At 70.6% G+C, this 46,687-nt stretch carries 40 protein-coding genes and 4 pseudogenes (1 of these 44 running past the window's edge); 29 read left to right on the forward strand and 15 right to left on the reverse strand.

The window, feature by feature from the left end:
* A protein-coding gene (locus KUM44_RS38755; protein ID WP_217214464.1) for an SseB family protein crosses the window boundary here: on the forward strand, positions 1-444 show its 3' portion. It extends 288 nt beyond the left edge of the window; only the last 444 of its 732 coding nucleotides appear in the window; its start codon lies beyond the left edge, outside the window; its stop codon occupies positions 442-444.
* A 1-nt stretch (position 445) separates the two neighbouring features.
* Here KUM44_RS38755 and KUM44_RS38760 read toward each other — a convergent pair whose 3' ends face one another.
* The gene (locus tag KUM44_RS38760) at positions 446-820 is read right to left on the reverse strand and encodes a DUF1844 domain-containing protein (protein ID WP_217214465.1); all 375 of its coding nucleotides are present in this window, start codon (positions 818-820) and stop codon (positions 446-448) included.
* A 335-nt stretch (positions 821-1,155) separates the two neighbouring features.
* On the opposite strand from KUM44_RS38760, the pseudogene infC reads away from it, so the two are divergent.
* From infC to KUM44_RS38810, 10 genes and pseudogenes are all read left to right on the forward strand, one after another.
* Positions 1,156-1,840: pseudogene (gene infC, locus KUM44_RS38765) on the forward strand (translation initiation factor IF-3).
* Between the two features lie 110 nt (positions 1,841-1,950).
* A complete protein-coding gene (gene rpmI, locus KUM44_RS38770) occupies positions 1,951-2,145 on the forward strand; it encodes a 50S ribosomal protein L35 (protein WP_003977225.1) in 195 nt (64 codons plus the stop codon).
* A 111-nt stretch (positions 2,146-2,256) separates the two neighbouring features.
* Positions 2,257-2,640, forward strand: a complete 384-nt coding sequence (gene rplT / locus KUM44_RS38775; protein ID WP_004002577.1) for a 50S ribosomal protein L20 — start codon at positions 2,257-2,259, stop codon at positions 2,638-2,640.
* Between the two features lie 204 nt (positions 2,641-2,844).
* On the forward strand, positions 2,845-3,693 hold the full coding sequence (locus KUM44_RS38780; RefSeq protein WP_217214466.1) for an RNA methyltransferase: 849 nt from the start codon (positions 2,845-2,847) through the stop codon (positions 3,691-3,693).
* A gap of 53 nt (positions 3,694-3,746) precedes the next feature.
* A complete protein-coding gene (locus tag KUM44_RS38785) occupies positions 3,747-4,883 on the forward strand; it encodes an ATP-binding protein (protein WP_217214467.1) in 1,137 nt (378 codons plus the stop codon).
* 147 nt (positions 4,884-5,030) lie between these two features.
* Positions 5,031-6,152, forward strand: a complete 1,122-nt coding sequence (gene pheS, locus KUM44_RS38790; protein ID WP_217214468.1) for a phenylalanine--tRNA ligase subunit alpha — start codon at positions 5,031-5,033, stop codon at positions 6,150-6,152.
* Complete coding sequence (gene pheT, locus KUM44_RS38795) at positions 6,152-8,665, forward strand: phenylalanine--tRNA ligase subunit beta (protein ID WP_217214469.1); 2,514 nt, start codon at positions 6,152-6,154, stop codon at positions 8,663-8,665. The genes pheS and pheT overlap by 1 nt, the downstream gene beginning before the upstream one ends.
* A 224-nt stretch (positions 8,666-8,889) precedes the next feature.
* Positions 8,890-9,921 carry a PP2C family protein-serine/threonine phosphatase gene (locus tag KUM44_RS38800; RefSeq protein ID WP_217214470.1) on the forward strand — a complete coding sequence of 344 codons (1,032 nt, stop codon included), beginning with the start codon at positions 8,890-8,892 and terminating at the stop codon, positions 9,919-9,921.
* A 285-nt stretch (positions 9,922-10,206) separates the two neighbouring features.
* Positions 10,207-11,547 (forward strand): transcriptional regulator, encoded by a 1,341-nt coding sequence (locus KUM44_RS38805; RefSeq protein ID WP_217214471.1) that lies wholly within the window; start codon positions 10,207-10,209, stop codon positions 11,545-11,547.
* 60 nt (positions 11,548-11,607) lie between these two features.
* The gene (locus KUM44_RS38810; protein ID WP_217214472.1) at positions 11,608-12,138 is read left to right on the forward strand and encodes an NUDIX hydrolase; all 531 of its coding nucleotides are present in this window, start codon (positions 11,608-11,610) and stop codon (positions 12,136-12,138) included.
* On the opposite strand, the gene KUM44_RS38815 is transcribed toward KUM44_RS38810, so the two are convergent.
* Both KUM44_RS38815 and KUM44_RS38820 read right to left on the reverse strand, forming a co-directional pair.
* Complete coding sequence (locus KUM44_RS38815; RefSeq protein WP_217214473.1) at positions 12,135-12,392, reverse strand: hypothetical protein; 258 nt, start codon at positions 12,390-12,392, stop codon at positions 12,135-12,137. The genes KUM44_RS38810 and KUM44_RS38815 overlap by 4 nt on opposite strands.
* A gap of 229 nt (positions 12,393-12,621) precedes the next feature.
* Positions 12,622-13,494 (reverse strand): 3-hydroxybutyryl-CoA dehydrogenase, encoded by an 873-nt coding sequence (locus KUM44_RS38820; protein ID WP_308402821.1) that lies wholly within the window; start codon positions 13,492-13,494, stop codon positions 12,622-12,624.
* Between the two features lie 218 nt (positions 13,495-13,712).
* On the opposite strand from KUM44_RS38820, the gene KUM44_RS38825 reads away from it, so the two are divergent.
* Positions 13,713-14,954, forward strand: a complete 1,242-nt coding sequence (locus KUM44_RS38825) for a glycoside hydrolase family 10 protein (protein ID WP_217214582.1) — start codon at positions 13,713-13,715, stop codon at positions 14,952-14,954.
* Positions 14,955-14,967: 13 nt separating this feature from the next.
* On the opposite strand, the gene KUM44_RS38830 is transcribed toward KUM44_RS38825, so the two are convergent.
* Positions 14,968-15,162: a DUF1918 domain-containing protein gene (locus tag KUM44_RS38830; RefSeq protein ID WP_217214474.1), complete on the reverse strand. Its 195-nt coding sequence runs from the start codon at positions 15,160-15,162 to the stop codon at positions 14,968-14,970.
* Between the two features lie 94 nt (positions 15,163-15,256).
* Positions 15,257-16,171 (reverse strand): DMT family transporter, encoded by a 915-nt coding sequence (locus tag KUM44_RS38835; protein ID WP_217214475.1) that lies wholly within the window; start codon positions 16,169-16,171, stop codon positions 15,257-15,259.
* Here KUM44_RS38835 and KUM44_RS38840 point away from each other — a divergent pair.
* The 3 genes from KUM44_RS38840 (at position 16,170) to KUM44_RS38850 (ending at position 19,119) form a co-directional block, all read left to right on the forward strand.
* Positions 16,170-17,666 carry a PLP-dependent aminotransferase family protein gene (locus KUM44_RS38840; RefSeq protein ID WP_217214476.1) on the forward strand — a complete coding sequence of 499 codons (1,497 nt, stop codon included), beginning with the start codon at positions 16,170-16,172 and terminating at the stop codon, positions 17,664-17,666. The genes KUM44_RS38835 and KUM44_RS38840 overlap by 2 nt on opposite strands.
* A 229-nt stretch (positions 17,667-17,895) precedes the next feature.
* Positions 17,896-18,336: a GNAT family N-acetyltransferase gene (locus tag KUM44_RS38845; protein ID WP_217214477.1), complete on the forward strand. Its 441-nt coding sequence runs from the start codon at positions 17,896-17,898 to the stop codon at positions 18,334-18,336.
* 189 nt (positions 18,337-18,525) lie between these two features.
* Entirely contained in the window at positions 18,526-19,119 is a 594-nt protein-coding gene (locus KUM44_RS38850; RefSeq protein ID WP_217214478.1) for a histidine phosphatase family protein, read from the forward strand.
* Here the strand turns inward: KUM44_RS38850 and KUM44_RS38855 are convergent.
* Positions 19,101-19,544 carry a DUF6314 family protein gene (locus KUM44_RS38855; protein WP_217214479.1) on the reverse strand — a complete coding sequence of 148 codons (444 nt, stop codon included), beginning with the start codon at positions 19,542-19,544 and terminating at the stop codon, positions 19,101-19,103. The two genes, KUM44_RS38850 and KUM44_RS38855, sit on opposite strands and share 19 nt — an antisense overlap.
* A 126-nt stretch (positions 19,545-19,670) precedes the next feature.
* On the opposite strand from KUM44_RS38855, the gene KUM44_RS38860 reads away from it, so the two are divergent.
* Complete coding sequence (locus KUM44_RS38860; protein WP_217214480.1) at positions 19,671-22,151, forward strand: alpha-L-arabinofuranosidase C-terminal domain-containing protein; 2,481 nt, start codon at positions 19,671-19,673, stop codon at positions 22,149-22,151.
* A 328-nt stretch (positions 22,152-22,479) separates the two neighbouring features.
* On the opposite strand, the gene KUM44_RS38865 is transcribed toward KUM44_RS38860, so the two are convergent.
* The 5 genes and pseudogenes from KUM44_RS38865 to KUM44_RS38885 form a co-directional block, all read right to left on the reverse strand.
* Complete coding sequence (locus tag KUM44_RS38865) at positions 22,480-23,493, reverse strand: 2-hydroxyacid dehydrogenase (protein WP_217214481.1); 1,014 nt, start codon at positions 23,491-23,493, stop codon at positions 22,480-22,482.
* Positions 23,494-23,612: 119 nt separating this feature from the next.
* Positions 23,613-24,314: a response regulator transcription factor gene (locus KUM44_RS38870; RefSeq protein ID WP_217214482.1), complete on the reverse strand. Its 702-nt coding sequence runs from the start codon at positions 24,312-24,314 to the stop codon at positions 23,613-23,615.
* A 181-nt stretch (positions 24,315-24,495) separates the two neighbouring features.
* A complete protein-coding gene (locus KUM44_RS38875; protein ID WP_217214483.1) occupies positions 24,496-25,176 on the reverse strand; it encodes a CBS domain-containing protein in 681 nt (226 codons plus the stop codon).
* A 36-nt stretch (positions 25,177-25,212) separates the two neighbouring features.
* Complete coding sequence (locus KUM44_RS38880) at positions 25,213-25,677, reverse strand: cyclic nucleotide-binding domain-containing protein (protein ID WP_217214484.1); 465 nt, start codon at positions 25,675-25,677, stop codon at positions 25,213-25,215.
* Between the two features lie 391 nt (positions 25,678-26,068).
* Positions 26,069-26,326, reverse strand: a pseudogene (locus KUM44_RS38885) (STAS domain-containing protein); the annotation flags it as partial.
* 240 nt (positions 26,327-26,566) lie between these two features.
* Here KUM44_RS38885 and KUM44_RS38890 point away from each other — a divergent pair.
* The 6 genes and pseudogenes from KUM44_RS38890 to KUM44_RS38915 all read left to right on the forward strand — a co-directional run bounded on the left by KUM44_RS38890 (position 26,567) and on the right by KUM44_RS38915 (position 32,786).
* Entirely contained in the window at positions 26,567-27,484 is a 918-nt protein-coding gene (locus KUM44_RS38890; RefSeq protein WP_217214485.1) for a universal stress protein, read from the forward strand.
* Between the two features lie 27 nt (positions 27,485-27,511).
* Positions 27,512-28,534 (forward strand): zinc-dependent alcohol dehydrogenase, encoded by a 1,023-nt coding sequence (locus tag KUM44_RS38895; protein WP_217214486.1) that lies wholly within the window; start codon positions 27,512-27,514, stop codon positions 28,532-28,534.
* 5 nt (positions 28,535-28,539) lie between these two features.
* Positions 28,540-29,415 carry a universal stress protein gene (locus KUM44_RS38900; protein ID WP_374202119.1) on the forward strand — a complete coding sequence of 292 codons (876 nt, stop codon included), beginning with the start codon at positions 28,540-28,542 and terminating at the stop codon, positions 29,413-29,415.
* A gap of 114 nt (positions 29,416-29,529) precedes the next feature.
* The gene (locus tag KUM44_RS38905; RefSeq protein ID WP_217214488.1) at positions 29,530-31,920 is read left to right on the forward strand and encodes a phosphoketolase; all 2,391 of its coding nucleotides are present in this window, start codon (positions 29,530-29,532) and stop codon (positions 31,918-31,920) included.
* A gap of 31 nt (positions 31,921-31,951) precedes the next feature.
* Positions 31,952-32,245: pseudogene (locus tag KUM44_RS38910) on the forward strand (glyceraldehyde 3-phosphate dehydrogenase NAD-binding domain-containing protein); the annotation flags it as partial.
* A 40-nt stretch (positions 32,246-32,285) separates the two neighbouring features.
* Positions 32,286-32,786 (forward strand): flavodoxin domain-containing protein, encoded by a 501-nt coding sequence (locus tag KUM44_RS38915; RefSeq protein ID WP_217214489.1) that lies wholly within the window; start codon positions 32,286-32,288, stop codon positions 32,784-32,786.
* 602 nt (positions 32,787-33,388) lie between these two features.
* Here the strand turns inward: KUM44_RS38915 and KUM44_RS38925 are convergent.
* Both KUM44_RS38925 and ppdK read right to left on the reverse strand, forming a co-directional pair.
* Positions 33,389-33,586 (reverse strand): annotated as a pseudogene (locus KUM44_RS38925) (pyridoxamine 5'-phosphate oxidase family protein); the annotation flags it as partial.
* A gap of 154 nt (positions 33,587-33,740) precedes the next feature.
* Entirely contained in the window at positions 33,741-36,416 is a 2,676-nt protein-coding gene (ppdK, locus tag KUM44_RS38930; RefSeq protein ID WP_217214490.1) for a pyruvate, phosphate dikinase, read from the reverse strand.
* 324 nt (positions 36,417-36,740) lie between these two features.
* Between ppdK and KUM44_RS38935 the strand changes: the two genes are divergently transcribed.
* The 7 genes from KUM44_RS38935 (at position 36,741) to KUM44_RS38965 (ending at position 45,390) form a co-directional block, all read left to right on the forward strand.
* Complete coding sequence (locus KUM44_RS38935; RefSeq protein WP_217214491.1) at positions 36,741-38,468, forward strand: GAF domain-containing sensor histidine kinase; 1,728 nt, start codon at positions 36,741-36,743, stop codon at positions 38,466-38,468.
* Positions 38,469-38,648: 180 nt separating this feature from the next.
* A complete protein-coding gene (locus KUM44_RS38940) occupies positions 38,649-39,506 on the forward strand; it encodes a universal stress protein (protein WP_217214492.1) in 858 nt (285 codons plus the stop codon).
* A 1,047-nt stretch (positions 39,507-40,553) separates the two neighbouring features.
* A complete protein-coding gene (gene argC, locus KUM44_RS38945; protein WP_217214493.1) occupies positions 40,554-41,582 on the forward strand; it encodes an N-acetyl-gamma-glutamyl-phosphate reductase in 1,029 nt (342 codons plus the stop codon).
* Positions 41,579-42,730 carry a bifunctional glutamate N-acetyltransferase/amino-acid acetyltransferase ArgJ gene (gene argJ, locus KUM44_RS38950; protein WP_217214494.1) on the forward strand — a complete coding sequence of 384 codons (1,152 nt, stop codon included), beginning with the start codon at positions 41,579-41,581 and terminating at the stop codon, positions 42,728-42,730. The genes argC and argJ overlap by 4 nt, the downstream gene beginning before the upstream one ends.
* Positions 42,727-43,641 (forward strand): acetylglutamate kinase, encoded by a 915-nt coding sequence (gene argB / locus KUM44_RS38955; protein WP_217214495.1) that lies wholly within the window; start codon positions 42,727-42,729, stop codon positions 43,639-43,641. The genes argJ and argB overlap by 4 nt, the downstream gene beginning before the upstream one ends.
* On the forward strand, positions 43,638-44,825 hold the full coding sequence (locus KUM44_RS38960) for an acetylornithine transaminase (RefSeq protein WP_217214496.1): 1,188 nt from the start codon (positions 43,638-43,640) through the stop codon (positions 44,823-44,825). The genes argB and KUM44_RS38960 overlap by 4 nt, the downstream gene beginning before the upstream one ends.
* A gap of 19 nt (positions 44,826-44,844) precedes the next feature.
* Positions 44,845-45,390, forward strand: a complete 546-nt coding sequence (locus KUM44_RS38965) for an arginine repressor (protein WP_048581150.1) — start codon at positions 44,845-44,847, stop codon at positions 45,388-45,390.
* Between the two features lie 108 nt (positions 45,391-45,498).
* Here the strand turns inward: KUM44_RS38965 and KUM44_RS38970 are convergent, their stop codons facing one another.
* Both KUM44_RS38970 and KUM44_RS46325 read right to left on the reverse strand, forming a co-directional pair.
* Entirely contained in the window at positions 45,499-46,239 is a 741-nt protein-coding gene (locus KUM44_RS38970; RefSeq protein WP_217214497.1) for an FAD:protein FMN transferase, read from the reverse strand.
* A gap of 55 nt (positions 46,240-46,294) precedes the next feature.
* A partial coding sequence (locus tag KUM44_RS46325) for an FMN-binding protein (RefSeq protein ID WP_254390730.1) occupies positions 46,295-46,687 on the reverse strand: 393 nt, incomplete at its 5' end.

Raw genomic sequence — 46,687 nt, forward strand, 5'->3', positions numbered from 1 at the left:
GCCCGCTGGGACCCGGCGGCCCGCCCCGTCGCCGTACCCCTGCACCAGGCCCTCCAGGCCGCTGCGCACGAGAAGGCGGACACGGTCGTGCTGGACCTGGCCGGTCCGGTGCCGTACGAGCTGACGGGCCGCGCGCTGCTCGCGCTGGCCGAGGGCCGGACCACCACCGACCCGCTGGCCGACCCGGCCGTACGGGAGGCGGTGCGGGCCGCGGTGGCCGCCGAGTCCGCCGTGCTCAGCGCCCACCTCGGGCCCGGACAGGCCGACGGCACCCTCGCCCTCGTCCTCGACGGGTCCGCCGTACCCGCCCGGGCCGCCCGCTCGGTCGCCGAGCGGCTCGCCGCCGACGAAACACTGAGGGCCCGCCTGGTGCGCGGTCTCGACCTGGCACTGCTGCCGGCCGGGACGACGCCTCCGGGCGAGCCCCTGTACGTACGCGGATGAACTAGCCGTAGACCGGGCCGGTGTACTTCTCGCCCGGTCCCTGACCCGGCTCGTCCGGGACGATCGACGCCTCACGGAAGGCCAGCTGGAGCGACTTCAGGCCGTCGCGCAGCGGCGCCGCGTGGAACGAGCTGATCTCGGTCGTGCTCGCGTCCAGCAGACCGGCGAGGGCGTGCACCAGCTTGCGGGCCTCGTCCAGGTCCTTGTGCTGGTCGCCCTCCTCGGTCAGACCGAGCTTCACGGCGGCGGCGCTCATCAGGTTGACGGCGACCGTCACGATCACCTCGACGGCGGGGACCTCGGCGATGTCGCGGGTCATCTCGTCGAAGTCGGGGCCGGCGGCAGATCCGGCGGACTCGGCAGGGGTGTCACTCATGTCCCACACGATAGGCCCCGGTGTAAGCCGATTAGCACCACCCCCGGCTAGCTGCTAACCTTGTGTAACGACCGGCTGGACAGCCAATGCCCAGCCCACAAGTGGAGGCTCCGACTTCCCACCTGACCGTCCTCCGGGGCGGCGGGTCACCCCGGTCAGGCGACCACCATCGTTCCGTACGGACGATGGAGTCGCCCGAAAGCGCCCCCGCGGTCATCGCGGCGGTGCTCCGGCAGTGTTTGGAGCCCCGCCTGTGATCGTCCGGGGCATTTTTTGTGCTTCGGCGCGGTTAGGTCTTACGAAAAGAGACATACGCGGCTGTCCGCCAGACGGTCGTGTGGTGCTAACCGAGGAGGATCCATCAGCGCCGAGCCCCGCATCAACGACCGGATTCGCGTTCCCGAGGTGCGACTTGTCGGTCCCAGTGGCGAGCAGGTGGGCATCGTCCCGCTGGCCAAGGCACTGGAGCTTGCGCAGGAGTACGACCTGGACCTGGTCGAGGTCGCGGCGAACGCCCGTCCGCCCGTGTGCAAGCTCATGGACTACGGGAAGTTCAAGTACGAGTCGGCCATGAAGGCCCGTGAGGCGCGCAAGAACCAGGCGCACACGGTCATCAAGGAGATGAAGCTCCGGCCGAAGATCGACCCGCACGACTATGACACCAAGAAGGGTCACGTCGTCCGGTTCCTCAAGCAGGGCGACAAGGTCAAGATCACGATCATGTTCCGTGGTCGCGAGCAGTCCCGGCCCGAGCTGGGCTACCGACTGTTGCAGCGTCTCGCGGAGGACGTCCAGGACCTCGGTTTCGTCGAGTCGAACCCGAAGCAGGACGGCCGGAACATGATCATGGTTCTCGGTCCGCACAAGAAGAAGACCGAGGCGATGGCCGAGGCCCGCCAGGCGCAGGAAGCCCGCAAGGCAGAAGCGAAGGCCAACCCCGGCAAGTCGCAGAACGCCGCGGACTCCGAGATCGCCGAGGACGCGGTCGAGGCACCTGCCGAGGCTTCCGCCGAGGCGTGATCCCGGGGGACGCGAGTCCCCAGGACGCAACCGATACAAGAACGACGTTCCACCGTGCCCGGTTTCACGACCGGGCACCGGAACGCCACCGACGAGGAGAGAACGGCGCTATGCCGAAGAACAAGTCGCACAGCGGTGCCAGCAAGCGCTTCAAGATCACCGGCTCCGGCAAGGTGCTCCGTGAGCGCGCCGGCAAGCGCCACCTGCTCGAGCACAAGTCGTCCCGCGTGACGCGCCGCCTGACCGGCAACGCCGAGATGGCCCCGGGCGACGCCGCGAAGATCAAGAAGCTTCTCGGCAAGTGACGTACCCGGCGCTGGATCCTCGGATCGATCCGCGCCGTACGTCTGGACCGGGACCCAATCGATACCGGGCCGTGTGAGTCCAACCGCGGCCCCGCTACAAGGAGTTAAAAAGTGGCACGCGTCAAGCGGGCAGTGAACGCCCACAAGAAGCGCCGGGCGATCCTCGAGCAGGCCTCCGGCTACCGCGGTCAGCGTTCGCGTCTGTACCGCAAGGCCAAGGAGCAGGTCACCCACTCGCTGGTCTACAACTACAACGACCGCAAGAAGCGCAAGGGTGACTTCCGCCAGCTGTGGATCCAGCGCATCAACGCCGCTGCCCGCGCCAACGGCATCACGTACAACCGCTTCATCCAGGGTCTGAAGGCCGCGAACGTCGAGGTCGACCGCAAGATCCTGGCCGAGCTGGCCGTCAACGACGCAGGTGCGTTCGCCGCGCTCGTCGAGGTCGCCCAGAAGGCTCTGCCGAGCGACGTCAACGCGCCCAAGGCTGCGTGACGCTGCGCCGGCTCTGAGCCGACGTGACTGAAGGACCCGCAGGCTTCATGGCTTGCGGGTCCTGCTGTTGGGGTCCCGAGCCTTCGTCTGCGGCCGCGGGCCGGTGGGGGCTGATCGCGCAGTTCCCCGCGCCCCTGAGGAGCTGCGGTGCCGTCGGCTCGGTGTCACCCGGAATCGCCGAACCGAACTGCTGAAGGAACAGACATGCCCCCGGCCAGCCCCGAGCTGATCTCCCCCCGTTCCCCCCGTGTCTCCGCCGCCCGGCGGCTCGGCAAGCGGAACTTCCGGGGCAAGGAGCGGCTGTTCCTGGCCGAGGGGCCGCAGGCGGTGCGCGAGGCGGCGGCGTACGGGTCCACGCTCGTGGAACTGTTCACGACCGTCGAGGCCGCGGAGCGGTATGCCGACATCATCGGGGAGGCCCGGGCGGCCGGCGCGCGCGTGCACCTCGCCTCCGAGCAGGTGATCGCCGACATCTCCACCACCGTCACCCCGCAGGGGCTCGTCGGTGTCTGCCGGTTCATCGACACCCCGTTCGAGGAGATCCTCGCCGCCCGGCCGAAACTCGTGGCCGTCCTCGCGCATGTGCGGGACCCCGGGAACGCCGGGACCGTGCTGCGGTGCGCCGATGCCGCCGGGGCCGAGGCCGTCGTCCTCACCGACGCTTCCGTGGACCTGTACAACCCCAAGGCCGTCCGGGCCTCCGTGGGCTCCCTGTTCCACCTCCCCGTCGCCGTGGGCGTGCCCGTAGAGCGGGCCGTGGCCGGACTCAGGGACGCCGGGGTGCGGATTCTCGCCGCCGACGGTGCCGGGACCGACGACCTCGACGCCGAGCTCGACAAGGGCAGCATGGGCGGGCCGACCGCCTGGGTGTTCGGGAACGAGGCCTGGGGGCTTCCGGAGGAGACCCGCGCGCTGGCCGATGCCGTCGTGCGGGTGCCGATCCACGGGAGGGCCGAGAGCCTGAACCTCGCCACCGCCGCCGCCGTATGTCTCTATGCGTCGGCCCGTGCACAGCGCGCCTCCGGAGGGTGCCGCACCGTCACCGAGAGCTAGTAGGGTGACCAGCTCGGGGGCCCCAAAGCCGTCGTGAGAGGTGGGGTACGGGGATGAGTGTCGGCACGAGCAGCGCACCGGGGGCACGGGAGGTGCGGCGGCCGTCCGCGTCCCGGCCCGGTGATCTCGCCGAGCTCGGAATCGATCCCGACGACCTGCCCGACGGCCTCGTCGTCGCCGACGAGCAGGGGCACGTCGTCTGCTTCAACGCCGCCGCCGAGCGCATCACCGCCGTCCGCGCCGCCGACGCCCTCGGGCAGCGGCTGGAGAAGGCGCTGCCGTTAGAGGACCTGGAGGGCCGGCGCTGGTGGCAGCTGACCGACCCGTACGGCGGGCTGGCGATCAGGCGCAGGCAGCCCGAGCGGAACCTTCTGCTCCCCGGCGGACGTGAGGTCCTCGTCTCCGTGCGGTACGTCCGTGCCGAGCCGACCGGGCCCGTCCGCCGCGTCGTCGTCTCGCTGCGCGACACCGAGGCCCGTCGCCGTACCGAGCGCTCGCACGCCGAGCTGATCGCCACCGTCGCGCACGAGCTGCGTTCGCCGCTCACCTCCGTCAAGGGCTTCACGGCGACGCTGCTGGCCAAGTGGGCACGGTTCACCGACGACCAGAAGCGGCTGATGCTGGAGACCGTCGACGCCGACGCCGACCGGGTCACCCGGCTCATCGCCGAGCTGCTCGACATCTCGCGGATCGACAGCGGGCGGCTGGAGGTGCGGCGCCAGCCCGTCGACATCGGCGCGGCCGTCGGGCGGCACATCCAGGCCTACGTCGCCGCCGGGCAGCCCGCCGACCGGTTCCTGCTGCGCGTCGAGCAGCCGCTGCCCGACCTGTGGGCCGACCCCGACAAGATCGACCAGGTGCTCAGCAACCTCATCGAAAATGCCGTGCGGCACGGCGACGGAACGGTCACCATTGACATCACGGCCACGACGTCCCCCCGCGAGGGCGAGGACACCGGCACGTCGGTCACGGTGAGCGACGAGGGGCCCGGCATCCCGGAGGAGTCCATGAACCGCGTCTTCACCCGCTTCTGGCGGGGCAGCAAGCGCGGTGGCACGGGCCTCGGGCTCTACATCGTCAAGGGCATCGTCGAGGCACACGGCGGCGCCGTCGAGGTCGGCCGCGCCCCCGGCGGCGGCGCGCAGTTCCGATTTACGTTGCCCGTGGCGGCCCCGGCGTATCTCACCTGAGATCAGGACCGAGCCCCACGGGCGCATTCGCGTACCTCAACCCCGTTAGACTCGGCCTTTGGCACCTTTGTGTCCCAAAAACCTTGGGCGTCTGTCCACGAGTCGGTACGGGGACCATCCGCCAGCCAATCGGAAGCACGGGAAGAGATGTCGGCACCGAATAAGTCGTACGACCCTGTCGAGGTCGAGGCGTTGAAACCGGAAGAGATCGAGCGCATGCGGGACGAGGCGCTCGCCGCCTTCGCCGCCGCGGACTCCCTCGACGCGCTCCAGGAGGCCAAGGTCGCCCACACCGGCGGCACGTCCCCGCTGGCGCTCGCCAACCGGGAGATCGGCGCCCTGCCCCCGCACGCCAAGGCGGAGGCCGGCAAGCGCGTCGGCCAGGCCCGCGGCGCCGTGAACAAGGGCCTCGCCGCCCGCCAGGCCGAGCTGGAGGCCGAGCGCGACCAGCGGGTGCTGGTCGAGGAGGCGGTGGACGTCACGCTGCCGTACGACCGCGTACCGGCCGGCGCCCGCCACCCGCTCACCACCCTGTCCGAGCGCATCGAGGACGTCTTCGTGGCCATGGGCTACGAGGTCGCCGAGGGCCCGCAGGTCGAGGCGGAGTGGTTCAACTTCGACGCGCTCAACATCGGCCCGGACCACCCGGCGCGCGGCGAGGCGGACACGTTCTTCGTGCAGGGCCCCGACGGCGGCAGCGAGTCGGGTGTCGTGCTGCGCACCCATACCTCGCCCGTGCAGATCCGCTCCCTGCTCGACCGCGAGCTGCCGGTCTACGTGATCTGCCCCGGCCGCGTGTACCGCACCGACGAGCTGGACGCCACGCACACCCCGGTCTTCCACCAGGTCGAGCTGCTCGCCGTCGACGAGGGCCTGACCATGGCCGACCTCAAGGGCACCCTGGACCACATGGTCCAGTCCCTGTTCGGCGAGGGCATGAAGACCCGGCTGCGGCCGAACTTCTTCCCGTTCACCGAGCCGTCCGCCGAGATGGACATGGTGTGCTACGTCTGCCGCGGCGAGTCCGTCGGCAACCCCGACCGGCCCTGCCGTACCTGCTCCTCCGAGGGCTGGATCGAGCTCGGCGGCTGCGGCATGGTCAACCCGCGGGTGCTCACCGCCTGCGGCGTCGACCCGGAGAAGTACAGCGGCTTCGCCTTCGGGTTCGGCATCGAGCGGATGCTGATGTTCCGCCACAACGTCGAGGACATGCGAGACATGGTCGAGGGTGACGTCCGGTTCACCCGGCCGTTCGGGATGGAGATCTGATGCGGGTCCCGCTTTCTTGGCTGCGGGAGTACGTCGACCTGCCGGCGACCGAAACCGGCCGTGACGTACAGGCCAAGCTCATTTCCGCCGGTCTCGAGGTCGAGACCGTCGAGCAGCTCGGCGACGGCCTCAAGGGCCCGCTCGTCGTCGGCCAGGTGCTGACCATCGAGGAGCTGACGGAGTTCAAGAAGCCGATCCGCTTCTGCACCGTCGACGTCGGCCGGGCCAACGGCACCGGCGAGCCCCAGGAACTGATCTGCGGCGCCCGGAACTTCCAGGTCGGCGACAAGGTCGTGGTCGTCCTCCCCGGCGCCGTGCTGCCCGGCGGTTTCGCCATCGCCGCGCGCAAGACCTACGGCCGCGTCTCGCACGGCATGATCTGCTCCACCAGCGAGCTGGGCATGGGCGACGACGGCACGCACGGCATCATCGTGCTGCCGCCGGAGACCGAGGTCGGCAAGGACGCCATCGAGCTCCTGGAGCTGGTCGACGAGGTTCTGGACATCGCCGTCACCGCCAACCGCGGCGACTGCCTGTCCATCCGCGGAGTCGCCCGCGAGACCGCCATCGCCTACGGCCGCCCGCTGCGCGACCCCGCGCTGCTCGACGTGCCCGGCCCGAACGCCTTCGGCTACCCGGTGCAGGTCTCCGACCCGATCGGCTGCGACCGCTTCACCGCCCGCACGGTGACCGGCCTCAGCCCCGAGGCGCGCTCCCCGATCTGGCTCCAGCGCCGCCTCCAGAAGGTCGGCATGCGCCCGATCTCGCTCGCCGTGGACGTCACCAACTACGTGATGATGGAGCTCGGCCAGCCGCTGCACGCCTACGACCGCAGTCTGGTCCAGGGCACCATCGGGGTGCGCCGGGCCGAGGAGGGCGAGAAGCTCGTCACCCTCGACGGCGTCGAGCGGCGGCTGCACGCCGAGGACCTGGTCATCACCGACGAGCGCGGCCCGATCGGCCTCGCCGGTGTCATGGGCGGCGCCAACACGGAGATCGCCGACCACGAGGACGTGGAGAACGCCTCGACCGAGGTCGTCATCGAGGCCGCCCACTTCGACCAGGTCGCCATCGCGCGTACGGCCCGCCGCCACAAGCTGTCCTCGGAGGCGTCCCGTCGCTTCGAGCGCGGCGTCGACCCGGCGGCCGCCGCCGCGGCTGCCCAGCGCACCGTCGACCTGCTGGTCCTGCTCGCGGGCGGCACCGCCGAGGCCGGTGTCACCGAGGTCATCACGCCGTCCGCGCCGCACACCATCACCGTGCCGGCCGACCACCCGGACAAGGTCGCGGGCGTCGAGTACGGCCGCGAGACCGTCGTACGGCGCCTCCAGCAGATCGGCTGCGACGTGTACGGGCAGGACGAGCTGATCGTCACCGTGCCGTCCTGGCGGCCCGACCTCCTGGAGCCGAACGACCTGGCCGAAGAGGTCATCCGCCTGGAGGGCTACGAGAACCTGCCCTCCACGCTGCCCAAGCCGCCGTCCGGCCGTGGCCTCACGCACCGCCAGCGGCTGCACCGCCGGGTCGGCCGCGCGCTGGCCGGCGCGGGCTATGTCGAGGCGCCGAACTACCCGTTCGTCAGCGAGCAGGTCTTCGACCAGCTCGGGCTGGCCGCCGACGACCCGGCCCGCCGTGTCGTCAAGCTGGTCAACCCGCTCAACGACGAGGAGCCCGCGCTCCGTACGTCGCTGCTGCCCGGGCTGCTCGGTGCGCTGCGCCGCAACGACGGGCGGGGCTCGCACGACCTGGCGCTGTTCGAGACCGGCCTGGTCTTCCAGCCGCGCGAGGAGCAGCGCGTCGCCGGGCACCTGCCCGTCGACCGCCGCCCGACCGACGAGGAGATCGCCGCGCTGAACGCCGTGCTGCCCGAGCAGCCGCGTCATATCGCCGTCGTTCTCGCCGGTGCGCGTGAGCAGGCCGGCTGGTGGGGCAAGGGCCGTCCGGCCGACTGGGCCGACTCGGTCGAGGCGGCGCGCCTCGTCGCGCGGGAAGCCGGTGCCGAGCTGATCGTGCGGACCGGGCAGTACGGGCCGTGGCACCCGGGCCGGTGCGCCGAGCTGGCGATCACCGTCGACGGCGGGGAGCGGGTCATCGGTCACGCCGGTGAGCTGCACCCGCGGGTGCTCAAGGCGCTGGGGCTGCCCGCGCGCACGTGTGCGATGGAGCTGGACCTGGACGCCCTGGAGCAGGTCGGGGACGGTGCGCCGCAGGCGCCGAGCATCTCCACGTTCCCGGTGGCCACGCAGGATGTCGCCCTCGTCGTCGACAAGCCCGTGCCGGCCTTCGAGGTCGAGGCGGCGTTGCGGGACGGGGCGGGTGAACTTCTCGAGGGGATCCGGCTGTTCGACGTGTACGTCAATGACGAGCAGCTCGGGGACGGGAAGAAGTCGCTGGCGTATGCGTTGCGCTTCCGCGCCGGGGATCGGACGCTGACGGTTGATGAGGCGTCGGCGGCTCGGGACGCGGCGGTTGCCCTCGCGGGCGAGCGTACGGGGGCGGTTCTCAGGGGTTAGCCCGCCCAAGGGGTGGGGGACTGCTGTTGTTCGGCGGCTGCGGGCTTTTGCGGCTGGTCGCGCAGTTCCCCGCGCCCCTTACGGGGCGTGTTGTGGTCACCTCACTCAATAGGGTGACTTCTCTGGGTGATCTGGTACTTCCGGGGCATCCCTCGACAGAATCGGACCGGCCTTTCGGGGTCGGTCCGTTCTGCGTTGTCAGGGCCTATTGGGGGGCCATCGGCATGTTCCGCATCAAGGGTCGGGTTCCCCGCAAGGCGCTCGCGTGGGGGCTGCCCACCGCCTGGGGCGCGATGGCGATCTCGTACAAGCTGGCCTGTCCGATCGCGCAGGAGGACAGCCTAGGGGCTCGGGTCGTCACCAGCGCCGTGTTCCTCGCCGTCGGTACGGGGCTGATCGCGCATGTCCGGCAGGCGCTGCTGCGTGAGCTGCGGCAAGTGCGCAAGGTCGCCGGTGCCGCGCAGAGTGCGCTGCTGCGGCCGCTGCCCTCGCGTATCGACGGGCTGAACGTCGCCGCCGGCCAGCTCTCCGCGGACCGCAGCGCCTGTGTCGGGGGTGACCTGTACGAGGTCATCGCCACCGAGCACGGCGTACGGGCGGTGATGGGCGACGTCCGCGGCCATGGCATCGCCGCCATCGGCACGGTCGCCGCGCTCCTCGGCAGCTTCCGCGAGGCCGCGCACGACGAGCCCGACCTGGGGCGGCTTCTGCACAGACTGGACCGGGCCCTGGCTCGACACCTGCGCGACGACCCCGTCTCCGAGGAGTTCGTCACTGTCCTGCTGCTGGAGATCAGCCGGGGCGGTGAGATCACCGCCCTCAACTGCGGTCACCCCTGGCCCTACCTGCTGAGCGGCTCCACCGTGGAACCTCTCGCCGGCACCGACCCCCTCCCACCCCTGGGCTCCTTTCCGCTCCCGACCGAACTGCCCGCGTTGAGCTGCGGCACCTTGCAGCCCGGCGAGGCCCTGGTCCTGTACACGGACGGTGTCGAAGACGCGAGGGACGGAAGAGGCCGGTTCTTTTCGCTCCAGGCGGCCCTCGTCGAAGCCGTACGCCACCACCCCATCACCCCGCAGACGATCCTGCGCACCCTCTTCACGGCCGTCCTCCGCCACACAAGAGGAAGGCAAGCAGACGACATAGCGCTACTGGTCCTACGGAACGACCGAACCGGGCTTACCTGCGACCCCTTGGGGGCGCGGGGAACTGCGCGACCTACGACGACGAACCCGCAGCCGACCAACTACATCTAGCGCAACGGCGACCAGTCACCCGGCGTAGCCGGCGCGGCGGGGCGTCGCCATCCGCCCAGCCGCGGAGTGTCGGGCAGGCAGCTGGGCGGACGGCGCGGATGCGGGCCGCCGCAGTGTACGAGGGGGAGCCGGCGGCCCGGCCGGCCTCTTGCGAGGCATTTCAGTCAACCGGCCGGAAACTCTCCGCAACAGAGCGCGTACGCTGCGGATTCGAGCACTCCGTTCACACCCCGTGTGAAGCGGTTCGCACTACTCTGACGGCACCGAGCCATCCGGGGGGCATACATGCAGCCCAACACTCTGCTCGACGCGATCCTGGACGAGGCCGGGATCTCGCACGCGGGGCTGGCCGCACACGTGAACCAGGCGGGGCGGGCACGCGGCCTCGCGCTCAGATACGAACACACCGCCGTCGCACGGTGGTTGAAGGGGCAGCGGCCGCGCGGCCAGGTGCCCGACCTGATCTGCGAGGTGCTCGCCGGCCGACTGCACCGTACCGTCACGCTCGACGACATCGGTCTCGGCGTGCCCGGAGAACAGTCCGTAGCGCACACCACCTCGCTGTCCGGCTTCGTCGAGCGGGCCACCGCGCTGTGGCGCTCCGACGAGCAGCAGCGGCCGCACATCCTGGGCGCGCCGGCGGTCACGGGCACGCCCGCCGTCATGCCCGTGTGGGAGTGGGAGAACCCGCCCGAGGACGTCGATGTGTCACGCGGGGGTCGGCACCGGGTCACCCCCGCCGATCTGGAGATGCTGCGCGCTGCCCGTACCCACTACGAGCAGATGTACCGCAAGGCGGGTGGCATAGCGACCCGCACCCGGATCGTCGGCTTCCTCAACTCCGAGGCCGCTCCGTTGCTGCGCGGCAGCTACACCGACGCCACCGGCCGTCAACTCCACCGGGCGACGGGCGGGTTGGTGGCCATCGCGGGTATCTGTGCCTACGACTCCGACGCGCACGGCCTCGCCCAGCGCTACTTCCACCAGGCCCTGCGGCTGGCGAAGGCCAGCGGGGACCGGGGACTTGGCGCCTATGTGATCGCATTGCTGGTCAACCAGGCGCTGTTCATGCGGGAATGGCGGCAGGCCGTCGCCTTCGCCGAGGCCGCGTTGCGGGCCGCCGGCAAGCACATCACCCCGGCCCTCGCCTCCGACCTGTACGCGATGCAGGCGAAGGCGTACGCCCACCTCGGCGACGGCACGGGCGCCCTGTCCTGCATCCGTCGTGCCGAGCAGGCCGCCGAACGCATCCGGCGCGGATACGAACCCGACGAGACCGGCTATGTCCAGCCCGGTCTGGTCAACGTCCAGGTGGCGGAGGCGCTGCTCAGCCTCGGGGAGTTGGTCGCCGCGCGGGAGCACGCCGCGGCCGCCGTCGACAATCCGGCGCACGACCGGGGCCGGGTGCACCGGCTGGCCATGCTCAGCACGATCGAACTCCGTCAGGGCAACGCCGACAAGGCGGTGGCCATCGCGGTGCAGATGGCCGAGCAGGCGCGGGGAATGGAGTCCCAGCGCCTGCGCGACAGACTCCGGGCGGTGCGCGAACACCTGGTGCGCAACGGCTGCGCGGGCACGTCCGAGGCCGCCGAACTCATCGACGGCGCACTGCGCGTACCGCTGTAGGCCCACCTTCATAGTCCCTGCTGCGATATTGCCACTTACTCGACGGAAGGTGGCAGAACCGTGCAGTGGACGAAACAGAACGAACAAACTGTGTATGAAAACCGCTGGTTCACCGTCAACCTGGCAGACGTGGAGCTGCCGGACGGGCGGCACCTGGACCACTTCCTCATACGACTGCGGCCGGTCGCCGTGGCCACGGTGGTCAACGAGGCCAACGAGGTCCTCCTCCTGTGGCGCCACCGCTTCATCACCGACAGCTGGGGGTGGGAACTCGCGGCGGGTGTCGTCGAGGACGGCGAGGACATCGTCCGCGCGGCCGCCAGGGAACTCGAGGAGGAGACCGGCTGGCGGCCGGGACCCCTGCACCACCTCATGAGCGTGGAGCCCTCCAACGGGCTCACCGACGCCCGGCACCACATCTACTGGGCCGACGAGGGCGAGTACGTCGGACATCCCGTGGACGACTACGAGTCGGACCGCCGGGAATGGGTCCCGCTCAAGCTCGTCCCCGACATGGTCGCCCGTGGGGAGGTCCCGGCCGCCAACATGGCGGCCGCGTTACTGATGCTGCACCACCTCAGGCTCGGCTAGCGCCCCACTGCCTGCCAGATCGCCACGACGAGAGCACCCACGGCGGTGAGGGCGGCGACCGCGGGCAGCGGCCAGCGCGCGTGTTCCAGTGTGTTGATCCGGGTGTTCAGCTCGTCGAGTTCCTTGGCGGTCTCCTCGGTGCGGTGCGTGAGCAGAGCCAGCCCGCCCTCCACACGGGCGTAGGCGACGTCGAGACGACGTCGTAACTCTGCGAGTTCTCCTTGTACGACCGGATGCTCGGGATCGACGGTCACGAGTCCGTTCCTTTCCGTAGTGGTCTCACATCCCTTGCATGCGCAGGGAAAGTGAACTCGGCTGGTGGACGCGTGGGGAGAGTGTGCGACGGGCATATGCGAGCCCGGCGCGCACACGGTGTGTGAATGACGCGGGCCCGGCACCTTCGCGGTGCCGGGCCCGTGCGGTTGGCCGGAATCTGACCGTCTGTAATCAGCCGCAGATCTGATCAGCCGTAGAGAGACGTAATCAGCCGTAGGTGTAGAAGCCGGAGCCTGTCTTGCGGCCCAGCCGGCCCGCGTCGACCATGCGCTGGAGCAGCGGCGGAGCGGCGTACAGCGGCTCCTTGAACTCGTCGTACATGCTCTGCGCCACCGAGGCGACCGTGTCCAGGCCGATCAGGTCCGACAGCCTCAGCGGGCCCATCGGGTGGGCGCAGCCGAGCTCCATGCCGTTGTCGATGTCCTCGCGGCTGGCGATGCCCGACTCGAACATCCGGATCGCGGAGAGGAGGTAGGGGATCAGCAGCGCGTTCACGACGAAGCCGGAACGGTCCTGAGCGCGGATCGCGTGCTTGCCGAGCAGCTTCTCCGCGAAGGTCTGGGCGCGGGCGATCGTGCCCTCGGAGGTGGTGAGCGCCGGGATCAGCTCGACGAGCTTCTGCACCGGGGCCGGGTTGAAGAAGTGGATGCCGATGACCTGGTCGGGGCGCGAGGTGGCGACCGCCAGCCTCACCAGCGGGATCGAGGAGGTGTTGGACGCCAGGATCGCGTCCGGGCGGGTCACGACCTGGTCGAGGACCTGGAAGATCTCGGTCTTCACCTGCTCGTTCTCGACTACGGCCTCGATCACCAGGTCACGGTCGGCGAACTCGCCGAGGTCCGTGGTGAAGGACAGCCGCGCCTGCGTGGAGTCCCGCTCCTCCTCGCTGATCTTGCCGCGCTCGGCGGCCTTGGCCAGGGAAGTGAACAGCCGGGTGCGGCCGATCTCCAGGGCCTCGCCGGTGGTCTCGGCGACCTTCACATCCAGCCCGGCGCGGGCGCACACCTCGGCGATGCCCGCTCCCATCTGGCCGCAGCCCACCACGCCGACGCGTGCAATATCTCCGGAGATGCCGGTCACATCGACCCCTTCGCTGGTCCACGAATGCGGCAGGACCGCCGTTGTTCGGCGCCTGCTCCAAACCTGCACGTTACCTTCGGCGTAGCTTGATCGATCGTTCGGGTGCCTCGTGAAAGCCTGTCGGCGGGACAGGTCCGGAGCACGCTGATCTGTCATGGGGTGGGCCATTGACCACGGCACACGGAGGTACGGAGAAGATGCTGCACCGGAAGTCCCGGATGTCACGACGGGCGTTCACGGTGACCGCCCTGTCAGCACTCGTGGCGTCAGGCGGCGCGATGGCCGCCGGTTCCGCCATGGCGGACGGCAAGGGCCACCACAGGCGACGCGCGACGCGGGAGATGCGCGGCGTGTGGATCGCGACCGTGGCGAACCGGGACTGGCCCTCCCGGCAGGGCCTGACCGCGGACGAGCAGCGCGCCGAGCTGATCGCCCACCTCGACGCGGCGGCGGAGTCCCGACTGAACACCGTGGTCTTCCAGGTACGGCCCACGGCCGACGCCCTGTGGCCCTCGCCGTACGAGCCGTGGTCGCAGGTCCTCACCGGCACCCAGGGCGAGGACCCCGGCTGGGATCCGCTCGGCACGGCCGTCGAGGAGGCCCACGCCCGCGATCTGCACCTGCACGCCTGGTTCAACCCGTACCGCATCGCCAACCACACGGACCTCGGCAAGCTGGCCGCGTCCCATCCCGCGCGGGTGCACGAGGACTGGGTGGTGACGTACGGCGGCAAGCTCTACTACAACCCGGGGCTGCCCGAGGTCCGCGAGTTCGTGCAGAAGGCCATGCTCGACGCGGTGGAGAAGTACGAGATCGACGCGGTCCACTTCGACGACTACTTCTATCCCTATCCGGTGGCCGGCCAGACCTTCGACGACGACGAGGCCTACGACCGCTACGGAAGCGGCTTCCCGGTCCGGGCCGACTGGCGGCGGGACAACATCGACAAGCTCGTCACGGAGATGGCGGCCGGCATCAGGAGGATCCGGCCCAGCACGGAGTTCGGCATCAGCCCGTTCGGCGTGTGGCGCAACGCCGGCACCGACCCGCTCGGCTCCGGCACCCGCGCGGGGGTGCAGACGTACGACGACCTGTACGCGGACACCCGCAAGTGGGTCCGCGAGGGCTGGATCGACTACATCTGCCCGCAGCTGTACTGGAACATCGGCTTCGCCGCCGCCGACTACGCCGAGCTCGTGCCCTGGTGGTCGGAGGTGGCACGGGGCAGCAGGACGAAGCTGTACGTCGGTGAGGCGCTGTACAAGGCCGGTGACGCGGCGCAGCCCGCCGCCTGGCAGGAACCGTCCGAACTGTCCCGGCATCTCACGCTGACCAAGGAGCACCCGGAGGTCTGCGGGCACATCTACTTCGCCGCGAAGGACGTCGCGACCGACCGGATCGAGGCCATGGCACGGGTCGTCGCCGACCACTACGGGCAGCCGGCGATTCCCCCGCGCTGAACAGCTCGCTGAACTACTTGATCGTGTTCCTGTGACGGATCTCGGCGTCGGGGCCGGGGGAGCACAGGCCCTCGTGCCCGTCCTCGAAGCGGACGCGGTACGGAGGATTGCCCTCCTGGCCCAGGACTTCGACGATCTCGCCGACCTTGTCGTTTTGCCCGACCACCCTGCCGTGCTGGACAAGCTGGTCGCCCACGGTTGCACGCATCAGTCGGTCCTCCTCACCAGGTGCGGGAGCAGCGGTCCGTGGCCTTGAGTCTACGGCGTGGAGCGGTGGTTGGAAGTGGGTCGTCGGGGCCCGCTCAGCCACGCGCCCGCTGGGTCACGGCGATGCACACCAGCACCGCCGCGGCCGTCAGCGGGGCGGCCACTGTCAGGTGCTCGCCCAGCAGCAGCACCGACCACACCAGTGTGAGCAGCGGCTGGGCCAACTGCAACTGGCTGGCCTTCGGGATGCCGATCGCCGCCATGCCCCGGTACCAGACGACCAGGCCGAGGAACTGCGAGCCCGCCGCGACCCACAGCAGTCCGGTGACACCGTGCCAGGTCAGCTGGACGGGCTCGTACGACAGCGCCACCACGGTGGCCGGCACGCTCAGCGGCAGACACAGCACCAGCGCCCAGCCGACCACCTGCCAGCCCGGCATGACCCGGGCCAGCCGGCCACCCTCGGTGTAGCCGGCCGCGCACACCAGCAGCGCCCCGAAGAGATACAGATCGGCGCTGGTCAGCGTGCCACCGCTCTGCTGCACGGTGAAGGCGACCACCGCGGCCGCGCCGACGAGGGCCGCGACCCAGAAGGTGCGCGACGGGCGGGTGCCGACGCGCAGCGCCGAGAACAGCGCGGTGGTGAGCGGGAGCAGTCCGACCACGACCGCCGCGTGCGCGGTGGTGGACGTCCGGAGCGCCAGCGAGGTGAGGAGCGGGAAGCCGAGGACCACTCCAGCGGCGACCACCGCGAGGCCCGCCCAGTGCCGCCGAGCGGGAAGCGGCACGCGCAGCGCCAGCAGACAGCTGCCCGCGATCAGCGCGGCCAGCACGCTGCGCACCGCGACCAGGGACCAGGGGCCGAAGCTCTCCAGGCCCCAGGCGGTGGCGGGGAAGGTGAGGGAGAAGGCCGCGACACCGAGGGCGGCCTGGAGGGTGCCGATCGAGTTGCCGGACCGACCGCTGACCGCTATCCCGATCGGGGCGATAGCGCTACTCTGTGTTCTCATGCAAGAGCGTAGCAGCGTGGCTGAACTGGCGGAACAGCTCCGAAGGGAACTCGACCGCTACTCTGTCGGTGGAAAGCTCCCGTCGAGCCGGTCGCTCGTCGAGCGGTTCCGGGTGAGCCCGGTGACCGTCTCGCGCGCCCTCGCTCAGCTCACCGCAGAGGGGCTGGTGGTGACCCGGCCCGGCGCCGGCGCCTTCCGCGCCCCGCCGCGCACCCCGCTCGCGGCCACGGGCGACACCTCGTGGCAGGAGGTCGCCCTCAGCGCCGACGGTGCCGCCGACGTCGTACCGCGCACCGTGGACGCCTCCGGCGTCACCGTCTGTCTCGCCACGCCGCCGCCCGGAGTGATCGAGTTCAGCGGCGGCTACCCCCACCCCTCCCTCCAGCCCGAGAAGGCCATGGCCGGGGCGCTGTCCCGGGCCGGCCGCCGACCCGGCGCCTGGGGCCGGCCGCCGCTGGACGGACTGCCCGAGCTGCGCGAGTGGTTCGCGCGCGAGATCGGCGGCACCGTCACCGCCGCCGAGGTGCTGATCGCGGCGGGCGGCCAGTCCGCGCTGACCACCGCACTGCGGGCACTCGCCCCGCCCGGCGCGCCGGTACTGGTCGAATCGCCCACCTACCCCGGCATGCTGGCCATCGCCCGCGCGGCCGGACTGCGCCCGGTGCCCGTACCGGTGGACGCGGACGGAGTGAAGCCGGCCCTGCTCGCCGACGCGTTCCGCGCCACCGGCGCCCGTGTCTTCGTCTGCCAGCCGCTCTTCCAGAACCCGACCGGCGCGGTCCTCGCCCCCGAGCGTCGCCCGGAGGTGCTGCGCATCGCGCGCGAGGCCGGTGCCTTCGTCGTGGAGGACGACTTCGTACGGCGCCTGGTGCACGAGGACGCGGGCCCGCTGCCGCGCCCGCTCGCCGCCGACGACCCCGACGGTGTCGTCGTCCACGTCTGTTCGCTCACCAAGGCGACCTCGCCCAGCTTCCGGGTCGGTGCCCTCGCCGCGCGCGGACCGGTGCTGGAACGGCTGCGCGCCATCCAGGTCGTCGACACCTTCTTCGTGCCCCGCCCGCTCCAGGAGGCGGCCCTGGAACTCGTCGGCTCGCCCGCATGGCCCCGCCATCTGCGGACCCTGTCCGCCGAACTCAGGGCCCGCCGCGACGTCATGACCGCGGGCCTGCGGCTGCACCTGCCCGAGCTGTCCCTCCCGCACATCCCGTCCGGCGGCTACCACCTCTGGCTCCGCCTGCCCGACGGCACTGGGGGCACCGGGCGCACCTCCGAGGCTTTCGGCTCTGGGGGAGAACCCGCCCTGACCTCCGCCGCCCTGCGCACGGGCGTCGCGATCACGCCCGGCCGCCCGTACTTCAGCGCGGAGCCCCCGGCGGGGCATCTGCGGTTGAGCTTCGCGGCGGTGGCCGGGGTCGAGGAGATCGTGGAGGGGGTGCGGCGACTGCGGGCGGCGTGGGACGAGGTACGGCCGCTTGGCAGCCGGCAGGGCGCCTGATCGCCGTAGGGGCGCGGACGCATTCGCGGGTGCCGGTTGTCTGTGGCTGGTCGCGCCCGCGCGGCGGTAGCCGCAGATTCAACACCGTCCCGCGCCTCTGGGTCGGCTGCGGCTCGGCCAGTTGTCGAGCCACCCAGCCACCTGCATGCCGCGCCGCAGGGGGGACCCGGCCGCCGCCCACCGGGAAAACCGGTCGACGTCCGGCGCACGGTCCTGCGAATCTCGCCGCATGACCGACGCCCTGCCCTCGCCCCTCGCCGACGGCTACGAGATCTCGACCGACCCCCGGCGCATCGACGCCGGGCGGGTGCACCGGTGGCTGTCCACCGACGCGTACTGGGCGCTCGGGCGGACGCGGGAGAAGCAGGACCGGGCGATCGAGGGATCGCTGAACTTCGGGGTGTACGACACGGTTTCGGGGGAGCAGGTGGCGTATGCCCGGGTCATCACGGACCGGGCGACCTTCGCGTGGCTGTGTGACGTGTACGTCGACCCGTCGGTGCGCGGCAAGGGCATCGGGACGGCGCTCGTCGGGGCGGTACGCGAGCACCTGCGGCCGTACGGGCTGAGGCGGATGCTGCTCGCGACGCACGACGCGCACGGGGTCTACGAGAAGCTCGGGTTCGCGGCGCTGGAGAGGCCGGACCAATGGATGGCGCTCTACTTCTAGTTGCCTAGTTGCCTAGTTGCCGCCGCCTGCCTCTCGTCGCTTCCGGTCGGGCTGTACTTGAATCTCCAACAGCCGTTTTCCAGCGACATGTCCGCCTGGTCCTGACCCCGCAGTAAGGTTTTGTCCACCCTCGGTGACACCTGCATAATGCCTCTTGACCTGCGCACTTCAGCGACACACCATCGCCGCATGTCGCTTCGGGTCACGTTCGTCGCCGCCGCGCGCAGCTCCCCGCTCCTCGCCGAGCGCTTCGAGGACGACCGGCCGCTGGACCAGGCCGGCTGGGACGAGGTGCAGCGCGTCGCGCGCGACCTGCTGCCGCTGGCGGCGGCCGAGCTGCGCTACTGCTCGCCGACCCCGCGCAGCCGCGCCACCGGCGATGCCCTCGGCTACGCGCCGCTGGTCCAGCTCGCCCTGCGCGACTGTGACATGGGCCGCTGGCGCGGGCTCACGCTGGGCGAGGCGATGGCCCGGGAGCCGGATGCCGTGGACGCCTGGCTCGCCGACCCGCGCGGTACGCCGCACGGCGGAGAGTCCCTGCTCGCGTTCATCGGCCGGGTCGGCGGCTGGCTCGACACCCGCCCCGTGGAGGACGGCGGCCGGATCGTCGCCGTCGCCGAACCGTCCGTGATCCGAGCCGCCCTCGTCTACGCCCTGAAGGCGCCCCCGGCCACGTACTGGAACATCGACGTACGCCCCCTGTCGACCACCACCGTGACCGGCCGCGCGGGCCGCTGGAACCTCCGCTTCGACGGGGGACCGGCTCAGCCCTCGCGGGCGTAGTCCGTGGTGAGGACGAGGTCCTTCGCCGGGCCCCGTACCCGCCACACCGTCCGCCAGTGGTTCTCGTCCCGCACGGTGAACTCGCCCCGGTAGAGGTCGGCCGAGCACGGGTGGTCGGTGAGGTGGTGGCCGGTCGTCAGGTTCAGGTCGTGGAAGAAGCGGCCGTCGGCGAAGTGGACGTCCGCCGTTCCCGGTGAACCGCCCGGGAGGAAGCGCAGGGTGCGTTCGGCGGGGCGCGGGACTCCTCGCCAGAGGAAGGTGCCGGACTCGTGGTGCAGGAGGCCGGTGTCGTCGAGCCGGCCGAAAACCGTCGTCCCGGAGAACTCCCCTTCCTCCCCGCTCGCCAGATCCCGCACCGACCGCTCGACCTGCCAGCTCCCGGCCAGATACGTCAGCGCATCCGGTACTGGCCAGAACTCACCCATCCGCTTCTCGCTTCCGACACTTTCGGTACCACGTGACCCGTTGACGCTCAGGATCCCCCTCTCTATGTTGCCGTTCGAAGTGCTGATCAGCGTTTGATATTTCGAACATCGAGCCGCGGAGTATCCATGCCACGCAACCCCAGCCGCTGGAGATTCGGCCTCGCAGCCACTGCCGTCCTGGTGGCAGCCGGTCTCATCCCGTCCCCCGCCCACGCCGAGGACGTCACCGACTACGCGATCACCGTCGACCCGGGCGCCCGGGGCGCGGCGATCGACGACACGATGTACGGCGTCTTCTTCGAGGACATCAACCGGGCCGCGGACGGCGGACTGTACGCCGAGCTCGTGCAGAACCGGTCCTTCGAGTACTCCACCGCCGACAACGGCTCGTACACGCCGCTGACCTCCTGGGCGGTCGGCGGGACGGCCCAGGTCGTCAACGACGCCGGTCGCCTCAACGAGCGCAACCGCAACTACCTCTCCCTGGGCGCCGGTTCGTCCGTCACCAACGCCGGATACAACACCGGCATACGGGTGGAGCAGGGCAAGAAGTACGACTTCTCCGTGTGGGCCCGCGCCGAGAGCGGCACCACGCTCACCGTCTCGCTGGGGGACGCCGCCGGCACGCTGGCGACCGCCCGTCAGGTCGCCGTGAAGGGCGGCTGGGCCAAGTACAAGGCCACCTTCACCGCGGCCCGCACCAGCAACCGCGGCCGCCTCGCCGTGGCCTCGGCCGGTGCCGCCGCGCTCGACGAGGTCTCGCTGTTCCCGCGCGACACCTACAAGAACCAGCCGAACGGCCTGCGCAAGGACCTCGCCGAGAAGATCGCAGCCCTGAAGCCGGGCTTCGTGCGCTTCCCCGGCGGCTGTCTGGTCAACACCGGCTCGATGGAGGACTACAGCGAGGCCTCCAACTGGCAGCGCAAACGCAGCTACCAGTGGAAGGACACCATAGGGCCGGTCGAACAGCGCGCCACCAACGCCAACTTCTGGGGCTACAACCAGAGTTACGGCCTCGGCTACTACGAGTACTTCCGCTTCTCCGAGGACATCGGCGCCATGCCGCTGCCCGTCGTCCCCGCCCTGGTGACCGGCTGCGGCCAGAACAAGGCCACCGACAACGAAGCGCTGCTCAAGCGGCACATCCAGGACACCCTCGACCTCATCGAGTTCGCAGGCGGCCCCGCGACCTCCAAGTGGGGCAAGGTCCGGGCGCAGATGGGCCACCCCAAGCCCTTCCGTCTGACCCACATCGGGGTCGGCAACGAGGAGAACCTCCCCAAGGAGTTCTTCGCCCGCTTCGAGCAGTTCCGGGCCGCCATCAAGGCCAAGTACCCGGACATCACCGTCATCTCCAACTCGGGTCCGGACGACGCCGGCACGACCTTCGACACCGCGTGGCAGCTCAACCGCGAGGGCAAGGTCGACATGGTCGACGAGCACTACTACAACAGCCCGAACTGGTTCCTTCAGAACAACGACCGCTACGACTCCTACGACAGGAACGGCCCGAAGGTCTTCCTCGGCGAGTACGCCTCCCAGGGCAACGCCTGGAAGAACGGTCTCTCCGAAGCCGCGTTCATGACCGGCCTGGAGCGCAACGCCGACGTCGTCAAGCTCGCCTCGTACGCCCCGCTGCTCGCCAACGAGGACTACGTGCAGTGGCGCCCCGACATGATCTGGTTCAACAACCGGGCCTCCTGGAACTCGGCCAACTACGAGGTCCAGAAGCTGTTCATGAACAACGTCGGCGACCGCGTGGTCCCGTCCAAGGCCACCACCACGCCGAACGTCAGCGGTCCCATCACGGGCGCCGTCGGCCTGTCCACGTGGGCGACCAGCGCCGCGTACGACGACGTCAAGGTCACCTCGGCGGACGGCTCGACCCTGCTCAGCGACGACTTCTCCGGTGACGCCTCGAAGTGGACGCACAGCGGCGCGGGCAGCTGGAGCATCCAGGACGGAAGTTACCTCCAGAGCGACGCCGCCGCGGAGAACACCCTGGTCACTGCGGGTGACCCGGCCTGGAAGGACTACGACCTGCATGTGAAGGCCACCAAGAAGTCCGGCAAGGAGGGCTTCCTCGTCGCCTTCGGCGTCAAGGACACCGGCAACTACTACTGGTGGAACCTGGGCGGCTGGAACAACACCCAGTCCGCGATCGAGCAGGCCGTCGACGGCGGCAAGGGCACCCTGATGACGAAGCCCGGGTCGATCGAGACGGGTCGCGCCTACGACATCGACGTCAAGGTGCGCGGCCGCCAGGTGACCCTGCTCCTCGACGGCAAGGAGTGGGGCAGCTTCACCGACGACAAGCCGGCCGAGCCGTTCCGCCAGGTGGTCACCAAGGACGCCAGGACCGGTGACCTGATCGTCAAGGTCGTCAACGCCCAGTCCGCCGAGGCCCGCACGGCCATCGACCTCGGCGGTGCCAAGGTCGCCTCCACGGCCCGCGTGACCACGCTGGCCGCCGGCCAGGACGCGGTGAACACCGAGACGGACACGCCGGTGACCCCGGTGAGCTCCACCTTCCGGGGTGTGACCGACAAGTTCACGTACACGTTCCCGGCGAACTCCGTCACCTTCCTGCGGATCAAGCAGCGGTAACGGCTCGGACGGCGCAGACGCTCAGCTGCCGGAGGCCCACCCCGGGACCGTCGGCAGCACCTTCTCGGCGACCCGGAGCGGTACGGCGTCGTCCGGCACCATGCTTGGCCCGCGCGGAGCCAGTCGGTCCGGCGTTCGTGGGCCGTGGACAGCACCGCGATCGTCGGCCGCTTCTCAAAGGGGCGTGCGGTGAGCACTTCCGCGTGGCGGTGGGCGTCGAAGTCCCGCATCGGGATGCGGTCCACGAAGTTCTGAGGGCGCTGGAAGGTGCGGCGTGGGTTGGGGCGCCGGCCCGGGACAGGGGCGAGGCCGGATCACCGGTCCCGCTTCACCCGAGGCCCGGATGGATGAGGGTGTTGTCGCTGGTGCGGTCGGCGAAGTAGTCCTGGATGTTGTGCACGGTGGTCTCGGCGATCTGGGCGACGGCGTCCCGGGTGAAGTACGCCTGGTGCGAGGTGACCAGCACGTTGGGGAAGGTCATCAGGCGGGCCAGGCGTTCGTCGGTCATCACTTCCAGGGACTTGTCGAGGAAGAACACCCCGGCCTCCTCCTCGTACACGTCCAGGCCGACGCCGCTGAGGCGGCCGGCGCGCAGGGTGGTCAGCAGGGCGTCGGTGTCGATCAGGCCGCCGCGGCTGGAATTGACCAGGATGGCGTCCGGCTTCATCAGGTCCAGCATCGCCGCGTCCACCAGGTGGTGCGTGGCCTCTACCAGGGGTACGTGCAGGCTGACCAGGTCGGACTCGGTGAACAGCCGCTCGCGTGGGACGTACTCCATGCCGAGGGCCAGGCAGTCGGGGTTCTCGGCGATGTCCCAGCCCAGCAGGCGCATGCCGAAGCCGTGGGCGATGCGGGCGAACACCGTACCGATCTTGCCGGTACCCACCACACCCGCGGTGCGGCCGTACAGGTCGCGGCCCATGAGTCCGTCCAGGCGGAAGTCGAACTCACGGGTGCGGTGCGCGGCCCGGACGATGCGCCGGTTCACGGCCAGGGCGAGGGCCCAGGCGAACTCGGCGACCGAGTGGGGCGAGTAGTACGACACCCGGGCCACCGTCAGGCCCTGTTCCCGTGCCGCAGTCAGGTCGATGTTGTTGTAGCCGGTGGCCCGCTGGGCGATCAGCTTCGTCCCGCCCTTGGCCAGGTGCCGCAGTACCTCGGCGTCGAGGGTGTCGTTGACGCTGCTCAGTACGATCTCGTGGCCGGCCGCAGTGGGCGCGGTGTCCCGGTTGAGGAACAGCTTCAGGCAGCGCAGCTCGTGGCGGTTGCCGGATGCCCGGTCGAAGGCTTCCTCCAGGAGTGGCCTCTCGTCGGCGAAGACTCCGTACGCGATGATCTCCACGTCGTTTCCTTCCGCTGCATGATGACCTGTCCCAAGAGTCCTAACAGTCCCAATCGTCCCACCAGTCCCACCAGCGACCCAGGTGACGGCCCGTCCCCCCTCCCCCCCGCGGTTGGGGCTCACCGTCCCTGGCGCTCGCTCGTCCCGGGCTGCTCCAGGTGCGAGGCGAGGACCGCGGCCTGGACGCGGCGCTGGACGCCGAGTTTGGCCAGGAGCCGGGAGATGTGGTTCTTGACCGTCTTCTCCGACAGGTACAGCTTCTTGCCGATCTCGCGGTTGGTCAGGCCGTCACCGATCAGGGCGAGGATGTCCCGCTCGCGGGGCGACAGGCTCGCCAGCTCGGGTGCGATGGACGGCCTCTCGGCGGGGTCGGAGCGCAGCGAGCGCATCAGGCGGGCCGTGGTCGCGGGGTCCAGCATGGACTGGCCCGAGGCGACCGTGCGGACCGCCGAGACCAGGTCGGAGCCTCTGATCTGCTTGAGAACGTAGCCCGAGGCCCCGGCCATGATGGCGTCGAGCAGGGCGTCCTCGTCGTCGAACGACGTCAGCATGAGGCAGGCCAGCTCCGGCATCTGGCTGCGCAGCTCCCGGCAGACCGTGATGCCGTCGCCGTCCGGGAGGCGTACGTCGAGCACGGCGACGTGCGGGCGCAGCGCCGGGCCGCGGACCAGCGCGTGTTCGACGGTGCCCGCGTCGCCGACCACCGAGATGTCCGGCTCGGCGTCGAGCAGGTCCGTCAGGCCCCGTCGTACGACTTCGTGGTCGTCCAGCAGGAACACGCGGATCGGGTTCTGCTCCGTGAAGGTGCCTGTCTCGGTCATGACGACCCCTTGTTCCCCGGTGGCCGGCGGTCTGCGGACCACGGACTGCCCGTGATGCCGATCATCGCTCCGCGGGGCCGGATGCACTAGGGCCGTCCGGCCCTATCGGCTGCGAGATGCGCCCCTACCGGCCCAACGGCCACGGTTCAGCAGCCCTCGGTGGTTCTGGTCGCATCGAAGATCACGCGGGTGGCCTGTCCCTCGACCCGGCGACGCTTGTGTGTCCCTCCAGCTCGAAGTCCACGTCTACGACCCCTTCGACGGCACGCACGAGACGGGCGGCCACGCGGATCAGGGACGTGTCCCGGACACGTCCTGCCAGGTGCACCACTCCGTCGTGCACCTGTACCTGGAGCGCCGAGCCCGGCGCCGGGAAGAGGTAGGCCACGACCTCGCGCTGCACCTCCTCGGCGATCTCGTCGTCGCCGCGCAGGAACACCTTGAGCAGGTCGGTCCTGCTGACGATGCCCTCCAGCATGCCCAGCTCATTGACCACCGGCAGCCGCTTGACCTTGGCGTGCGCCATGGTCCGGGCGGCCTGGGCGAGCGCCGCGTCGGGGCGGGTGGTGAGCGCAGGGGAGGTCATCAGCTCCTCCGCGGTGATCGCGCCGGCCTTCGCGAGGTCTGACAGGCGGCGAAGCTGGGTGTACCGGTCGGGGTCGCTGTCGTGGAACTCCTCCTTGGGCAGCAGGTCGGCCTCGGAGACGACGCCGACGACGCGACCCTCGCCTTCCAGGACCGGCAGCGCGCTGACCTTCCAGTCCTGCATCAGCTGCACGATCTCCTTGAAGGTGGCCCTGCGGCCGACGGCGGTGACCGTGTGGGTCATGACGTCGCTGACGATGTGCGGGGTGCCGTGCATGGTGGCTCCCTTGGCCCCTTCGGCTCGCGGGCACGTTCAGACGTAGCTGCCGGAGCCGTACGGGGCGTACAGGTCCAGCAGCCGGGTCCGGGCGGAGCGGAGGCGGTGGGCGAGCACGTCGCCGACCCACTGGGTGACGGCGTGGCCCATGGCCGGGTCCTCCCGGCACATCGAGCGGACGGCCGTGGCGTCGAATTCGTATGCCCGTACCAAGGTCGTCGCCCCGGCGCCCAGGTGCCAGACGTGCGGGGTGAACAGCCAGGACCAGCCGACGAGTTCGTTGTGCCGGAGGGTCTCGATGACGGCCGGGCGGCGGCCAGGCACGTGCATGTCGAGCTCGATGGTGCCCGTGCGGATGATCCAGAACCGGTCGGCCTTGCCGCCTTCCTCGAACAGGCGCGTCCCCTGCGGGAAGGACACCTCGCGGGTAACGCGCATGAGCCGCTCCCGGTGCTCGGCGGGCAGGGCGCGCAGCATGCTGGGCGTGGGGGTAGTGATCATGGCGTGCCTCCCGACGGGGTGCAGGTGCTTCCACCGCCAGCGTCTGCCCGCAGTCGGCGGCGGACCATGGGCCGCCCGGTCCATGGAGGGGGCCACCCGGCTCCGACCAGGAGACCTTCGGCACCCTGCCGCGATTCCGACGCGGCGGTTCCCTGAAGGTGTGAGACAACCCGCCCGACGGAGGGGGTGAGCGATGTGGGCACGTCACTGACGACTGAGTTCTGGAGACTGTTCGCGGTCCTCCTGGTGATCTCCACGGCGGTCACGTTCGTGGTGAGCGCCGTGCTCGACGCGCTGGCAGTGCGGCTGCGCAGCGGCGCTGTCGGCAGCGTCGGCTGCCTGCCGGACGTGCGGGCAGCACACGGTTCGGGGCGCCGCACGGCCTGTCGGCCTACTGATCGCGAGCCCATCTCCTATAGGCGTCCACGGCGGTGGGCAGGGTCGGAAAGATCAGGTCCGCTCCCACGGAGTCCGCCAGGCCGTACGCCCGGAGGTCGTCCAGGAGGTCCTGCTTGACGCGGGCGAGAGCGAAGACGATGCCGCGGACGGTGAGTTCGCGGCGTAGTTCGTCGACGGCGTCCAGCGCGGTGAAGTCGACCTCCACGTCGGCCTCGGTGTTGAGGACGAACCAGCGGACGGGGCCGGCCTGTTCACGGCGGGCGCCCGCAGTACTGGACCAAGCTCCCACTCGTCCGCCGCAGCACCTGGCTGCGCTGACCGGGGGGGGGAGGAGGAGGTGCGGTGGGCCCAACCCCTGGGACCACCGCACCGCACCAGGCCGGACCGGCCAGGGCCGGTCGGCCCCACGGCAGGGACCTGCGGCCCCTGCCGTGGGGCTGTGTCCGCAGACGAAGCTCGAATCGGGACCACCGGTTCCGGAGGTGGAAACATGACCCGCACCATCACCCTCAGCGTCACCGTCGGCCTCGACGGTTCGCGTGAGAGCCGCGCGGCGGCCGAGTGGGCGGCCCGCGAAGCACAGTTGCTCGGGCTGCCGCTGAAGCTGGTCCACGTCTGGGAGCCCGTTCCGGCGCCCATGGCCCAGGCGCCGCTCCTCGGCGCCGAGACCCAGCAGCACTGGATCGAACGGATCCCCCGCGAAGCGGCCGAGGGCATCCGGCTGCGCCACCCGGGCCTCGACGTGATCACCGAGCAGCAGTCCGGCCGGCCCGCCGAAGTGCTGGCCGACCTGGCGCAGGAAGCCGAACTGCTCGTTCTCGGCTCCCGTGGCCTGAGCGGCATCGGCGGCTTCATGGTCGGCTCGGTCGGACTCGCCGTCGTGGCCCACACCGAGCGGCCGGTCGTCCTGGTCCGCGCCGCCCAGCAGGCCGCCGACGAGCACGAGATGGACCCCGTCGGCATCCCGTCCGCCGCGACCGCGTTCCGGCCCGTCGTCCTCGGCCTCGACATCGAGAGCCCGGACGAGGAGCTGATCGAGTTCGCGTTCGCCGCCGCCTCCCGCCGTAGCACCTCATTGAGGGTCGTGCACGGTTGGAACCCGCCCCCGTACTACGCCTACGGCCTGTCAGCGGACCTCGAACTCCACGGATCCCTGGCCCGCCGCGAGACCACCGCGTTGACCGAGGTCATACGCCCGTGGCGCAAGCAGTTCCCGGACGTCGAGGTCGCCGAGGAATCACACTTCGGCACGCCCGGCAGTCACCTCGTCGACGCCTCCCGCGAAGCCTCCCTGGTCGTCGTGGGCCGTCGGATCCGCCGCAGCCCGTTCGGCGCCCACATCGGGCCCGTCACCCACGCCGTCCTGCACCACGCCACCGCTCCCGTCGCCGTCGTCCCGCACGGCTGACCCGCCCTCCATCAAGGAGCAGAAACCATGAAGGCAGCAGTCGTACGGGCCTTCGGCGAGCCCCTCGTCATCGAGGACCGCCCCGGCCCCGAGCCCGGCCCCGGCCAGGTCCGCGTCCGGGTCGAGGCCTCCGGGCTGTGCCACACCGACATCCACGCCGCCCACGGAGACTGGTCCGTCAAGCCCAACCCGCCCTTCGTGCCCGGGCATGAAGGAGTCGGCCTCGTCGAGAAACTCGGCGATGGCGTGACCCACCTGAGCCTGGGACAGCGGGTCGCCGTGCCGTGGCTCGGCAAGGCCTGCGGGCGGTGCGAGCACTGTCTGTCCGGCTGGGAGACGCTGTGCGAGCAGCAGATCAACACCGGGTACGGCTGCGACGGCGGGTACGCCGAGAAGCTGCTGGCCTGGGCGGACTTCGCGCAGCCGGTGCCCGAGAGCGTGACCGCGATCGACGCCGCCCCGCTGACCTGCGCCGGCGTCACCACGTACAAGGCGCTCAAGGTCGCCGACGTGAAGCCCACCCAGCTCGTTGCCATCTCCGGGATCGGTGGACTCGGTCATCTGGCCGTGCAGTACGCGAAGATCGCCGGAGCCACCGTCGCCGCCATCGACGTCACCGACGAGAAGCTCGAACTCGCCGCCGAACTGGGCGCCGACCTCGTCATCGACGCCCGCAAGCACGACGTGGGCGAGGTGCTCAAGCGGCACGGCGGCGCTCACGCGGCCATCGCGCTGGCGGTGAACGAGGACGCGTTCACGGCCGTCAACTCCGGGCTGCGGCGCGGCGGCAAGCTCGTCATGGTCGCCCTGCCCGCCCACGGCACCATCCAGGTCCCGATCTTCGACACCGTCCTGAACGGGACAAGCGTGATCGGCTCGATCGTCGGCACCCGGCAGGACCTCGCCGAGGTCTTCCAGCTGCACGCCGCCGGCCGCACCCGGGTCATCTGCGAGACCCGCCCGCTCAGCTCCGTCAACGAGTCCATCGACGACGTGCTGCGCGGCCAGGTCAAGGCCCGGATCGTCTTCGACCTCGGTGCGGGGCGGTGATGGCGATGGACGACCTGCCGATCGTCGTCGGCGTGGACGGCTCCGAGCCCAGCCTGCGGGCCGTCGACTGGGCGGCCGACGAGGCCGTACTGCGCGAGGTGCCGCTGCGGCTGGTGTACGCCTCGCTGTGGGAGCGGTACGAAGGCGCCGCGCTCGCCCAGGACCTGGGCAAGCAGTCCGAGCAAGTGCGGGCCGAGGACATCGTGGAGACCGCCGCCCTGCGCGCCGAGCGCCGGCAGACCGCCGTGAAGATCTCCACCGACACGCTGCCCGAGGAACCCGACCACGCGCTGGTGCGGGAGAGTCGCAACGCCGCCCTGCTGGTGACGGGCACCCGCGGCCGGAGCGGTATCACCGAGGCGCTGCTGGGGTCGGTGAGTCTCACCGTCGCCGGGCACGCGCACTGCCCGATGGTCGTCGTCCGCGGCAGTCACGACAACCAGGTCCGCTCGGGGACGCACGGTCGCGTGGTCGTCGGCGTCGGTGAGAGGCGGACGACTCCGGCGGCGGTGCGTTTCGCCTCCGACGAGGCGCGGCGGCGAGGCGCGGTCCTGGAGGCCGTGCGCGCCTGGCGGTGCCCCGCACACGAGACCACGGGCCACCCTCTGCTCGCCGGGGAACCCGCCCGGATGCATGAGCAGCAGGCGGTGGAGGTACTGGAAAAGGCGCTGCACGACGTCTGCGCCGATGTCGAAACTCACCGCCGTGCGTTCGAGGGCACCACGCGGAACGTCCTTGCCGACGCCTCGCGCCGTGCCGACCTCCTGGTCATCGGCGCCGAGCGTCGCCACCGGCACTTCGGGCTTCAGCTGGGCCGGGTGGCCCACGGGGTGCTGCACCACTCGGCCTGTCCGGTCGCCATCGTGCCCGAGCGGGAGTGAGCATTCGAGCAAGACGCTCTGCTTGGCAGGGTCACCGCCCGGTCACTGCCCTGCGGCTGGCCCTGCCCGTTTCTCCGCCCTGCGATCCGAATCGACGACTTCCGGAGTCCTCCCATGTCGAAGGTGGAACACCAGAACGCCACGGCACTTTCCGAACTCCCCGACGACGAACTGCGCACCCTCGACGCGCACTGGCGCGCCGCCAACTACCTTGCCGCGGGACAGATCTACCTGATGGCGAACCCGCTGCTGACCGAGCCCCTCAAGCCCCAGCACATCAAGCCGCGGCTGCTCGGCCACTGGGGTACCTCACCGGGGCTGAACCTCGTGTACACACACCTCAACCGGGTCATCAAGGCGCGCGAGATCAACGCCCTGTGCGTATGGGGTCCGGGGCACGGCGGGCCGTCGGTGCTCGCCGGGTCGTGGCTGGACGGCAGCTACAGCGAGATCTACCCGGACGTCTCGCGCGACGCAGAAGGCATGGAGCTGCTGTTCCGGCAGTTCTCGTTCCCCGGTGGTGTGCCGAGCCATGTGGCGCCGGAGGTCCCGGGCTCCATCCATGAGGGCGGCGAACTCGGCTACTCGCTCGCGCACGCCTACGGCGCCGCGTTCGACAACCCGGACCTGCTGGTCGCCTGCCTGATCGGCGACGGCGAGGCGGAGACCGGACCGCTGGCCGCCTCCTGGCACTCCAACAAGTTCCTCGACCCGGTCCACGACGGCGCCGTCCTGCCGATCCTGCATCTCAATGGCTACAAGATCGCCAACCCGACCGTGCTGTCCCGTCTGCCGGAGGCCGAACTCGACCAGCTCCTGCGGGGATACGGATACGAACCGCTCCACGTCACCGGAGACGACCCCGTCGCCGTCCACCGTGCCATGGCGCGCGCATTCGACGAGGCACTGGACCGTATCGCCCTGATGCAGCGCTCCGCCCGCGACGACGGCGTCACCGAGCGCGTGCACTGGCCGGTGATCGTCCTGCGCACGCCGAAAGGCTGGACCGGCCCCGCCGAGGTCGACGGACTGCCGGTGGAGGGAACCTGGCGCTCTCATCAGGTCCCGCTCGCGGGCGTACGGGAAAACCCGGAGCACCTGCGGCAGTTGGAGGCATGGCTGCGCTCCTACCGGCCCGCAGAGCTCTTCCACCCGGACGGCCGCCCCGTCGCCGACGTCCTCGCCTGTGTTCCGGAAGGTTCCCGGCGCCTGGGGGCCACCCCGCACGCCAATGGCGGACTCCTCGTCCGCGACCTGCCCATCCGCTCCCTGAAGTCCTTCGCGGTACCCGTCGACAAGCCAGGCGTGACCCTGCACGAGCCGACCCGGGTCCTCGGCGACCTCCTGGCGCAGGTCATGAAGGACACCCGCTCCCGCAGGGACTTCCGGGTCGTCGGCCCGGACGAGACGGCGTCCAACCGGCTCCAAGCCGTCTTCGAGGCCAGCGGAAAGGCCTGGCAAGCAGGCACCCTCCCCGTCGACGAACATCTGGACCGGCACGGCCGCGTGCTGGAGATCCTCTCCGAGCACACCTGCCAGGGCTGGCTGGAGGGCTACCTCCTCACCGGCCGGCACGGACTGTTCTCCTGCTACGAGGCCTTCGTCCACATCGTCGACTCCATGGTCAACCAGCACATCAAGTGGCTGAAGACATCGAGGGAGCTGCCGTGGCGCGCCCCGATCGCCTCCCTGAACTACCTGCTCACGTCGCACGTCTGGCGGCAGGACCACAACGGCTTCTCCCACCAGGACCCCGGCTTCGTCGACCACGTCCTCAACAAGAGCCCGGAAGTCGTACGGGTCTATCTGCCGCCGGACGCCAACACGCTCCTGTCCGTCGCCGACCACGCCCTGCGCAGCCGCGACTACGTCAATGTGATCGTGGCCGGCAAGCAGCCCTGCTTCGACTGGCTGTCCATGGAGGCCGCCCGCGCCCACTGCGCGCGCGGAGTCGGCATCTGGGACTGGGCCGGCACGGAGAACGGCGGCGAACCGGACGTAGTCCTCGCCTGCGCCGGCGACGTGCCCACCCAGGAGGTGCTGGCCGCCGCCCAACTGCTCCGCCGTCACCTGCCCGGCCTGGCCGTGCGAGTGGTCAACGTCGTCGACATGACCCGGCTGCTGCCACGCGAGGAGCACCCGCACGGCATGACCGACTTCGAGTACGACGGCCTGTTCACGAGGGACAAGCCGGTGATCTTCGCCTACCACGGCTATCCCTGGCTGATCCACCGCCTCGCCTACCGCCGCACCGGCCACCCGAACCTGCACGTACGCGGCTACAAGGAGTCCGGCACCACGACGACACCGTTCGACATGGTCGTCCGCAACGACCTCGACCGCTACCGCCTGGTCATGGACGTCATCGACCGGGTCCCCGGCCTCGCGGTGCGCGCCGCCGCCGTACGCCAGCAGATGGCCGACGCCCGCACCCGCCACCACGACTGGATTCGCGGGCACGGCACCGACCTGCCCGAGGTCGCCGACTGGACCTGGAACGCCTGAACGCGCCTGTTCCCGGAAGGGGTTCGCCATCATGACCGTACGCGTCGGCATCAACGGCTTCGGCCGTATCGGCCGCACCTATCTGCGCGCGGCACTCGACCGCGCCGAAGCGGGCACCCAGGACGTCGAGGTGGTCGCGATCAACGACATCACCTCACCCGCCACCCTGGCCCACCTGTTGGAGTACGACTCGACGTTCGGGCACATCCGACGCGACGTCGTCCACGACGACAGCTCGATCACCGTCGACGGGCGACGCATCGCCATCAGCGCCGAGCGCGACCCGGCGCAGCTCCACTGGTCCGACTACGGCGCCGACATCGTCGACGACTGGCTGCGTCGGCTCTGAGAGGAGGCGGACCACCATGACCGGCAACGTGTTGGTGGCCTACGGAACAACCAACGGATCAACCGCGCAGATCGCCGAAGCCATCGCCGACGTCCTGCGCAAGAACGGGCTCACGGCGGATGCCCTGCCCGCCCGGACCGTGGCGAGCGTGTCCTCGTACGACGCCGTCGTCGTCGGCGGCGGACTGTACGCCGGACGCTGGCACAAGGACGCCCGCCGCTTCGTCCGGCGGCACGGCCGGGCCCTCGCCGAACGCCCGCTCTGGCTCTTCAGCAGCGGCCCTCTCGACCCCTCGGCCTCCGAGCGGGACATCCCGCCCGTGCCCGGGGTGAAGAAGGCCATGGTGAGGCTGGACGCCCGGGAGCACGTCACCTTCGGCGGCTGCTTGGAGGAAGGCGCGAAGGGGTGGGTCGCCGGCATGATCCTGCGCTCCGGGAAGGGCGGGGACTTCCGGGACTTCACCGCGATCGAGGAGTGGGCGAGGCGTGTTGCCGCCGAGCTGACGGACTGGGATTAGCCCGCGAAACGGACGACCCTGGTGCCCGGACAGCGGGCACCAGGGTCGTTTGCCGAGGCCCGCGGGTCGTTTGTCGAGACCTGGCAAGAAGGCCGAGGCCTGCTACGACGGCACCACGGCGACGGGGCACACGGCCTCACGCAACAACGCCCGCGCGACCGGCCCCGGCTCGCCCCGCGCGCCCCGGCCCACGACCACCAGCCCGGCGCTCACGGGCCGCTGGACCAGGGCATGGGCCGGAGTGAACAGCCGAACGTCCTCCAGCACGCGCACCTCGGGGTACTTCTCCCGCCACGGCTGCGCAGCGCGTCGGACAGCAGCTGTACCTCCTGGTCCGCCCAAGCGGCGCGGTCCTCCTCCGGTACGCCGAAGGGCAGCTCGGCCGCGCAAGAAGGGAAACTCCACGCGTGCACGGCACGGAGTCGTACGCCCCACAGCCGGGCGCTGTCGAAGGCGAAGTCGAGGGCCGTGTCGGCGAGGTTGCGGGAGTCCACACCGAGCACGATCTCGGCGACGCGGCGAGCGGGGTGCCCCGCCGTGCAGCGCGACGATCGTCGCCCCGTCGACGGTGCGTACCGCCTGGGACGCATCGAGCCTCGTCCGGCGCCCTCGTGGGTGCGGATGACGATGTCTCCGTCGTCCAGGGCATGGTTGACCGGGCGTACGGTCGGCAGTGCGTGCCGGGTGCAGACGATCCGCCCCAGGGACACGCTGCCCAGCAGCCGCAGTGCCTCGGCGCTGTCGAGCTCGATGCGGCGGCGCGGTCCTGCGAGGACCGGCCGACTGTCGTCGTGGACCATGACTGGCTTCCGTTGGGGGTGCGTTGCTGACTGATGGGTTCGTCCATGAGCGGAGCGACACCGCGGGGGATCGGTGCCGCTCCGGCTTCCACCATCCCTCGGACAAGTGCCAGGTGCGAGGGCCGATGGGCCCCGGTTCCGGCCCGGACGGCCCTCACCGACTGTCGCTGCCCTCGGTCCCGGACAGCGCCGCCCGCCCCGCCTCCAGACGTGCGACCGGCACCCGGAACGGCGAGCAGGACACGTAGTCCAGCCCCGCCGCGTGGAAGAAGTGAACGGAGTCGGGATCACCGCCGTGCTCGCCGCAGACGCCGATCATCAGGCCGGGCCGGGCCGCGCGGCCCTCGTCGACAGCGATGCGAACCAATCGGCCTACGCCGTCGCGGTCGATCGTCTCGAAGGGCGAGGTGGCGAACACGCCCTTGTCGAGGTAGGCGGAGAAGAACGCCGCCTCGACGTCGTCGCGGGAGAAACCCCAGGTCGTCTGGGTGAGGTCGTTCGTGCCGAAGGAGAAGAACTCGGCCTCCTCGGCGATGCGGCCCGCCGTGAGCGCGGCGCGGGGCAGCTCGATCATCGTGCCGACCGGGCACCGTACGGTGACGCCGGACTCCTCGGACACCTCGGCGAGCACCCGCTCCACCTCCGCGCGCTCGATCCGCAGTTCCTCCACGGCGCCGACCAGCGGCACCATGATCTCGGCGTGCGGGAAGCCGCCGGCCCGGATCCGGGCCACGACGGCCTCGGCGACGGCCCGTACCTGCATGGCCACCAGTCCCGGAACCACCAGGCCGAGGCGCACGCCCCGCAGCCCGAGCATCGGGTTCTCCTCGTGCATACGGTTCACCGCGTCGAGCAACTCGACGTCGTGCGGGTCCGGTTGGTCTGTCGCGGCCACTCGTACGGCGAGTTCGGTGCGGTCGGGCAGGAACTCGTGCAGCGGCGGGTCCAGCAGGCGGATGGTGACCGGCAGGCCGTCCATCGCCTCCAGGATCGCGGTGAAGTCCTGCCGCTGGAGCGGCAGAAGAGCCTCCAGCGCCCGCTCGCGCTCGGTGTCGTCGCGGGCCAGGATCATCTCCTCGACCAGCTTGCGCCGCTCGCCGAGGAACATGTGCTCGGTGCGGCACAGCCCGATGCCCTGCGCCCCGAAGCGACGGGCGCGCCGCGCGTCCTCCGGGGTGTCCGCGTTGGCACGCACCTCCAGCCGTCGTACGGCATCCGCGTGTTCGAGAGCGCGGGCCACGGCACTGACGACGCCCGCGGACCGCTCGCCGTTCTCCAGGAACCGCATCACCGCGGAGTCGGCCAGCGGGACCGCCCCCGGATACACGGCACCGGCGGAGCCGTCCACGGAGATGACGGTGCCCTCCTCGACGACCGTGCCGACACGGGTGGTGAAGCGCCGGGCCTCGGTGTCCACGGCGAGTTCCTCGGCGCCGCACACACAGACCTTGCCCATACCCCGGGCCACCACGGCCGCGTGACTGGTCTTACCGCCGCGGCTGGTCAGCACGGCCTGGGCGGCGATCATGCCCGGCAGATCGTCGGGGGTGGTCTCCTGGCGCACCAGGACCACCTGCTCGCCTGCCGCGGCACGCCGTACCGCCTCGGCGGAGTCGAAGACCGCCGCGCCTACCGCGGCACCTGGGGACGCGGGAATGCCGGGGGCGAGCGGCTCACCGATCTCGGACGCGTCGAAACGCGGGAACATCAGCCGGGCGAGCCCGTCGCCATCCACCCGCGCCAGGGCCTCGTCCGCAGAGACCAGCCCCTCGTCGGTCAGTTCGGCGGCGATGGCGAACGCGGCCTCGGCGGTGCGTTTGCCGACCCGGGTCTGCAGCATCCACAGCGTGCCGCGCTCGATGGTGAACTCGATGTCGCACAGGTCCCGGTAGTGCCGCTCCAGGGTCCGCAGGTGGGCGAGCAGCTGTTCGTACGACCGGGGGTCGCGCCGCTCCAGCTCGACCAGAGGCACGGTGTTGCGGATACCGGCGACGACGTCCTCGCCTTGCGCGTTGGGCAGGTAGTCGCCATAGAGCCCGCTGCGGCCGGTGGCCGGGTCGCGGGTGAAGGCGACGCCGCTGCCGGAGTCCGGACCGAGGTTGCCGAAGACCATGCGCTGAACCGTCACGGCGGTGCCCAGGTCGTCCGGGATGTGCTCGCGGCGCCGGTAGATGCGGGCGCGTTCGCCGTTCCAGGAGCGGAAGACGGCCAGGATGGCCCGGCGCAGTTGCTCGGCGGGCGATGGAGGGAAGTCCTCCCCGGTCTCGTCGCGGATCAGCTCCTTGTACGCCTCCACCAACTCAGCGAGGTCGTGCGCGTCGAGGTGCAGATCGTCGGGAGCGTGGCGCAGGCTCTTGAGCGTCGTCATGGCCCGCTCGAACAGCGCCGGGTCGACGCCCATGACCGTACTGCCGAACATCTGGACGAGCCTGCGGTACGAGTCCCAGGCGAACCGCTCACTGCCCGAGACCTTGGCCAGTCCCAGGACGGAGTCGTCGTTCAGACCGATGTCCAGCACCGTCTCCATCATTCCGGGCATCGAGAACCGGGCTCCGGACCGGACGGACAGCAGCAACGGGTCGTCCCGCTGCCCCAGCCGCCGCCCGGCGGCGGTCTCGACGGTCGACAGGTGCCGGGAGACCTCCGCCACCAAGCCGTGCGGTTCCGCGCCGGTGGCGAGGAAGGCGCGGCACGCGTCGGTGATGACGGTGAAACCCGGCGGGACCGGCAGGCCCAGGCGGGTCATCTCGGCCAGGTTCGCGCCCTTGCTGCCCAGCAGGTCCGCCATGTCCCGGCGGCCCTCGTGGAAGTCATACACGTAACGGACCATGAGGCTGCGCTCCTCGGCTCGGCGGGCTCGTCCGGCTCTTGGGTTCGGCTTTCGGGTCGGTTCTTGATCTCGACGTAGCTCCAGCGTCGAACGGGTTCGGACGGGCCGTGCAGATGCTGTCCGTCCCCGAGGCGGGGCCGAACGGCCCAAGCGCGCGGCCGGCCTCCCGGTGAGCCGGGTACCCGGGCACGGCGGAACGGGCCCCTGACCCCACGTACGTACCACTGAATGCGATGCCATCCCGTCGCGTGCCGTGGGCCGGTACCGTGAGCCGTATCCGGAGCGGCCGGTGCCCGCCCGTCCACGTGACCGGAGGAGACGCAGGTGGGAAGCCCCGAGGAGCCCTGGGAAGCCCGCGTACGGCTCCCGCAGCTCCGGCTGGACGAGCTGCTGGAGGAGCTCCAGGCACGCCTGGACGCCGCCCGCGGCACCCGCGACCGGGTGCACAGCCTGCTGGAGGCGGTGCTGTCCGTCGGCCGGGAGCTGGAGCTGGAGCAGGCCCTGCGCAGCATCGTCGAAGCCGCGGCCGTGCTGGTCGACGCCGAGTACGCAGCCCTCGGCGTGATCGGACCGGACGGCAAGTGGCTGTCCGCCTTCCACACGGTCGGAGTCACGGAGAAGCAGATCGGCCGGATCGGCCACTACCCGGAGGGCCATGGCATCCTCGGGGAGCTGATCCGCCATCCCGAGCCGCTCCGCCTGGGAAAGATCTCCGAGCACCCGGCCTCGTACGGCTTCCCGCCCAACCACCCGCCGATGAACACCTTCCTGGGCGTCCCCATCCGCGTACGCGATCAGGTTTTCGGCAACCTGTACCTGACCGAGAAGCGGGGCGGGGCGCAGTTCGACGAGGAGGACGAGTCGGTCCTGTCCACCCTGGCCGTGGCGGCCGGCGTCGCGATCGACAACGCCCGGTTGTACGAGGACTCTCGGCTGCGGGAACGCTGGCTGCGGGCGAATGCGGAGATCACCCACACCCTGATGTCGGGCGGCGAGCGGGGCGAGGTCCTCGGGCTGATCGCCGACCGGGCGCGGGAGATCGCCGGCGCGGCCCTGGCCCTGGTCGCGATGCCCGTGCAGGACACCGACTCGCTCGCCGTGGAACTCGCCGTCGGGACGGACGCGGACACCCACCGCGGTCTGGTGATCCCCAGGGAGGGCAGCCTGATCGGTGAGGCGCTCGTCTCCGGCACCCCCGCCACCAGCACTGACGTGTCACACGACGAACGGGTGTCGTCCGCACCCTCCCGCTTCGCCGGACTCGGCCCGGCCGTCGCCGTCCCGATCGGAACAGACTCCGGCGGGTTCCGGGGCGTCGTCCTGCTGGTCCGTGAGACCGGCCGGACGGTGTTCTCGGACAAGGAGATCGAACCGCTCAAGGGCTTCGCGGCACAGGCGGCGGTCGCGATGGAGCTGGCGGAGCGGCGCGCGGACGCCGAGGAGGTCGCCGTGCTCAAGGACCGCGACCGCATCGCCCGCGACCTGCACGACCTCGCGATCCAGCGGCTGTTCGCCACAGGTATGACCTTGCAGAGCGCGGGCCGGTTCATCGAGCACCCCGAGGCGTCGGAACGCGTCGTGCGCGCAGTGGACGACCTGGACGAGACCATCAAGATCATCAGGTCGACGATCTTCGGCCTCCGCTCGCGGGAAGGCGCGGCCGAGGCCGGGCTGCGCGCGCGTGTGGTGCGGATCGTGGGGGAGGCGGCACCGGTGATCGGCTTCGCGCCCAGCGTGCGGATGGAGGGGCTGGTGGAGACCCAGGTGCCGCGCGAGATCGCCGACCACCTGGTGGCCGTCCTCTCCGAGGCCCTCACCAACATCGCCCGGCACGCCCACGCCGACCGGGCCGACATCGTGCTGTTGGCCGACTCCCGCCAGGTCCGCCTCACGGTCACGGACAACGGTGTGGGGATCCCGGCGGACGGCCGCCGCAGCGGGCTGCGTAACATGGCGGAGCGGGCTCGGCAGTTGGAGGGGGAACTGGAGCTGAACAGCCCGGCCGAGGGCGGAACCACCCTGGTGTGGTGGGTGCCTGTGCCGACCGAGTAGAGCCCCTGGCACGGTCTGCCCAGGTTGTCGGGGTGTCGGCACCACTCGGACCGAAGGCCAGGGCCGAACGTCCCCAGCACCATGCCCATCCGCCTCTCGTGGCCGTCCCCCGCTAGTACGACGCTGAGATCAGAGCCCTGGCTGTCCGACAGGGCAGCCCCACAGAAGGCGGTGAGGGCGATGACACTCCCCCTGGTCGTAGGCGTCGACGGATCGGACGCGAGCCTGCGGGCCGTGGACTGGGCAGTGGACGAGGCCGCACGAGGCGATCTGCCGCTGCGGCTGGTGTACGCCTCCCTCTGGGAGCGCTACGAGACCGCCGTACCGTCGCTCGAACGGGAACGCCCCTCCGAGCGCGTGCTGGCCGAACACATCGTCGCCTCGGCGGCTGAGCGTGCCACACGGCGTGCCCCGGCCGTCAAGGTGACTACGGACATCGTCCCTGCCGAGCCGGTCGACGCCCTACTGCGCGAGGGCCACAACGCCTGCGCCCTGGTGACGGGAGACCGGGGCCGCGGTGAGCTGAAGGGACTGCTTCTCGGATCGGTTGGCCTGGGCGTGGCCGCCCGAGCGCACTGCACGGTGATCGTGGTCCGGGGCGACGAGGCGGGCATGGTCGGTCTGCACGAGCGGATCCTGTTCGGCGCAGGAGATCCCGCGACCAGCGGCCGGGCCGTGCGCTTTGCCTTCCGCGAGGCCGAGGCACGCGGATGTGTCCTCGACGCCGTACGCGCGTGGCGCTGGTCCGCACAAGAGGGCACGGACCATCCCGCGCGCGAGCGCGAAGGGCTGGCGGCAGCTCAGCTCGACGAAGTGCTGCGCGAGGCCGAGGCTGAACATCCGGGCGTCCGGGTACGCCGAGTCACTGTCGAGGGCCCGGCCAGCCGTGTCCTCGTGACCCGCTCGGCCGCCGCGGACCTCGTGATCATCGGGGCGCGTCGCAGGCACGGCTACTTCGGCCTGCAACTCGGCCGCGTGGGCCACACGCTGCTGCACCACGCGCATTGCCCGGTCGCAGTCGTTCCGCAGTGGGCGTGAACGCCGTCTCCCCCTGAGTCGGCGCCCTGCCAGCATCCGTTGCGACAGAGGCAGCCACCGAGAGTGATCAACCCGCGGTATACCAGTGGCTCAACGAAGGGATTTGGCCGGAGCAGTGGCCCGTACGTCAACTCCGCCATGTCCCTGCGCCAGGACTGTGCCGGTGGTCGAGAAGCCGACTTCTCGGGCAGGGCAGGATCAGTGTGCACGTCCTGCACGCCCCGGCGACGGCTTACTGACCGTCGCACCCGATGCCCCGGGCGCGGACCTGCCGGCGGAAGACCTGAACACATACCCGATGTGCACATCCCGGGCAAAGGTGATGAGGACGACGAGCGCGCCAGTGGGTTTCGGGTGTTACCGGAGGCCTGACCACGCGACATACGGCGGCAACCCGACACCGCCATGTACGGGACCGGCAAGCTCCATGAGCGACCTCGGCAAACGGCGCGCGTACCTGGCACGCAGCATCTCTGCGCGCCTACGACCTCGCCGCCTTCCTCAACCGCGAACTGCTGCTCGCCCGGCGGCCCGACCTGCGCACGCTGATCGGCAGACACATCCGTGCGGTCTGGGAAGAGGCCTTCCCCGAGCTCGCCCACCGGGAACCGAGCCCGTCCTGACCCGGGTCACGCGCGCGCGTGACCGTGCGTTGGTACCCCCTGGGACCAGCGGCAACCCGTCACCGCCGCGGGCACGAGCACCGAGCCCGAACGCCCAAGGACAGTCCCACCGACCGCTGCGCTTCGAACTCATCGATCAAGGAAGCGCACCAAGAGGTCATCGACGGCACGCCGGACTCGTAGCGGCCATCGGCGTATCGCGAGGGCGTCGGGCGGGACGACAGCACCGGTACGTGAGCCATATTCCGGATCGGCCGGCAGACCTTGCCGTCGCCCACCTGCCATGGCGAGCTCCACCGACGTACCCAGCCGTCCCCGAACCTCAGCCGATCCCGAAGTCCGCAGTTGTGGACCTTGGCATCCAGCCAAGATTGCATAAACCTGCGGCGAAACGTATAGTCATGCCCTCTAGGAGGAGGATTCCATGGCGGTACGTGCGGCAGTGGCCGGAGCGAGTGGATACGCGGGCGGGGAACTGCTGCGTCTGCTCCTGGCGCACCCCGAGGTCGAGATCGGGGCCCTGACGGGCCACTCGAACGCGGGGCAGAGGCTCGGTGCGCTCCAGCCGCACCTGCTGCCCCTCGCCGACCGCACACTCCAGGAGACGACCCCCGAGGTTCTCTCCGGACACGACGTCGTCTTCCTCGCCCTGCCCCACGGACAGTCCGCAGCCGTCGCCGAGCAGCTCGGCCCGGACGTGCTCGTCGTCGACATGGGGGCCGACTTCCGGCTGAAGGACGCGGCCGACTGGGAGACGTTCTACGGCTCCCCGCACGCCGGCACCTGGCCGTACGGCCTCCCCGAGCTGCCGGGTGGCCGCGCCGCGCTGGAGGGGTCCAAGCGCATCGCGGTACCCGGCTGCTACCCGACCGCCGTCTCGCTCGCCCTCTTCCCGGCCTACGCCGCCGGTCTGGCCGAACCCGACGCCGTGATCGTCGCCGCGTCCGGCACCTCCGGAGCGGGCAAGGCGCTCAAGCCCCATCTGCTGGGCAGCGAGGTCATGGGCTCGATGACGCCGTACGGCGTCGGCGGCGGCCACCGGCACACGCCCGAGATGATCCAGAACCTCAGCGGGGCGGCAGGGGAGCGGGTGTCCGTCTCCTTCACGCCGACCCTCGCCCCGATGCCCCGCGGCATCCTCGCCACGTGCAGCGCGAACGCCCGCCCCGGCGTCACGGCGGACTCCGTGCGCGCCGCCTACGAGAAGGCCTTCGCCGACGAGCCCTTCGTCCACCTCCTCCCGGAGGGACAGTGGCCCGCCACGGCGTCCGTCTACGGTTCGAACGCCGTTCAGGTGCAGGTCGCGTACGACGCCGCCGCGAACCGCATCATCGCGATCAGCGCCATCGACAATCTGACCAAGGGCACCGCGGGCGGTGCCGTCCAGAGCATGAACCTCGCCCTGGGTCTCGCCGAGACCACCGGACTGACGACGATCGGAGTTGCGCCGTGAGCGTGACGGCAGCAAAGGGATTCACGGCGGCGGGCATCGCCGCCGGAATCAAGGAGAACGGCAACCCGGACCTGGCCCTGGTGGTCAACACCGGGCCCCGCCGCGCCGCCGCCGGTGTCTTCACCTCCAACCGGGTGAAGGCCGCGCCGGTCCAGTGGTCCGAGCAGGTCCTGAAGAGCGGCCAGGTCTCCGCCGTCGTCCTCAACTCCGGGGGCGCCAACGCCTGTACGGGCCCCAAGGGCTTCCAGGACACCCACGCCACCGCCGAGAAGGCCGCCGAGGTCCTCGGCCGCGGCGCCATCGAGATCGCCGTCTGCTCCACCGGCCTCATCGGCGTCCTCCTCCCCATGGACAAACTGCTGCCCGGCGTCGAGACCGCCGCCGCGCAGCTCTCCGAGCACGGCGGCGAGAAGGCCGCCATCGCCATCAAGACCACCGACACCGTCCACAAGACGTCCGTCGTGACCAAGGACGGCTGGACCGTCGGCGGCATGGCCAAGGGCGCCGGCATGCTCGCCCCCGGCCTCGCCACCATGCTGGTCGTCCTCACCACCGACGCCGCCCTCGACGACGACGTCCTGGACAAGGCCCTGCGCGCCGCCACCAAGGTCACCTTCGACCGCGTCGACTCCGACGGCTGCATGTCCACCAACGACACCGTGCTGCTGCTCGCCTCCGGCGCCGCCGAAGTCACCCCGGAGTACGAGGAGTTCGCCGAAGCCGTACGGGCCGTCTGCGACGACCTCGGCCAGCAGCTCATCCGGGACGCCGAGGGCGCCAGCAAGGACATCAAGGTCGAGGTGGTCAACGCCGCGACCGAGGACGACGCCGTCGAGGTGGGCCGCTCCATCGCCCGCAACAACCTCCTCAAGTGCGCCCTCCACGGCGAGGACCCCAACTGGGGCCGCGTCCTCTCCGCGATCGGCACCACGTCCGCCGCCTTCGAGCCCGACCGGCTCAACGTCGCCATCAACGGCGTCTGGGTCTGCAAGAACGGCGGCGTCGGCGAGGACCGCGAGAAGGTCGACATGCGCTACCGCGAGGTGCACATCGTCGCCGACCTGGCCGCGGGCTCCGAGACCGCGACCATCTGGACCAACGACCTCACCGCCGACTACGTCCACGAGAACAGCGCCTACTCCTCATGAGCAACTCACCCGCGCGCAAGCACACCGCGCTCCCCAAGGCCCAGATCCTCATCGAGGCGCTGCCCTGGCTGGTCCGGCACAACGGCAAGACCGTCGTCATCAAGTTCGGCGGCAACGCCATGATCGACGAGGAGCTGAAGGCCGCCTTCGCCCAGGACGTCGTCTTCCTGCACCACGCCGGCCTCAAGCCGGTCGTCGTGCACGGCGGCGGCCCGCAGATCAGCGCCGCCCTCGACAAGCACGGCATCGTCAGCGAGTTCAAGGCGGGCCTCAGGGTCACCACCGAGGACGCCATGGACGTCGTACGGATGGTGCTGGCCGGACAGGTGCAGCGCGAGCTGGTCAACCTGCTCAACCAGCACGGCCCGCTGGCCGTCGGCCTGACCGGCGAGGACGCGCACACCATCACCGCCACCAAGCACCAGCCCGAGATCGACGGCGAGCTGGTCGACATCGGCCGGGTCGGCGAGATCACCTCCATCGACACGGGCGCGATCGAGGCCCTGCTGGCCGACGGCCGGATCCCGGTCGTCTCGTCGATCGCCCGTTCCGAGGACGACGGACATGTCTACAACGTCAATGCTGATACGGCGGCTGCGGCACTCGCTGCTGCTCTGGGCGCCGAAACCCTCATGGTCCTCACGGACGTCGAGGGCCTCTACGAGGACTGGCCCCACTCCGACGAGGTGATCAGCCGCCTCACCGCTTCCCAACTGGAGAAGCTGCTGCCGGAGTTGAGCTCCGGCATGGTGCCGAAGATGGAGGGCTGTCTGCACGCCGTGCGCGGCGGCGTCACCACCGCCCGCGTCATCGACGGCCGGGTCCAGCACTCGATCCTGCTGGAGATCTTCACCGACGAAGGCATCGGCACGATGGTCGTGCCGGACGTAGCTGAGGGGGATGCGGAATGACCGGGAACCAGGAGTACGCCCAGCGGTGGCAGGGCTCGCTCATGAACAACTACGGCACTCCGCGGCTCCCTCTCGTGCGTGGTGAGGGTCTCAAGGTCTGGGACGCCGACGGCAGGGAGTACCTCGACTTCGTCGGCGGCATCGCGACCAACGCGCTCGGGCACGCCCACCCGGCGATCGTCGAGGCCGTCAGCAAGCAGATCGCGTCCCTCGGTCACATCTCCAACTTCTTCATGGCCGAGCCGACCGTCGCCCTCGCCGAACGGCTCCTCCAGCTCTTCGGCCGGGACGGCAGGGTCTTCTTCTGCAACTCCGGCGCTGAGGCCAACGAGGCCGCCTTCAAGATCGGCCGGCTGACCGGCCGGACCCACATCGTCGCCACCGAGGGCGGCTTCCACGGCCGCACCATGGGTGCCCTCGCGATGACCGGCCAGCCCGGCAAGCGCGAGCCGTTCCTGCCGCTGCCCGGTGACGTCACGCACGTGCCGTTCGGTGACGCGCAGGCGCTGGCCGCCGCGGTCACCGAGGAGACGGCCCTCGTGATCATCGAGCCGATCCAGGGCGAACTCGGGGTCGTCGTGCCTCCGGCCGGCTATCTGAAGGCGGCACGGGCGATCACCGCCGCCAGCGGGGCGCTGCTCGTCCTCGACGAGGTGCAGACCGGCGTCGGCCGGACCGGGCACTGGTTCGAGTACCAGGCCCACGAGGGCGTGCTGCCCGATGTCGTCACCCTCGCCAAGCAGCTCGGCGGCGGACTGCCGCTGGGCGCGACGGTCGCCTTCGGGCGGGCCGCGGAGCTGCTCCAGCCCGGGCACCACGGGACGACCTTCGGCGGCAACCCGGTCGCGTGTGCCGCCGGGCTGGCGGTACTGGACACCATCGCGAACGACGGGTTGCTGGAGAACGTCAAGCGGCAGAGCGAGAAGTTGCGCGACGGGATCGAGGCGCTGGGCCACCCGCTGATCGGCTTTGTCCGGGGCGCGGGACTGCTCCTGGGTATCGTGCTCACCGAGCCGCACGCCGCCAAGGTGCAGCAGGCGGCTCAGGACGCCGGATTCCTGGTGAACGCGCCCGCCCCCGAGGTCGTACGGCTCATGCCGCCGCTGAACCTCGGGGACGACGAAGTGGAAGCGCTTCTTCAGGCCCTTCCCGGCATCCTGGACGTTGCCAACGGGGACGGATGATCCGGGGAATGAGACGACGATGAGTCAGGCGCAGGACCACGAGCACAACGGGGCCGCCGGGCCTGCCGTGCCACAGACGCGTACCGCACGCCACCGCCGGATCGTGGACATCCTCAACCGGCAGCCGGTGCGGTCGCAGAGTCAGTTGGCGAAGCTGCTGTCGGACGACGGGCTGAGCGTCACGCAGGCGACGCTCTCCCGGGATCTGGACGAGCTGAACGCGGTGAAGATCCGTAACAACGACGGTGACCTGATCTACGCGGTGCCGAGCGAGGGCGGGTTTCGTACGCCGCGCGCGCCGCTGGGGGAGTCGGCGAAGGAGGAGCGGATGCGGCGGTTGTCGCAGGAGCTGCTGATCTCCGCGGAGGCTTCGGCGAATCTCGTGGTCCTGCGGACCCCTCCCGGGGCGGCGCAGTTCCTGGCCTCGGCCATTGATCAGGCCGAGTTGCAGGACATCCTGGGGACCATTGCCGGTGACGATACGTTGCTGCTGATCAGCCGGAATCCTACGGGGGGTCAGGCGCTGGCCGATCACTTGCTGCGGTTGGCTCAGAACGGGCACTGAGAGGGGCGGTGGCGGTGAGTTGCCGACTGCCGGTTCAGTGTGGTTGGTCGCGCACACGCGGCGGAGCCGCAAATCGATACAGCCCCGCACCCCCCAGGGACGTCGCCCTCAACCCAGTCGAGATGCGAGGCCGCCTGTGCAGCGGACTTCATCCCCCGCCGTGATCAAGAGCGCCTCCACGTCCGGCAGGGACTCCAGCCACCGCAGTCCCTGCCTCGACCCCATCGCGAACGCCGCTGTCGCCCAGCAGTCCGCCCAGGTCAGGCTGGGGGCCACCACCGTCACCGCCACCAGGTCCGTCACCGCGGAGCGGCCCGTGCGGGGGTCGACGATATGGGCGCCGCGTTCTGCGGTACCGGAGGTGGCGACCGCCAGTTCGGACAGGCCGGCGGCGGAGATCACGGCAGCCAGGCCGCCCGGGCGGAGGGGGTCGGCGACTCCCACCCGCCAGGGGCGCTGTGCGCCCGGTACGCCCAGGAGCTGGACGTCACCGCCGCCGTTGAGGCTGACGCCGCTCACGCCGGGGACGGCCGCGAGGCGGCGGGCCGCCCGTTCCACCGACCAGCCCTTGACGATGCCGGTCGGGTCGAGGCGGCCCTCGTACGACGTGCTGAACCAGCCCTCGCTGGTCCGCTCCGCCTCGGCGCCGAGCTCCAGCACCTCGGCGACCTCCGGATCGCACGCGTCGACGGTCAGCTCACCGCGGACCAGCCGCGAGACCTGGCTGTCGTCGCGGTAGGTGCTGAACACCTCGTCGACCCGGTGCAGTCCGGCGACCGCCTCGTCCAGCGCCGACTGCACGGCACCGGGGTCCCCGCCGCGGACGTCGAAGGAGAAGACCGTCCCCATGACCTCCTCCGCATGACGCACCGCGGCGGGAGCTTCTGTCGGTTCCACCACCGTGTCAGCCACCGGCCTGGTCCAGTGCCGACTGGAGGGATTCCTTGTAGCCGGCGCTGGTGTAGGTGGCTCCGGAGACGGCGTCGATGTCGGCGGTGCCTGCTGCGACGGCGGCTTGGTTGAGCTTGGGTACGGCGTTGGCGGTGATCTGGTCGCTCTGGCCGCCCTTGGGTGCCTGGACCGTCCCGGCCTTGGTGATCTTGCCGCCGTTGACGGTGATGCGGACCTGGACCGCGCCGTACTGCGTCTGGACGGCGTCGCCGGTGACCGTGGCGGCCTGGGCGGCGCCGGAGCCCTGGGACGAACCGGCGCTCGCCTGTGCCTTGTCGAGGGCGGACTGGAGGGATTCCTTGTAGCCGGCGCTGGTGTAGGTGGCTCCGGAGACGGCGTCGATGTC

It is taken from the genome of Streptomyces sp. AC550_RSS872, assembly GCF_019049285.1.
Lineage (GTDB): Bacteria > Actinomycetota > Actinomycetes > Streptomycetales > Streptomycetaceae > Streptomyces.

Coding starts and splice junctions, on each gene's coding strand:
- KUM44_RS38760 (WP_217214465.1), bottom strand. CDS start 820: ATGAGTGACACCCCTGCCGAGTCCGCCGGATCTGCCGCCGGCCCCGAC.
- rpmI (WP_003977225.1), top strand. CDS start 1,951: ATGCCGAAGAACAAGTCGCACAGCGGTGCCAGCAAGCGCTTCAAGATC.
- KUM44_RS38780 (WP_217214466.1), top strand. CDS start 2,845: ATGCCCCCGGCCAGCCCCGAGCTGATCTCCCCCCGTTCCCCCCGTGTC.
- KUM44_RS38785 (WP_217214467.1), top strand. CDS start 3,747: ATGAGTGTCGGCACGAGCAGCGCACCGGGGGCACGGGAGGTGCGGCGG.
- pheS (WP_217214468.1), top strand. CDS start 5,031: ATGTCGGCACCGAATAAGTCGTACGACCCTGTCGAGGTCGAGGCGTTG.
- pheT (WP_217214469.1), top strand. CDS start 6,152: ATGCGGGTCCCGCTTTCTTGGCTGCGGGAGTACGTCGACCTGCCGGCG.
- KUM44_RS38800 (WP_217214470.1), top strand. CDS start 8,890: ATGTTCCGCATCAAGGGTCGGGTTCCCCGCAAGGCGCTCGCGTGGGGG.
- KUM44_RS38805 (WP_217214471.1), top strand. CDS start 10,207: ATGCAGCCCAACACTCTGCTCGACGCGATCCTGGACGAGGCCGGGATC.
- KUM44_RS38825 (WP_217214582.1), top strand. CDS start 13,713: ATGTCACGACGGGCGTTCACGGTGACCGCCCTGTCAGCACTCGTGGCG.
- KUM44_RS38830 (WP_217214474.1), bottom strand. CDS start 15,162: ATGCGTGCAACCGTGGGCGACCAGCTTGTCCAGCACGGCAGGGTGGTC.
- KUM44_RS38840 (WP_217214476.1), top strand. CDS start 16,170: ATGCAAGAGCGTAGCAGCGTGGCTGAACTGGCGGAACAGCTCCGAAGG.
- KUM44_RS38835 (WP_217214475.1), bottom strand. CDS start 16,171: ATGAGAACACAGAGTAGCGCTATCGCCCCGATCGGGATAGCGGTCAGC.
- KUM44_RS38845 (WP_217214477.1), top strand. CDS start 17,896: ATGACCGACGCCCTGCCCTCGCCCCTCGCCGACGGCTACGAGATCTCG.
- KUM44_RS38850 (WP_217214478.1), top strand. CDS start 18,526: ATGTCGCTTCGGGTCACGTTCGTCGCCGCCGCGCGCAGCTCCCCGCTC.
- KUM44_RS38855 (WP_217214479.1), bottom strand. CDS start 19,544: ATGGGTGAGTTCTGGCCAGTACCGGATGCGCTGACGTATCTGGCCGGG.
- KUM44_RS38860 (WP_217214480.1), top strand. CDS start 19,671: ATGCCACGCAACCCCAGCCGCTGGAGATTCGGCCTCGCAGCCACTGCC.
- KUM44_RS38870 (WP_217214482.1), bottom strand. CDS start 24,314: ATGACCGAGACAGGCACCTTCACGGAGCAGAACCCGATCCGCGTGTTC.
- KUM44_RS38875 (WP_217214483.1), bottom strand. CDS start 25,176: ATGCACGGCACCCCGCACATCGTCAGCGACGTCATGACCCACACGGTC.
- KUM44_RS38880 (WP_217214484.1), bottom strand. CDS start 25,677: ATGATCACTACCCCCACGCCCAGCATGCTGCGCGCCCTGCCCGCCGAG.
- KUM44_RS38890 (WP_217214485.1), top strand. CDS start 26,567: ATGACCCGCACCATCACCCTCAGCGTCACCGTCGGCCTCGACGGTTCG.
- KUM44_RS38895 (WP_217214486.1), top strand. CDS start 27,512: ATGAAGGCAGCAGTCGTACGGGCCTTCGGCGAGCCCCTCGTCATCGAG.
- KUM44_RS38900 (WP_374202119.1), top strand. CDS start 28,540: ATGGACGACCTGCCGATCGTCGTCGGCGTGGACGGCTCCGAGCCCAGC.
- KUM44_RS38905 (WP_217214488.1), top strand. CDS start 29,530: ATGTCGAAGGTGGAACACCAGAACGCCACGGCACTTTCCGAACTCCCC.
- KUM44_RS38915 (WP_217214489.1), top strand. CDS start 32,286: ATGACCGGCAACGTGTTGGTGGCCTACGGAACAACCAACGGATCAACC.
- ppdK (WP_217214490.1), bottom strand. CDS start 36,416: ATGGTCCGTTACGTGTATGACTTCCACGAGGGCCGCCGGGACATGGCG.
- KUM44_RS38940 (WP_217214492.1), top strand. CDS start 38,649: ATGACACTCCCCCTGGTCGTAGGCGTCGACGGATCGGACGCGAGCCTG.
- argC (WP_217214493.1), top strand. CDS start 40,554: ATGGCGGTACGTGCGGCAGTGGCCGGAGCGAGTGGATACGCGGGCGGG.
- argB (WP_217214495.1), top strand. CDS start 42,727: ATGAGCAACTCACCCGCGCGCAAGCACACCGCGCTCCCCAAGGCCCAG.
- KUM44_RS38960 (WP_217214496.1), top strand. CDS start 43,638: ATGACCGGGAACCAGGAGTACGCCCAGCGGTGGCAGGGCTCGCTCATG.
- KUM44_RS38965 (WP_048581150.1), top strand. CDS start 44,845: ATGAGTCAGGCGCAGGACCACGAGCACAACGGGGCCGCCGGGCCTGCC.
- KUM44_RS38970 (WP_217214497.1), bottom strand. CDS start 46,239: ATGGGGACGGTCTTCTCCTTCGACGTCCGCGGCGGGGACCCCGGTGCC.